This is a genomic window from Mycetohabitans sp. B8, assembly GCF_021991875.1.
GTDB lineage: Bacteria > Pseudomonadota > Gammaproteobacteria > Burkholderiales > Burkholderiaceae > Mycetohabitans.
On sequence record NZ_JAHLKR010000005.1, the window covers coordinates 1 to 57,671 of the forward strand.

The following is a 57,671-nucleotide window of genomic DNA, read 5'->3' on the forward strand; positions in this document are numbered from 1 at the left end:
CGGCCGGTTGGCAAGACGCGGCGATGGATGAAACCGCCTCGCACGATGAGCGGATGAGCCAGCCGACGGGGCAGAAAAAACCATCGCGCTGGGATGTGAAGCCGGCCGGTTGGCAAGACGCGGCGATGGATGAAACCGCCTCGCACGATGAGCGGATGAGCCAGCCGACAGGGCAGAAAAAACCATCACGCTGGGATGTGAAGCCGGCCGGTTGGCAAGACGCGGCGATGGATGAAACCGCCTCGCACGATGAGCGGATGAGCCAGCCGACAGGGCAGAAAAAACCATCGCGCTGGGATGTAAAGCCAGCCGATTGGCAAGACGCGCCGATGGACGAAACCGCTTCGTACGATGAGCGGATGAGCCAGCCGACAGGGCAGAAAAAACCGTCGCGCTGGGATGTAAAGCCAGCCGATTGGCAAGACGCGGCGATGGACGAAACCGCATCGCACGATGAGCGGTTGAGCCAGCCGACGGGGCGGACATCGCGATTAGGGATGAAGTCATCCACGCTCGGTTTGGATACGCAAGATAAGCTGACTCCGGAAGGGGATTGGAGACAGCGAGTGGACGTGGCGGCAGGAACACCAACGGATGTTGGCGTACGAAGAGAAAAACGGCGGCGCAAGAGGTCTCAGTCGGTCCCAATAAATTTGCCAAGTGAGCCTTCGTCAAGGGAGGCAGACCGTTTGGTGAAAAGGAAGCGACCGGCGAATGAACTGCTATCAGTCATAGACTCACAAAATGTCAATGTAAAGACCAGTGGCCCGCAGAAGGACGCAGCTAATCAAATCGACGTAGAGGGATTGCACCCATCGCATACGGGAAAGGATCATGCCGACGACAGCCATGCGTCGTTATCTAGCATGCAAGGAGCTAACCGGGTACGCCAGCGGTCTCGGTCGCTACCAGCGCTCGGGTTGGAACAACACGGTTTGCAAGCTGATACGCCGCTGTTCGTTCCTGTGCACATGTCTGACGACGGGAATCCGGATGGCGTGCAACAGATAGGAACGCACGAATTGGCCTGGCATCAATCGCCGTTTACCAATGTGCCGCCGATCACTGTCTCCGGCATAGAGGTTAACGTCGTAGATAACAAGGTTGCTGTGTTGCATGACGCGAGTGGCAATACGCACACTCCAATCCTCGGAACTAATCATTCCGCCCTTGAGAAGGGAAGCAAAGAACAAGGGACGTTGGCCTCGTATGAGGAGCCTATGCCACCGTATATTGTGGACAAGGATGACGATGGATGGCAAAGCGGCCTATCCTCGTCAAGGGAGATGAAGCCATCCACGCTTGGTTCGGATACGCAAGGTAAGCTGACTCCGGAAGGGGATTGGAGACAGCGAGTGGACGTGGCGGCAGGAACACCAACGGATGTTGGCGTACGAAGAGAAAAACGGCGACGCAAGAGGTCTCAGTCGGTCCCCATAAATTTGCCAAGTGAGCCTTCGTCAAGGGAGGCAGGCCGTTTGGTGAAAAGGAAGCGACCGGCGAATGAACTGCTATCAGTCATAGACTCACAAAATGTCAATGTAAAGACCAGTGGCCCGCAGAAGGACGCAGCTAATCAAATCGACGTAGAAGGATTGCACCCATCGCATACGGGAAAGGATCATGCCGACGACAGCCATGCGCCGTTATCTAGCATGCAAGGAGCTAACCGGGTACGCCAGCGGTCTCGGTCGCTACCAGCGCTCGGGTTGGAACAACACGGTTTGCAAGCTGATACGCCGCTGTTCGTTCCTGTGCACATGTCTGACGACGGGAATCCGGATGGCGTGCAACAGATAGGAACGCATGAATTGGCCTGGCATCAATCGCCGTTTACCAATGTGCCGCCGATCACTGTCTCCGGCATAGAGGTTAACGTCGTAGATAACAAGGTTGCTGTGTTGCATGACGCGAGTGGCAATACGCACACTCCAATCCTCGGAACTAATCATTCCGCCCTTGAGAAGGGAAGCAAAGAACAAGGGACGCTGGCCTCGTATGATGAGCCTGTGCCACCGTATATTGTGGACAAGGATGAGGATGAATGGCAAAGTAGCCCAGCCCTATCAGGGGGGAGGGATGTTGGGCAGGCGAGTGAATCGCCGGTTCACCAGGAGCGGCCAGCTGGCCAAGATGTGATCGCCACGATGCCGGCGGAACACCCGGCCTTGCCTCGAAGCAGCGCGTCAACGATGAGCGATGCCGGTGCCAATCCGGAGGGATCGGATGGTACGCATGTTTTGGCTATCTCCAGAAATGCCGATAACTTGGATGGGGATGTCGGTGCAGATTCGGTTTCTGTCAGTCAAGCCGCTGTAATGGCGAAGACGGATAATGAAAAGCAGTCTCAAGTAGGCGAGAACATCCCTGAACCGGTCGCCCGCAATTCCTCAAGTGTTTCCAATAGCGTGCAGGCCGATCAACATCCAAACTCTGAGCCGACGAAAATGACGTCCTTGACACGGCCCAGCCCAAGTACGGCAGCCGCTACGTCCCGTGACGCTGTCCCCGAACAAGACCTGGCCCAGACCCCGAAGGCCAGTTCGCCCGCCGTCGTACAGCAGATGAGGGTTGAACCGGCGAGTGAACTGCCGGTTCAACAGGCGCAGCCAACCGAGCATGATGCGAGTGCCACAACGTCGGCACACTCGGCCTCGCGCCGAAGCAGCGCGTCAACAATGAGCGATGCCGGTGCCAGTATCGACAGTAAGCCAACACAGTCCGCTGACGAGACCCGCACTCAGCCCTTGGCCCAGACCTCGGAGGCCAGTTCGTCTCCTGCCTTGACAGCGGTTGACAAGATGCAAGGTGTTGCACCAGGCAACAGGGGCGGATCTGATTCGGCAGAGTTGCTGCAGCAGGCGCAGCCAGCCGGCCATGATGCGAGCGCCACAACGTCGGCACACTCGGCCTCGCGCCGAAGCAGCGCGTCAACGATAAGCGATGCTGGTGCCAGTATCGACAACAAGTCAACACAGCCCGCTGGCGAGACCCGCACTCAGCCCTTGGCCCAGACCTCGGAGGCCAGTTCGTCTCCTGCCTTGACAGCGGTTGACAAGATGCAAGACGTTGCACCGGGCAATAGGGGAAGATCCAAATCGGCAGTGTTGCTGCATCAGCAGCCCCAAGTGGCGAAGCGGTTGCGATCCAGTAGTGAAGACCGACGCAGATCGGACGGCCTGGATGCAGCAGGCTTGGAGGACAGTATATGGCAAAGCCGCCCATCCCCGTCAAGGGAGATGGAGGTTGGGCAGGTGCCGGCGGAACACCCGGCCTTGCCTCGAAGCCGCACGTCAACGATAAGCGATGCCGGTGCCAGTATCGACAGTAAGCCAACACAGTCCGCTGACGAGACCCGCACCCAGCTTCTGGCCCAAACCCCGGAGGCCAGTTTGTCCCCTGCCTTGACAGCGGCGGGCAAGATGCAAGACGTTGCACCGGGCAATAGGAGTGGATCTGACTCGGCAGAGTTGCTGCAGCAGGCGCAGCTAGCCGGCCAAGACGCGAGCGCCACAATGTCGGCACACTCGGCCTCGCGCCGAAGCCGCACGTCAACAATGAGCGATGCCGGTGCCAGTATCGACAGTAAGCCAACACAGTCCGTTGAAGAGACCCGCACTCAGCCCTTGGCCCAGACCTCGGAGGCCAGTTCGTCCCCTGCCTTGACAGCGGTTGACAAGATGCAAGGTGTTGCACCAGGCAACAGGGGCGGATCTGACTCGGCAGAGTTGCTGCAGCAGGCACAGCCAGCCGGCCATGATGCGAGCGCCACAACGTCGGCACGCCCGGCCTCGCGCCGAAGCAGCACGTCAACGATGAGCGATGCCGGTGCCAGTATCGACAGTGAGCCAACACAGTCCGCTGGCGAGACCCGCACTCAGCCCTTGGCCCAGACCTCGGAGGCCAGTTCGTCCCCTGCCTTGACAGCGGTTGACAAGGTGCAAGGTGTTGGACCGGGCAATAGGAGTGGATCTGACGGGGCAGAGTTGCTGCAGCAGGCGCAGCCAGCCGGCCAAGACGCGAGCGCCACAATGTTGGCACACTCGGCCTCACGCCGAAGCAGCACGTCAACAATGAGCGATGCCGGTGCCAGTCTGGAGGGATCGGATGGTACGCATGTTTTGGCTATCTCCAGAAATGCCGATAACTTGGACGGGGATGTCGGTGCAGATTCGGTTTCTGTCAGTCAAGCCGCTGTAATGGCGAAGACGGATAATGAAAAGCAGTCTCAAGTAGGCGAGAACATCCCTGAACCGGTCGCCCGCAATTCCTCAAGTGTTTCCAATAGTGTGCAGGCCGATCAACATCCAAACTCTGAGCCGACGAAAATGACGTCCTTGACACGGCCCAGCCCAAGTACGGCAGCCGCTACGTCACGTGACGCTGTCCCCGAACAAGATGTGCTTCATGGGTGGTTGCGCGAGGCGATCGCGGCAGAGTTGCCGTCGGTCATGACCGAGCAACTCGGTATGAGCGTCGACGAAACCCGCGTATCAGTCGGCACGCCTGGCCAAGAGCGCAAGATCACGCATGTCGCACGCGGCACGGAACCGACTGATGCAGTCAACAAAGCTCAGTTGGACGAAGCCGTTGCGCGTGTCGATCGCGACGCGTCAGCAGGCATTGCAGCGGCAATGGCGGTGGCGGGATTGCCACAACCGACGTTGCCTGGGAAGAGTCTGGCGGCGTTTGCGGGTGCAACATACCGCGGCCAGTATGGCGCTGCGCTTGGCATATCGCACGTCACACCGAATAATCGCTGGGTGTTCAAGCTCGCCGCAAACGCGAACGGTCGCGGTTATTTTGGAGCCGTTGCGTCAGGAGGATTCCAATGGTGATAGGTCTTCCTTAGCAGTTCGCGTTTTTGCAATGCGGCACTGACGTTGCAGAATCGGATGTAAGGCGACATTCGGTAGTTGTGCGTAAGCACTTCGTCATTCGGAACAGCATAAGCCAAGTGCGAATGCTTCAGCAGAGGCATTCGCACGTTTAAGCATGACTATGCAACGCACATTGCCGCGCATGGTTCGTCGACTAAAAATTTCTGACAAAATGAGCCACTAGGACTGCCAACCTGCATCGTGTTTAGTTAACCGCATCGTTACTTTGCTAGCGATGAGATCATGGCTAAACCGTTACTTAATGATGAACTGTGGTTGCTGATCCAACCGCTTCTGCCACCACCCATACCGTGCCGGGTGCGCTACGCCATTGAAAGCCGCTCGACAATCACGCCGTGTTGACCGGCATTCTATTCGTGCTGCGCACTGGCACTGCCTAGGAAATGCTTGCACAGGAAGCGGGGGACGGCTCGGGTATGAGCCGTTGGCGTCGGCTGCGCGATTGGCAGCAGGCAGGCATCTAGAATCAGCTGCATGAGGCGCTTCTGGCGACGCTTCGAGCCGCCGATCGTATCAACTGGCCGCCATGCATCGGAGTTGGCCGCCCGTTATCCATTGTCGATGGCCTCGCCGCCCGCGCGCAACGTCCTGAACAGCAGTCTCGCCAACGTGCAAAGCCTGCGCGCAAGCGAGACCGAGCCGCATCTGGAGATCCACTCGGTCGATGCGGTGGCACGAGGCATTGCAAACGGCATAATGGTGCATCTTCGGGGGCAATGCCGGTTGAGGAGACCATCTAAAGCGATTGTCCGAGAGCGCCGTTGCGGCTAGCATGCCATTTTTAGCACGATCATTCGAAATCAATCGGAGGAGGTGCCGCATGGAACGCATCTGGCTTAAATCGTATCCCGCCGGCGTGCCAGCGGATATCGATCCGTCGATCTATGCGTCGGTGACGCTGCTGCTCGAGGAGAGCTTTGGCCAATTTGCTGAGCGGCCAGCGTTTGCCTGCATGGGGCAGGTGTTGACCTACGGGGAATTGGATCGGCTGTCTCGAGCATTGGCCGCCTATTTGCAACGCAAGGGTTTGGCCAAGGGCGCCCGCGTCGCAGTGATGATGCCGAACGTGTTGCAGTATCCTGTTGCAATCGCGGCCGTGTTGCGGGCCGGATATGTGATGGTCAACGTCAACCCACTCTACACGCCGCGCGAGCTAGAACACCAGCTGCGTGACAGTGGCGCACAGGCAATCATCCTCCTCGAGAATTTTGCGACGACGCTGCAGGCGGCCTTGCCCAACACCGATGTCAAGCACGTTATTGTGGCCGCGGTGGGCGATCTGATGGGCGTGAAGGGCTGCGTGATCAATTGGGTCGTGCGGCATGTGAAAAAGATGGTGCCGGCCTGGTCGCTGCCGGGATCAGTGCGCTTCAACGAGGCGCTCGCGCAGGGCAAGCGAGGCACGTTTCGCCCCGTGCAGCAAGGACCGGATGATGTCGCCTTTCTGCAATATACCGGAGGCACGACGGGTATCGCGAAGGGGGCGACGCTGCTGCATCGGAACATCGTGGCGAACGTACTGCAATCGGAAGTTTGGCTCAATCCGGCGCGCAGCGCGCATGCAGAACTCACGCAATTTACTACAGTGATCGCGCTTCCACTGTATCACGTCTATGCGTTGACTGTCTGCGCACTGCTGACGGTGCGTACCGGCGGGCTCGGTGTATTGATTCCAAACCCGCGCGATATTGCCGGTACGATCAAGCAGTTGAAAGGGTACGCGGTCAGTACGTTTCCCGCGGTCAATACGCTGTACAACGCGCTGCTCAATCATCCCGACTTCGGCAAGCTGGACTTTTCTAAACTGGTGGTGGCTAACGCGGGAGGGATGGCCGTTCAGGAGGCGGTGGCGAAGCGGTGGTACGACATGACCGGCGCGCCGATCGTCGAAGGCTATGGTTTATCCGAGACGTCACCTTGCGTGACGTGCAACCCGACGACCTCGACCGAGTATACGGGCACGATCGGTTTGCCGTTGCCATCTACCGAAGTGTCGATCCGTGACGACGAGGGCAACGAGTTGCCGCTGGGGCAGCCCGGCGAGATCTGCATTCGCGGCCCGCAGGTCATGGCCGGCTATTGGAACCGCCCGAATGAGACGGCTAACGTGATGACGGCGGATGGTTTCTTCAAGTCCGGCGACGTCGGCCTGATCGACGAACGTGGTTACGTGAAAATCGTCGACCGCAAGAAGGACATGATCCTGGTGTCGGGCTTCAATGTCTATCCGAACGAGGTCGAGGACGTGGTTGCGCAGATGCCGGGCGTCTATGAAGTTGCCGCGGTGGGCGTGGCGGACCCGCATTCCGGTGAGGCGGTGAAGCTGTTCATTGTGAAGAAAGACCCAGCGCTCACCGAGCAGGCTGTTATCGCGTTCTGTAGGGGGCGCCTGGCTGGCTATAAGCGTCCGAAAGCAGTCGAGTTCAGGGCTGAACTGCCGAAAACGAACGTCGGCAAGATTCTACGGCGCGAGCTGCGCGACGCGCCTCGACATTGAGCGTGCCCTGACATTAAGTTTGCTGGGACGGTGAGTTCTGAGTTCGCCGAGACGTTGAGCGTGCCCCAACGCTGAGCTAGCTGCGATGTCGAACCTGACGTGATATCAGCGTGGCAGCGCATTAAAAAAGGCGCCCGAAGGCGCCTTTAAAGGTTACAACCTTTTTAAAGCGTGTTATTAGAACTTGTGGCGGATGCCGACGCGAACCGTGGCTTGGTTGTTCGTCGTCGACGGCGACAGGCCCATGATGTTGGCGGTGGCTGCAACCACCGAATCTACGCCGCTCGACGAAGTCGACACCGTGTTGCCCGACGCGTGCTGGTAGACACCGATCAGGTACACGTCGGTACGCTTGGACAGGAAGTAGTCCGCGCCCAGCGCGCCTTGGTGGTACTTCGCGCCGGACTGGCCATTAATCGAGCTGCCCTTTGTGAAGTCATACGCTGCGCCGAGCACCAATGCCGGGGTCAATTGATACTTAAAGTTGATTTCGGCGTTGTTGAACGTCGCAGTGCTGCCGGCGAAAGCCGATGCGTACGTGCTGCCCAGATTGTAGAATTTCGTGTTCGAATACGTGATGCCGACCGTTGCCGGGCCGAACGTGTACGCGCCGCTCGCACCAATCACTTGATACGTGTGGGCCGAGCCGTAGCTGCCGTAGACCGACGAAGTCACGTTCGACACGCCAGCGTTGATCGTGCCCGACGTGCTGTTGCCGAAGAAGCTGACGTTCGGGTTACGCACGTTCAAGTAGCCGACGCCCAACACCAACGGGCCATTCATGTAGCCCGCGCCCAGCGAGAACGCTTGGTTGCGCGAGAAATCGCCAGCCACGCCGCCCAGGCTGTACAAGCCGCCGAAGGTTAAGCCTGCGAAGTTCGGGCTCGTGTACTTAATCGAGTTGTTGGTGCGATAGGTGTTGTTGAAGTTATCCAAGTCGCCCGGGTGAGCGGCGAGGTAGCCACCCCATTGGTCACCGGCTTCCAGCGGACCGACGTAGTCGACCACGGAGTCGTATTGACGACCTAGCGTGACCGTACCAAAGCTGCTCGACGACAGACCGACAAACGCTTGACGGCCGAATTCGAGGCCGCCTTGGCCGAATTTGCCGGTGTTGACGTCAAAGCCGTTTTCCAACGTGAAGATCGCTTTCAAGCCACCGCCTAGGTCTTCGGTGCCACGCAGGCCCCACCGGCTGCCTTGCATCACGCCGCTGGACAGGTTCCACAGCGTGTGGCCGCCGCTGTTGCTCGTGTAATTCAGGCCTTCGTCAATGATACCGTACAGAGTCACGCTACTTTGCGCATGGGCAACACCTGAGAAAGCGCCGAATGCCGCGAGAGCGAGAAGCGACTTTTTCATCGAAATGATCTCCAGAGATTGTCTGACTTATAGGCAAGGTCAGTGTGATAACTTCCTTGCTTTGCAACTTCGCGAGAAGCTGGACCTCAATGTAGCAAAAGGGTCCGTATCGACCAAGGAAAAGCCCAGTTTTGTCCGGGTTTCGGGTGTGCTGTGTCACTTTTACGCAACAGCCGGTCAGTAGCCATCCCGAATCAGCCATGCCCGTGGAAAATTTCCTCAACGTCAACAACTTGTGGGCATTGGCGCGATGGCGGAATCCACTAAGGCCGTTCGGTGCCATTTGCTGCGCAGCGGTTGCCGGGCGTCGGCGGGTTGCCATGCGCCGGCGCATGCAACGAGGACCCGGTGTCGTGCCCAGTGGTAGTGACGTATGGATGAAGGAGTATTGAAATGCTGCTCGACGAGTTGATTGGGGAGTTGGATCGTGGCTTGCGCTCCATCACAGGGGTGACCCGAATGAGCCGACCGGTGCCGCGCTCCGACGTGGTGGCCGACGACAGTCAGATGACAGTGGCTGAGCAAAGTCATGCGGCGGCGCTGATGCGGGTGAATCATGTGGGAGAGGTGTGCGCGCAGGCGCTTTATCAGGCGCAGAAGCTGGCGACCCGCTCCGAGCGGCTGAAGCAAGCGTTCGAGCGGGCTGCGCGCGAGGAGGAGGACCATCTGGCGTGGACCGCGCATCGGTTGGGCGAACTGAACTCGCGGCCGAGCTTGCTCAATCCGTTGTGGTACGCTGGCTCGCTTGCCATCGGCTTTGTCGCCGGCCGGTTTGGCGATCGCGTCAGCCTTGGCTTTATGGCTGAAACGGAGCGCCAGGTCGAGCAGCACCTGGATGGCCATCTGGACCGGCTGCCGGCGCTCGACCACGCGTCACGCGCAATTGTCATGCAGATGCGCACGGATGAGATTGCGCATGCGCGCGCCGCGTCGGATGCCGGCGGCGTGGAGTTGGCCGCCCCGGTGACCGCGCTGATGCGCGTGGCCGCGCGTGTGATGACCCGTACTGCGTACTATATCTAACGCCATCGCGTGCGCCGCCCGGATTCGCTGGGCATGGGGCCGGCCGCAGGCACTTGACTTCCCAACGCCGATCGCATCGAGATGGCCGGGGTGCCCGCGACGCCGATCGCGTTGACATCGCCGGGTGCCCGTGACGCCGGTCGTGTTGACATCGCCGGGTGCCCGCGACGCCGATCGTGTTGACATGTCCGATAGCCCACAACGTCGATCACGTCGGCGCCGGGGGCTACCGGGTCAACTCGCTTGATCCGGCGTGGCGCCGCTATCGTGCTGCAAAAATGACCTCTGTCGACCCACGCATCATGCGACGCAGCGAAAAAATTGCCGAACTCTCACGTATTACTTTTAAAAGTGCGGGCAATCCCTTCATTTTGTTAAAAAATTTCTATTGGGCCCCCGCTTTAACGGGGGGCGCTAAGTCTTTGTTCTATCAAATAAATTCGCGTGCATAACCACAGTTGCGCCCTTGACCCCTGTCAGGCGTTCCTCTAAAGTGGGGGTCAGTGTGAAAAAGTGTACTTTTGTGTGCTATCCGCACGGCTGGGGTAATGAAATGGGTTCAGGTGGCATGCGCGGCGCATGCCGATGACAGGGGGATGGGACGTGTTTCAGGGGGCGTCGGCGCTAACGCTCGATGCGAAGGGCCGGATGTCGGTGCCGTCGCGTTATCGGGAAGCGCTGCTAGGACAGGCGCAGGGCCGGGTAACGATCACCAAGCACCCGGATGGCTGCCTGTTGCTGTTTCCATGGCCCGAATGGGAAGCGTTCCGTAACAAGATTGCCGCGTTGCCGATGGATGCGCACTGGTGGCGACGGATTTTCCTCGGTAATGCGTCGGACGTTGATATGGATTCGGCGGGCCGGGTGCTCGTCTCGCCTGAGTTGCGCGTCGCCGTGAACTTAGAACGTGAAGTGATACTGCTCGGCATGGGCAGCCACTTCGAGTTGTGGGATGCGCAAACGTATGCCGCGAAGGAGCAAGCCGCGATGGCGCAAGGCATGCCCGACGCACTAAAGAACTTTACTTTCTGATTGCGGAGCATCGGATGGCATCCGCGATGGAAAAGCCGAGACAGCATCGCACGGTGCTGCTGGATGAAGCGGTCGATGCGCTGGTCACGCGCGCCGATGGAATTTATGTCGATGGCACATTCGGCCGGGGCGGTCACAGTCAAGCGGTGCTTGCGCGGCTTGCACCTGCCGCCCGGCTGATTGCGTTCGACAAAGACCCACAGGCGATCGAGGTGGCGCGCCGGATCGCCGATCCACGGCTGGATGTTGTGCATGGCAGCTTCGCGCAACTGCGCGACGTGCTGGCGACGCGCGGCGGCGCGCGCGTGTCGGGCGTATTGCTGGATCTGGGCGTGTCGTCGCCGCAAATCGACGATCCGGCGCGAGGCTTTAGCTTTCGCCACGATGGTCCCCTGGACATGCGCATGGATCCGACGCGCGGCGAGTCCGCCGCACAATGGCTCGCGCATGTGGGCGAGCGGGAATTGATAGAGGTGATACGGGATTATGGGGAAGAACGGTTTGCTGTTCAGATTGCAAAGGCGATTGTTGCTCGCCGGGCAGAGTCCGGGCGTCTCGGGCCCCTCGTGCGCACACGTGAGCTTGCCGAGATCGTGGCTCGCGCCGTCAAGACCCGCGAGAAGGGCCAGGACCCGGCCACTCGCACCTTTCAAGCTATACGGATTCACATCAATCAAGAGCTTGCGGAGCTGCCGGTAGTTCTTGAAACCGCATTGGAGTCGTTGGAGCAGGGAGGTCGGTTGGTGGTCATCAGCTTTCATTCGCTAGAGGACCGCATCGTTAAGCGATTCCTTCAATCGCACGCGCGCGCGCCGGCCGTGGACCGGCGCCTGCCGATTCGCGCGGCGGACTTACCCAGTCCGCCGTTGCGCATTCTTGGGCGTATCTTTGCTGGTGAAGCGGAAGTGGCGGCTAACCCGCGTGCCCGCTCCGCCGTGATGCGCATCGCCGAGCGGGTGTTGGCATGAGCCGGCTCAACATCTTCCTGCTCATCGTTGTGTTGGGCTGCGCACTGTCGGTCGTCAACGCGACGAACCGGCAGCGCGAAGTGTTCATCGATCTTCAGCGCGCCCAGTCGCAAGAGCATCAGCTGCAGTTGGACTATGCGCAGTTGCAATACCAGCAAAGCGCATTGTCGAAGACCTCGCGCATCGAGCGTATCGCCACCGCCGACCTGAAGATGCAGCCGGTGGTGCCGGGTCGTACCCAGTATCTGAGTGTCGATCCGGCGAGCGTGCCGGCCGATATGCCGCCGGCCAGCGACGCGAGGGCCGGCGCATCCAGTTCCGCGTCGTCGGGCACCATGACGAGAGCGACCCGATGAAGCGCTCGAGCCATCATCGTCGTCATGTACCGTTCTCGTCGAGCCCGGTACTGTCGGTGTGCTTGCCGATGTGGCGCTCCAAGCTCGTCGTGTTTCTGCTATTCGTCGCGTTCGTCGCACTGGCGGCGCGTGCATTCTGGATTCAGGGACCGAGCAACGCGTTTTATCAAAAGCAGGGCGAAAGCCGTTATCAGCGCACTATCGAGTTGTCGGCCACGCGTGGCAAGATCCTGGATCGCAACGGGCTGGTGTTGGCCACCAGCTTGCCGGTGCGCGCGATCTGGGCCATTCCCGAATCGGTGCCTGACGATCTGGGCGCTGGCAAGCTGACGGCGCTCTCAAAGCTGTTGTCGATGGATGAGAAGGGGTTGCGCACAAAGTTGTCGCAGGACAAAACGTTTGTCTACTTGAAGCGGCAAGTGCCGCTGGACGTCGCGCAGAAGGTGGCCGCACTGGACATCCCCGGCATCTACGCGCGGCCTGAATACAAGCGCTTTTATCCGGAAGGCGAGATCACCGCGCACATGATCGGCTTCACCAACGTCGAGGACGAGGGGCAGGAAGGCATCGAGCTCGCGGACCAGAAGGCGTTGGCCGGCGTGCCGGGCAGCCGCCGCGTGATCAAGGACCGGATCGGGCGCGTCGTCGAGGACGTCGATGAGTTGGTCAAGCCGCGCAATGGGCAGGACGTCGAGTTGTCGCTGGACAGCAAGATCCAGTACATCGCGTACGCTAACCTGAAGGCGGCGGTCGACCGGTTTAAGGCGAAGGCCGGCGCGGCGATCGTCATCGACGTGAAGACGGGCGAGGTGCTCGCGCTGGTTAACTATCCGACGTACAACCCGAATGACCGCTCGCACATGACCGGCGAGCAGTTACGCAACCGTGTGCTGACCGACGTGTTTGAGCCCGGCTCGATCATGAAGCCGTTTACCGTGTCGCTCGCGCTGGACCTGCACCGCGTATCGCCGACGACGCTGGTCGATACCGGCGTGGGCCGCTTTACATTGGATGGTGCGACGATCACGGACGACGCCGGCTTTGGCGTGTTGACCGTCGGCGGCGTCATCCAGAAGTCCAGCAACATCGGCGCGACAAAGATAGCGATGCAGTTGCGGCCCGAGGAAATGTGGAATATGTATACGAGCATCGGACTGGGCCAGGCGCCGAAGGTCGGCTTCCCCGGCGCGGCGGCTGGACGGTTGCGTCCTTGGAAGAGTTGGCGTCGCATCGAGCAGGCGACGATGTCATATGGCTACGGCTTGTCCGCGTCGCTATTCCAACTCGGCCGGGCCTATACCGCGATCGCGCATGACGGCCGCATCATTCCGCTCACGCTGATCAGGGGCAACAATGGCGACGCGCCGCAAGGCACGCAGGTGTTCTCGGCCACCACGGCGCGGCAGGTTCGTGCGATGCTGGAGACCGTCACGCAGCCGGGCGGCACATCGCCCGACGCGGCGGTGCCGGGCTACCGCGTGGGCGGCAAGAGCGGCACCGCATACAAGCACGTGGGACGCGGCTACGATCGCGGTAAGTATCGGGCGTCGTTCGTTGGTATGGCGCCGATGCCGAATCCGCGCATCGTGGTGGCGGTGTCGGTCGATGAGCCGACAGCTGGCAGTCACTTCGGCGGACAGGTCTCCGGTCCAGTCTTCTCGGCGATTGCCGGCGACACGCTGCGCTCGCTGAATGTGCCGCCCGACATGCCGGTCAAGCAGCTCGTGGTCAGCGACGACGCCAAGCCCATCATCAATGTGAGCGCGACGCAGAGGACCGTACGATGAGCCGCCCGCCACTGACGCGCGAACAAATCGAGCGCGCGCGGGCCGATGTGCTCGCGTGGTTGCGCGCCCGGCTTGCACCGTATGCGCAACTGCAGGCGGACAGCCGCGCGGTGCGCGCCGGCGACGCGTTCGTCTCGTATGCGGTGGACGGCGCAGACAGTCGTCCGTATATCGCCGATGCATTGCAGCGCGGCGCGGCGGCCGTGTTGGTCCAGGCCGGCGGCGGGACCCCGGGCGGCGGGCCGGTGCTCGAGGTTCATAAACTCGATCAGCTTGCAGGCCACATTGCCAGTGCGTGGTATGGCGAGCCGAGTCGTGACATGCTGATGGTCGGCATTACGGGCACCAATGGCAAGACCACCACCAGTCATTGGGTCGCGGGTGCGCTGAGCGGCAGTGGCACCCGTTGCGCGATCGTCGGCACGTTGGGCACCGGGCTGCCGGGGCAGCTTTCGCCCACCGGGTTCACGACCCCCGACGCGCCGCAGGTGCACCGCAGCCTTGCGGCGCTGCGTGCGCACGGCGCCAGTGCGGTATCGATGGAAGTGTCCTCGCACGCACTGCACCAGGGGCGCGTGAATGGCGTCGCGTTCGATATCGCGGTGTTCACTAACCTGACGCAGGACCATCTCGACTATCACAGGGACCTAGCGTCGTACGAAGCCGCCAAGGCGCGGCTGTTCGACTGGCCGGGCTTGCGCGCGGCGGTCATCAATCGCGACGACGAGGCCGGGCGCCGGCTGATCGGGCATTTGGCCACGCGGGTGCGCACGATCTCGTACGGCATCGCCTCGACCAGGCCGCGTGGCGACGCTTCGCTGCATGCGATGGCGATCCGTGCGACCGCCACCGGCACCGCCTTCACGGTGGTCTCCGACTGGGGGCACGCTGAACTCGAGGTGAGCACGCTCGGCACGTTCAATGTCGCCAATTTGCTCGCCGTCCTCGGCGTGCTACTGGCCGCCGACGTGCCATTCGATACGGCGCTGTCGCAGATCACGCGGCTGGAACCGGTCAACGGCCGGATGCAACAGCTCGGCGGGCGGCCGCAAATGGACGAGCCGCTGGTGGTCGTCGATTACGCACATACGCCGGACGCATTGGAAAAGACGCTCGACGCACTGCGGCCGATCGCCACGCAGCGGGGCGGCAAGCTCGTCTGCGTGTTCGGCTGTGGGGGCGATCGCGATGCGACTAAGCGGCCGCTGATGGGGGCGATGGCCGAGCGGCTTGCCGACAGCGTCATCGTGACGAGTGACAACCCGCGTGGCGAGCCGCCGCGGGTCATCATCGGCCAGATCGTCGGTGCGATGCGCGAGCCGGCACGCGTGCGCACCGTCGAGGATCGCGCCGGCGCGATCCTGCAGGCGGTGCGTGGCGCGGCCGCCGCCGACGTCGTGCTGATCGCCGGCAAGGGGCATGAGGCAACACAGGAAGTGATGGGCAAGAAGCGGCCGTTTTCAGATCAGGATCATGCACGCCTTGCGCTTGCGTCGCGCGCGACGCAACCTCGCGGAGAAGCCGAATGACGATGTTGACGCTGCGCGAGGCGGCTGCACTGATCGACGGCGCCACGGTATTGGGCGACGATACGGTGGGTTTCGATCAGGTCTCGACTGACAGTCGCAGTTGCGGGCCGGCAAGCTTGTTCGTCGCGCTCAAGGGCGAGCGTTTCGACGCACATGATTTCCTGCCGGAGCTTGCGCGGCGCGGCGTGGCCGCCGTATTGGTATCGCGCCGCCCTGGCGACTGGCGTGTGCCGGCGATCCGCGTGGCCGACACACGGTCCGCGCTCGGCGCGCTCGCGGCCGGCTGGCGTCGCAGGTTTGCGTTGCCGCTGGTCGCGGTGACCGGCAGCAACGGCAAGACCACGGTTAAGGAAATGATCGCGTCGATCTTTGCCGCCGCCGTCGGTCACGCACAGCGACTCTCGACGCAGGGCAATCTAAACAACGATATCGGCGTGCCGCTCACGTTGTTGCAGCTCGCGTCGCAGCATCGGCTCGCGGTCGTTGAGCTTGGTATAAACCATCCTGGTGAAACGCAACAGCTAGCCCGGATTGCCGGACCCACGATCGCGCTGGTCAACAATGCCCAGCGCGAGCATCAAGAATTCATGGCGACGGTTGAGGCCGTGGCGCTGGAGCATGCGAGCGTGATCCATGCGCTGCCACCGGATGGCACGGCGGTGTTCCCCGCCGACGATCCGTATGCCGGCATCTGGCAGGTGGCGGCCACCGACAATCCGATCGTGGACTTCGCGCTGCGCCGGCCCGGTGCCGATAGCGACGCGGTGGTTCAAGGCACGATCACGGACACCGGCGCATTGCGAATTGAGACTCGCGCCGGCGCGCTCGAGGTGTCGTTGCGCGCGCCTGGCGAGCACAATGCGCGCAATGCGCTCGCCGCCGCCGCGGCCGCGCTTGCCGCCGGCGTCGGACTGGACGCGATACGGCGTGGGCTCGAGGCCTTCGAGCCGGTCAATGGACGGCTGCAGACCAAGGTCGCGCAAGCGACGCCATGGGCCGGCGCGACGGTGATTGACGATACTTATAATGCCAATCCGGATTCGATGCGCGCGGCGATCGACGTATTGGCTATGCGTGAGGCGCCGCGCGTGCTGGTAATAGGCGACATGGGAGAAGTCGGCGACAACGGACCCGCGTATCATCGCGAAGTCGGCGCCTATGCGCGCGAATGCGGGCTCGATGCACTGTACGCACTCGGCGACGCGAGTCGCGATGCGTGCACCGCGTTCGGCCCGCACGCCCATCATTTCGATTCCGCTGAGGCACTCGTTTCCGCGCTGCTCTGCAAGGACGCCGTCGCATCGGAGCGCGCCGCCGGTGCGACGATCCTGGTCAAGGGCTCGCGTTTCATGCGCATGGAGCGCGTGGTCCAGGCTTTGACGCTTCCCCCTGCAACCGATGCGCCGGCCCGGACCGGCGTGCATTAAAAGGACCTCGAATGCTATTGGCGCTGGCGCAATGGCTGCAAAGCGATGCAAGCTATTTGCGCGTGATCAACTATCTGACGTTTCGCGCGGTGATGGCGACCATCACCGCGCTGTTGATCGGCCTGGTCTGTGGCCCCACGGTGATCCGCAAGCTCACCGCGCTGAAGATGGGTCAGGCCGTGCGCAAGGACGGACCGCAGACGCATTTGATCAAGTCTGGCACGCCGACAATGGGCGGCGTGCTGATCCTGATTGGCATTGCCGTGTCGACGCTGCTGTGGAGCGACCTAACCAATCGCTTCATTTGGATCGTGATGCTGGTCACGTTCGGCTTCGGCGTGATCGGTTGGGTCGACGATTATCGCAAGGTCGTCTACAAGGACCCGCGTGGCATGTCTTCGCGCGAAAAGTACTTCTGGCAATCGGTCATCGGGTTATTCGCCGCCGTGTATCTCGCGTTCTCGGTATCCGAGGCGAATAACGCGCGCGTGTTCGATCTGTTTATGGTGTGGGTGCGCAGCGGATTCTCAATCGGCTTGCCAGCGCGCGCCGATCTGGCCCTACCGTTCCTAAAAGCGATCAGCTATCCGCTCGGCGTCTGGGGGTTCATTGCGTTGACCTATTTCGTGATCGTCGGCTCGAGCAACGCGGTGAACCTGACCGACGGGCTGGACGGACTGGTGATCATGCCGGTCGTGCTGGTCGGGGCAGCGCTCGGCGTGTTCGCGTATGTGATGGGCAGCGCCGTCTATTCAAAGTACTTACTGTTTCCGCATATTCCTGGCGCGGGCGAGTTACTCATCTTTTGCTCGGCGATGGGCGGTGCGGGACTCGCATTCCTTTGGTACAACACGTACCCCGCGCAGGTATTCATGGGGGATGTCGGTGCGCTCGCGCTCGGTGGCGCGCTGGGCACGATCGCGGTGATTGTGCGGCAGGAAATCGTGCTGTTCATCATGGGCGGCGTGTTTGTCGCCGAAACCGTCTCGGTCATGTTGCAGGTCACGTGGTTCCGCTACACGAAGCGCCGCTATGGCGAGGGCCGGCGCATCTTCAAGATGGCGCCGTTGCATCACCATTTTGAGTTGTCCGGATGGAAGGAGACGCAGGTGGTGGTCCGCTTCTGGATCATCACGTTGATGCTGTGCCTGTTTGGTCTGTCCACGCTGAAATTACGGTAACCGGGAACTGAGGAAAAAAACGATGTTTGGTGGCAAGTTCGGAGAACGGCAACGCCCAACGACGCTCGTGCTGGGGCTCGGCGAATCGGGGCTGGCGATGGCGCGCTGGTGCGCGCGCCACGGTTGCCGCATGCGCGTGGCGGATACTCGCGCCGCGCCGCCGAACCTGTCGCAATTGGCAGCGCTGGGCATCGACGCCGAATTCGTCGGCGGTGCGTTCAGTCCCGCGCTGCTCGATGGCGGTATCGAGTTGGTGGCCATCAGTCCCGGTTTGTCGCCGCATCGTGCGGACCTGGCTGCGTTGATCGGCGCGGCCCGCGAGCGTGGCATTGACGTGTGGGGCGAACTCGAATTCTTTGCGCAGGCGTTGCGCGCGCTGGCCAACGATGGCTACCAGCCCAAGGTGCTGGCGATCACCGGCACGAACGGCAAGACGACGACCACGGCGCTAACCGGGCTGCTGTGCGAGCGGGCCGGCAAGCGCGTTGCGGTGGCCGGCAACATCAGTCCGGCCATGCTGGACAAGCTGGCCGAGGCCATCGACGCGGCGAAGCTACCTGACGTCTGGGTACTGGAGCTGTCCAGCTTCCAACTCGAGACATCGCACACGTTCGAACCCGATGCGGCGGTCATCCTTAACATCACGCAGGACCATCTGGACTGGCATGGTGGACTGGACGCCTACGCTGCCGCAAAGGGGCGAATCTTCGGGCTGCGCACGCTGCGCGTATTGAACCGCGACGATGCGCGCGTGATGGCATTCGTGCCGGCCGGTGGTGCCAGTGTGCCGTATTGGACCTTTGGACTCAACGTGCCGCAGAACGATGGCGACTACGGTATCCAACGCGATGGAGGCATCGCATGGCTCGTTCAGGCATACGAGCGCAACGACGCATCCGAACAACGCGCGACGAATCGCCGCCGCAAGAGCGGCGGGCCCGTGCCCGATATCGCAGTCAAGCGGCTCATGCCTGCCGATGCCTTGCGCATTCGCGGCTTGCATAACGCGGCGAATGCAATGGCTGCGCTTGCTTTGGCCCAGTCGATCGGTTTGCCGCTCGCCGCGTTGCTGCACGGCTTGCGCGAGTACCGCGGCGAGCCGCATCGCGTCGAGTGGATTGGATCGATCGACGGAGTCGACTACGTCGATGACAGCAAGGGTACCAACGTCGGGGCGACCGTGGCCGCGCTCGACGGCCTCGCGCAGCGGATCGTATTGATCGCGGGCGGTGACGGCAAGGGCCAGGATTTTGCTCCGCTCGCGGCGCCGGTGGCGCGCTGGTGCCGGGCTGTGATGCTGATTGGCCGCGACGCGCCTGCGCTGCGCGCGGCACTGGCTGATACGGGTGTTGAACTGGCTCTGCATCCGAGCCTGCAGGCGGCAACGCGTGCTGCGGCAGCCGTCGCCCAGCCCGGGGATGGGGTGCTGCTGTCTCCTGCCTGCGCGAGCCTGGACATGTTCTCCGGCTATGCGCAGCGCGCGCAGGTGTTCCGCAGCGAGGTCGAGGACATCGCGGCCGACAAAGGAGGGATGCTATGAGCCGGGTGCAGCGGATCGCAGCAAGGCTCGTTGGGCGCCGCTACGCCGTGCCTAGCGACGGGGTCGGCGCTGCCAGCGCGGCCACCCCGTCAAGCGGCGTGGGGCTGGCCAGCGCGGTCAGCGGCATTCGCCCGTTGCGCTCGCGCATGCGCGACCATGACCACTCGCTGCTTTGGGTGACGATCGCGCTGTTGTCGCTCGGACTCGTGATGGTGTATTCGGCGTCGATCGCGTTGCCCGACTCGCCCAAGTACTCGACCTATACACCATACCATTTCCTCGTGCGGCACGTGGCATCGGTCGTGACCGGGGCGCTTGGCGCGCTGGTGGCGTTCCGCATTCCGGTCAAGACCTGGGACAAGTACGCGCCGCGGCTCTTCCTTGTCGCGTTGGTGTTGTTGGTGGTCGTGCTGATACCTTACCTGGGCAAGGGCGTGAACGGCGCGCGCCGGTGGATCCCACTGGGCATCACGAACATACAGCCGTCGGAAATCATGAAGCTGGCGGTGACAATCTACGCGGCCAACTATACGGTCCGCAAACAGGAGTACATGCACCAGTTCGCGAAGGGCTTCCTGCCGATGGCGATCGCAGTCGGCGTGGTTGGCGCGCTGCTGCTGCTGGAGCCGGACATGGGCGCGTTCATGGTGATCTCGGCGATCGCGATGGGCGTGTTGTTCCTGGGCGGCGTGAGCGGGCGGCTGTTTGGCGGCCTGGCGCTGACCGCCATTGGCACGTTCGGCATGTTGGTCTGGGCCTCGCCGTGGCGTCGCGAGCGCATCTTTGCGTACCTGAATCCGTGGGACGACCGCTATGCGCAAGGCAAGGCGTACCAGCTCACCCATTCGCTGATCGCATTCGGACGCGGCGAGTGGTTCGGGGTCGGCCTGGGCGGCAGCGTCGAGAAGCTCAACTATTTGCCTGAAGCGCACACCGACTTCATTCTCGCGGTGATTGGCGAGGAGCTTGGCTTTGTCGGCGTGGTCGTCGTGATCCTGCTGTTTTATTGGATCGTGCGGCGCGCGTTCGAAATCGGTCGCCAGGCGCTCGCACTGGATCGCACGTTCGCCGGATTGGTCGCGAAAGGCATTGGCCTGTGGGTCGGCGCGCAGACGTTCATCAACATGGGGGTGAACCTCGGCCTGCTGCCGACCAAGGGGTTAACGCTGCCGCTAGTTAGCTATGGCGGCTCCGGCATCCTGCTCAACTGCGTGGCGCTGGCGCTGCTGATGCGCGTCGATTACGAGAACCGGGTGCTGATGCGCGGAGGCAAGATATGAGCGCACGCACGTTGCTCGTGATGGCGGGCGGCACCGGCGGCCATGTATTTCCCGGACTGGCGGTCGCGCAGCGGATGCAGGCGCAGGGCTGGCGGGTCGTATGGCTTGGCAATCCGAGCGCAATGGAGGCGACACTGGTGCCCAAGTACGGCATTGCGGTCGAGTTCGTGCGCTTTGGCGGCGTACGCGGCAAGGGCATGGCCACGAAGCTGTGCTTGCCGCTGAACCTGCTGCGCGCGTGCTTGCAAAGTCGCGCAGTGCTTGGCCGCGTGCGGCCCGATGTCGTGCTTGGCATGGGAGGCTACATCACGTTTCCGGCCGGCGTGATGGCCGTGCTCACGCGCATTCCACTGGTGCTGCACGAGCAAAATTCGATTGCGGGTCTGGCCAACAAACTATTGGCCCGGCTCGCGCGCCGCGTGCTGGTCGCCTTTCCTAACACGCTGCCCGGCGCGCAATGGACCGGTAACCCGATCCGTGCGGAACTGGCTGCGGTGGCCCCGCCCGAGGCGCGGTACGCGGCGCGCACCGGCCCGTTGCGCGTGCTGGTGATCGGCGGCAGCCTCGGCGCCGCGGCGCTCAACAAAACGGTGCCGTGCGCGTTGGCGTTGCTCGATCCGGCGCGGCGCCCACACATCGTGCACCAGGCCGGCGCCAAGCATATCGAAGCGTTGCGTGCGCATTACGCGGACGCGGGGCTGGCGCTGGGCGGCGGCATCGAGCTGGTTCCGTTCATCGACGACATGGCGCACGCCTATGCTGAGGCCGACCTCGTGATTTGTCGCTCCGGCGCGATGACGGTATCGGAAATCGCCGCTGTGGGCGTGGCGGCGTTGTTCGTGCCGTTCCCGTTTGCCGTCGACGACCATCAGACGACCAACGCGGCATTTCTCGTCGCGCATCACGCGGCGAGCATCATGCAACAAAATGAGTTGTCCGCGGAGAAACTCGCGGACTGGATTGGCGGTCAGACGCGCGCATCGCTCGCACGAGTCGCGGCCCGCGCGCGCGAACTGGCCAAGCCCGATGCCGCCGAGCGCGTCGCACAGGTGTGCGCGTCGCTCGTCACGCGCGATGTGGCATCCGCATCGCACGATGCGCGGCACGGTGCGCAAGGAAAGCAATGAAACACATCGTCAAGCATATTCATTTTATCGGGATCGGCGGTGCCGGAATGAGCGGTATCGCTGAAGTGCTCGTCAACCTGGGCTACCAAGTCAGCGGTTCGGATCTGAACCGCTCAGCTGTCACCGACCGGTTGAGCGGGCTCGGCGCCCACATCACGTTCGGTCATGATGCGCGGCATATCGACGGCGCGGACGCGGTCGTCATCTCCACGGCGGTGCGCACCGACAACCCCGAGGTGCTCGAAGCACGCCGCAGGCATATTCCGATCGTGCCGCGCGCCGTCATGCTCGCGGAGTTGATGCGACTCAAGCAAGGCATCGCGATTGCCGGCACGCATGGCAAGACCACGACGACCAGTCTCGTGGCCAGCGTGCTGGCGGCCGGCGGACTGGATCCGACCTTCGTGATCGGCGGGCGGCTGATCAGCGCGGGCGCGAATGCACGGCTGGGCACGGGCGATTTCATCGTGGCCGAGGCCGACGAGTCGGATGCATCGTTCCTCAACCTGTTCCCGGTGATCGAAGTCATCACGAACATCGATGCCGACCACCTGGATACGTATGGCCATGACTTCGCCCGGCTCAAGCAGGCGTTCATCGAATTCACGCACCGGCTGCCATTCTATGGCATCGCGGTGCTGTGCGCGGACGACCCGAACGTGCGCGAGATTTTGCCGTTCGTGTCCAAGCCGATCATCCGCTATGGGTTCGCGCAGGAAGCCGATGTGCGCGCGACCGATGTATGCGCTAGGGACGGACGGATGCATTTCACCGTCCATCGCGCCGACGCGGCGCCGCTGGACATCGTGCTGAACCTGCCCGGCACGCACAACGTGCAGAACGCGCTCGCGGCCATCGCGATCGCCACTGAACTGGAGGTGGCCGATGCCGATATCCAGTCGGCGCTCGCCGAATTCAACGGCGTGAGCCGGCGCTTCCAGCGTTATGGCGAAGTGCCGCTCACGCGCGGCGGCGCATACTTGCTGATCGACGACTATGGCCACCATCCGGTCGAGATGGCCGCGACGATCGCCGCGGCGCGCGGCGCATTTCCGAATCGGCGGCTGGTCCTCGTGTTCCAGCCGCACCGCTACACGCGCACACGCGATTGTTTCGAGGACTTTGTTAAGGTGCTCTCGACGGTGGACGCGCTGGTGCTGACCGAGGTCTATGCGGCCGGCGAGGCGCCGATCGTGGCTGCGGACGGCCGCGCGCTGGCGCGGGCCATCCGCGTGGCCGGCCGGGTCGAACCGGTGTTTGTCGACACCCTCGACGAGATTCCGGACGCGCTGGCGGCGGTGGTCGCCGACGGCGACGTCGTGATGACGATGGGAGCGGGCTCGATCGGCGGCGTGCCGGCGCGGCTCACACAGGAGCAAAGGACGTGAAGATGCGCGCGATCGATCCAAAGGCGTTCGGCAAGGTGGCGGTGCTCTATGGTGGTGAGTCGTCCGAGCGCGACGTGTCGCTCGTGTCTGGCCCGCTGGTCTGCCAGGGGCTGCGCGACGCCGGCGTGGACGCGCACTTGTTCGATCCGGAGGAGCGGCCCTTGTCGGCGCTCAAGGATGAAGGGTTTGTGCGCGCGTTCATTGCGTTGCATGGTGGATATGGCGAAAACGGCCAGATCCAGGGCGCGCTTGATTTCTACGGAATCCGTTACACCGGCCCGGGCGTGCTCGGCTCGGCGCTGGGCATGGACAAGTTCCGCACGAAATTGATCTGGCAGCAACTCGGGATTCCGACGCCGCCGTTCGACACGGTACTGCGCGGCGAGGACTACGACACGCGGGCGCAGCAGATTGTCGCAAAACTCGGGTTGCCGTTGTTCGTCAAGCCGGCGACCGAAGGGTCGAGCGTCGCGGTGATCAAGGTCAAGGCGGCCGACAACCTGCCGCATGCACTGGCGCAGGCGGTGCGGCATGATCCGCTCGTGCTGGTGGAGAAGAGCATCGACGGTGGGGGAGAATACACCGCGTGCATCGCCGGCTCGCTGCAGTTGCCGCTGATCCGGATCGTGCCAACTGGCGAGTTCTACGATTACCATGCGAAATACGTCGCTGACGATACCCAGTACCGGATTCCGTGTGGACTGAGCGAGGCCGACGAGCAGCGGCTGACGGCGCTCGCGCGTCGCGCGTTCGAGACTCTCGCGTGCACCGACTGGGGACGTGCCGACTTCATGCTCGACAGCGATGGCAACCCGTATTTCCTGGAGGTTAACACCTCGCCCGGCATGACCGATCACTCATTGCCGCCGAAGGCGGCGCGTGCGATCGGCATCTCGTATAGCGAACTAGTCGTGAACGTGCTTGCGCTCACGCTGAAGGATTGACGCTCGGCTACCGACATGTGGAACAATCCGCGCCAGCTCAACATGATCACCAGCGCGCTGCACGCCGCGCTACTGGCGATCGTGCTCGCCGGTGCCGGCCTGTGGCTGCTGCAGCGGCCGGCCTTCGCGCTGCGCACGCTGCTGATCGAGGGCGATACCGAGCACATCAACCAGCCGGCGGTGCGCGCGAACGTACTGGACAAGCTATACGGCAATTTCTTTACGGTAGATCTGGACGGCACGCGTGCCGCGTTTGAGCAGATCCCGTGGGTGCGACACGCGAGCGTGCGCCGCGTGTGGCCGAATGCGCTGGCGGTCACGCTCGAGGAGTACAAGCCCCTGGGTACGTGGGGCAGTGATCAGTTCGTTAGCGTCGATGGCGAGGTCTTTACGGCCAACCAGGCCGAGGCCGATGCTGAGTTGCCGGTGTTCGCCGGCCCAATGGGTTCGGAGCGCGACGTCGTGGCCCGATACCACGATTTCCAGAAATGGTTCGAGCCGTTGGGTATGAAGCCGGAGGAGGTCACGTTGACGCCGCGCTATGCCTGGACCGTCAAGCTGACCAATGGCATGCGGGTGGAGATGGGGCGCGAACGCAACAAGGATACGCTGGCCAGCCGTGCGCGGCGGCTCGTGGTTGCTTGGCCGATGGTCACGCAGCGCTGGGGCAACGACATCGAATATGTGGATTTGCGGTACCCGAACGGGTTCGCGATCCGTGCTGCAGGAATGCGCTTCATTCCCGACGAGCCGAAGGCAAAGAAGCTGCGTCCATGACGCAATGAACGGATAACACTCGCAATTGAGCACGCTATGAGCAAAGACTACAAGGACCTGCTGGTTGCCCTTGACATCGGAACGTCGAAGGTGGTGGCCGTTGTCGCCGAGTTGAAGGGCGAGGGCCACTATGAAGTGATTGGGCTCGGGCAAAGCGACTCGAAGGGTCTGAAGAAGGGGGTGGTCGTTAATATCGAGGCGACGGTTCAGTCGATCCAGCGCGCGCTCGAGGAAGCCGAACTGATGGCCGACTGCAAGATTACCAACGTGTTTACCGGCATCGCCGGTAGCCACATCCGTAGCTTCAATTCGAGCGGTATGGTGGCGATCAAGGACAAGGAGGTCACGCAGGCGGACGTCGCGCGCGTGATTGAGACCGCGAAGGCGATCAATATTCCGACCGACCAGCAGGTGCTGCACATCCTGACGCAGGAATTCATCATCGACGGCCAGGAAGACGTGCGCGAGCCGATTGGCATGAGTGGCATCCGGCTGGAGGTGAAGGTGCACATCGTGACGGGCGCCGTCTCGGCCGCGCAGAACATCGTCAAATGCGTGCGCCGCTGCGGGCTGGAGGTCAACGATTTGATCCTGCAGCCGCTCGCGTCGAGCCTGGCCGTGCTGACCGAGGACGAGAAGGAGCTCGGTGTTGTGCTGGTCGATATCGGCGGCGGGACCACCGACATCGCGATCTTCAGTGAGGGCGCAATCCGCCATACCGCCGTGATTCCGATCGCGGGCGATCAGATCACCAGCGACATCGCGATGGCGCTGCGCACGCCGACGCCGGACGCGGAAGATATCAAGGTGACCTACGGGATCGCCAAGCAGGCGCTGGCCGATCCAGACGAGATGATCGAGGTGCCGGGGCTGGGCGAGCGCGGCCCGCGGGTGCTGTCTCGTCAGGCGCTGGCGGCGGTGATTGAGCCGCGCGTGGAGGAGCTGTTTTCGCTGGTCCAGCAAGTCGTGCGCGAGTCCGGCTACGAAGAGCTACTGAGCTCCGGCGTGGTGTTGACCGGTGGCGCGGCGATGATGGCCGGCATGGTTGAACTGGGCGAGGACATCTTCCTCAAACCGGTGCGTATCGGCGTGCCGGAATATGCCGGCGGACTGGCGGACGTGGTGCGCAACCCGCGGTATTCGACCGCGATGGGGCTGCTGGTGGAGGGACGTTCACAGCGCATGCGCGGGCGCAAGGTCGCCACGCAGTCCGGTTCCGCCACGCAGGTGTGGTCCCGGATGAAGGACTGGTTCTTAGGCAATTTTTGAAGTTGTTTCGCAACGCGCTGGCGGCGGCGGCCAGTGCACGGTGACGGAATTGCCCGATTCCGCCACCGCGTAACGCCGAGCGAAGTCGCTTAATACTTGACGGAGGCACTAATGGAATTCGAAATGCTGGAAACCGAAACCAACGGCACGATCATCAAGGTCGTCGGGGTCGGTGGCGCTGGCGGCAATGCCGTCCAGCACATGATCAACCGCGGCGTGCAAGGCGTCGATTTCATCGTGATGAATACCGATGCTCAAGCGCTGAACCGGTCCAAGGCACCGTCCGTGATCCAACTGGGTAAGTCAGGCCTTGGCGCCGGGGCGAAACCCGACATGGGGCACGCTGCCGCGGAGGAGGCGCGCGAGCGGATTGCCGATGCGCTGCGCGGTGCGCACATGGTGTTCATCACGGCGGGCATGGGCGGCGGCACCGGTACCGGTGCCGCGCCTGTGGTCGCGCAAATTGCCAAGGAGATGGGCATCTTAACGGTAGGTGTTGTCAGCAAGCCGTTTGAGTTCGAGGGCGGCAAGCGCATGCGGATTGCCGAATCGGGCTCGCAGGAGCTCGAATCGCATGTGGACTCGCTGATCGTCGTGCTCAATGACAAGCTGTTCGACGTGATGGGCGACGACGCTGAGATGGATAAGTGCTTTCAGTGCGCGGACGACGTGTTGCATAACGCGGTGGCCGGCATTGCCGAGATCATCAATGTCGACGGCCTCGTGAACGTGGACTTCGAGGACGTCAAGACCGTGATGGGCGAGCAGGGCAAGGCGATGATGGGCACCGCGACGGTGGCCGGCGTCGACCGCGCGCGGCTGGCGGCCGAACAAGCCGTGGCCAGCCCGTTGCTCGAGGGCGTGGACCTGTCCGGCGCGCGAGGTGTGCTGGTCAACATCACGTCGAGCCGCTCGCTGCGCCTGTCGGAAACCCGCGAGGTGATGAACACGATCAAGAGCTACGCGGCCGAGGATGCGACGGTGATTTTCGGCGCGGTGTACGACGACGCGATGGGCGATGCGCTGCGGGTAACCGTGGTGGCGACGGGTCTTGGCCGCGCCGCCAAGAAGCAGCAGGCGGCGCCGATGACGCTGCTGCGCACTGGCACGGATAATCATCCGATCGCCGCGCAGCCGCTTAGCTATGCCACCACGCCGAGCGCGACCGACTACGGCGCGCTGGATACGCCGGCGGTGTGGCGCAGTTCGCGGGAAACCGCCGCATCGCACGTGCAGGCATTGCAAGAAAAAGGCGTGGACACGTACGACATCCCGGCGTTCCTGCGCAAGCAAGCCGACTGATCAGTGCGCCCGACGCAGGCGTTACAGTGACGCGGACCGCGCTGGCTGGACGCGCATGGTCGGCATCCCGCCGGATGGCTGGCCCCGCTTGCTGCCCGCTGAAGAAACAGCGGATACGGCGTTGCGCTCTGGTGGCATGATGGACGCTGGTCGCAACCGTCGGCGCTTGGCCGACGAAGATGTGCAAGCGCAGCAGTGATAGCACGCCCCGGGCAGGGCGTGTGGTTCACCGACGGCGCAGATCCGGCGTGTTAGTCGCCGCTGTTGCGTACTGGCAACGCGCGCGAGCGTTTTTCGAACGGCTATTACACGGCCCGGTGCCTGGAAACCGCCTCCTTCCAGGTAACGGGCCGCTTTGTCATTCGCTCAATACGTAAAACCGTAACAACGGGAAACAGTTTCATACAGGTTGATAAAAGCGGGAAATTCGCAAGTCGAGTATACTAATGACTATGAGTTTAAAGCTCGCAATTAAAATAGCCTATCAAGAGTCAAGACGATGTTGAAGCAGCGGACCATCAAATCGATCGTGAAGACGGTTGGCATCGGCCTGCATTCGGGGCGCAAGGTCGAGTTGACGCTGCGTCCGGCTGCTGCCAATACGGGAATCGTGTTCTGTCGCACCGACTTGGCCGTGCCGGTCGACATTCCGGCCAGCGCGATGTCGGTCGGCGACACGCGTCTTGCGTCGGTGCTGGAAAAGGACGGTGCGAGAGTATCGACCGTCGAGCACCTGATGTCGGCCTGCGCGGGGCTCGGGATCGATAATCTGTATGTCGACGTAACGGCCGAGGAGATCCCGATCATGGACGGCAGCGCGGCGTCGTTTGTGTTCCTGATTCAGTCAGCCGGGATCGACGAGCAGGCTGCCGCCAAGCAGTTCATCAAGGTCACGCGGCCGGTCCAGGTGCGTGATGCGGACAAATTCGCCCGGCTGGAGCCGTACTTCGGTTTCAAGCTGAAGTTTACGATTAACTTCCGTCACCCGGCGGTGGACAAGACCGGCCAGGAACTGGAAGTCGATTTCGCCGACACGTCTTATGTGCGCGAGATCGCGCGGGCTCGTACATTCGGCTTCGCGCACGAAGTCGAAATGATGCGTGAGTTGGGCCTGGCGCGAGGCGGCAGCATGGACAACGCGATTGTGCTGGACGAATACCGCGTGCTGAACAACGACGGCCTGCGCTATGACGACGAGTTCGTCAAGCATAAGATGCTGGACGCGATCGGCGACCTGTACGTGGTTGGCCATCCGTTGCTGGCATCGTACACCGCGTACAAGTCCGGTCACGGTTTGAACAATGCGTTACTGCGCGAATTGCTCGCTCACGAGGATGCGTACGAGATCGTCACGTTTGCCGACCAGAAAGCGGCGCCGCGCGGCTTTGCCTACGATCCGCAGGCGGTGTACGCGTGAAGTCTCGCTAGGTGCGGCGGCGGCCTGTATGCCGCTGCGCCATGCGGGCGACGGCTTCCTGCAGCGGCGAAGGCTCCAATGCGTCGGCCAACTCGCGAAGACAATCGGCGCCGGCTGCTGAAATCCGGGCTTGCTTGATCTGTGCCGCAGCGGCCGGCGCCTGCGGGCGCACGCGGATCTTGATCGTCCGCAGTGCGAAGCCGCGCTGCTGTAGTTCGGTCAGCACGGTGGGCTCCAAATGGCGCAACCGGGCGGCCAACGCATTGTGGGCGGCAAAAAGGGTCAGCGCTTGATCCTTGATCGGACCAGCATGCACATGGCTGGCCAGATAACCGGGCAACACGGCTTGCAGCGCCGCTTCCAGCGCCGCCATCTGTCGCACGCCGACTTGCAGCGCGGCCAACTCGGCGCTGGACGACATCAACTCGGTGAGCGGCCGGGGCGTGAACGGCTTGCGCGGCAACGGGTAGGGCGAATAGCGGTTCATGGCATGCGTGCAGAGGACTTGCGGCTCGGTGGCCGTCGGGGAATCGACGTATCCATACCATTGTAGCCGCTGATGGCCGGCTTCGACGATATCGCGCCGCTGGCCGGCCGCACGCGTTGACAACTGCGCACGAGCGCGCGCTGAGGCAGGCAGTACACAGTCGGCATGATAAAATCGCGCCTTTGAATCCAACTGGACACAGCCGTCGAACCGCCGTTCGCCAACGGGTCGTGCGAGAGTCACGCCGATCCGGCGCCGCGTGTCGACTCGAGATCCCGATCCGATGACCACCGGTTTTCTGCAAAAGATTTTTGGCAGTCGCAACCAGCGGCTGATCAAACAGTATCAAAAGACTGTCGCGACGATCAATGCGCTGGAGGCGCAGATCGAAAAGCTGACGGACGAGCGATTGCGCGCGAAAACCGACGAATTCAGGCAGCGCGTGGCGGCTGGGGAGTCGCTCGACAGGCTGCTGCCGGAGGCATTCGCGGTGTGTCGGGAAGCGAGCCGCCGCGTGCTAAAGATGCGGCACTTCGACGTACAGCTGATCGGTGGCATGGCGCTGCACTACGGCAAGATCGCCGAAATGCGCACTGGCGAGGGCAAGACGCTGGTGGCCACGCTGGCGGCATACCTGAACGCGCTGTCGGGGCGTGGCGTGCATGTGGTGACGGTCAACGACTATCTCGCGCAGCGCGATGCGGAATGGATGGGCCGGCTCTACAACTTCCTCGGCCTGTCCGTTGGCATCAACTTGTCGCAGATGGAGCACAGCCAGAAGCAGCAAGCTTACGCGTCGGACATCACCTATGGCACGAACAACGAATTCGGCTTCGACTACCTGCGCGACAACATGGTCTATGAGACCGATGCGCGCGTGCAGCGCGGGCTGAATTTCGCGATCGTTGACGAAGTTGACTCGATTTTAATCGACGAGGCGCGCACGCCGCTGATTATCTCGGGGCAGGCCGAGGACCATACCGAGTTGTATGTGCGGATGAATGCGTTGCCGCCGTTGCTGGAGCGCCAGATTGGCGAGGAAAAGGCCGATGGTAGCGGCGTTGAGAAGCCGGGCGATTACACGTTGGACGAAAAGGCGCGCTCGGTATTCCTGACTGAATCGGGTCACGAGAAGGCCGAGCGGCTGCTGGCCGAATGGGGCCTCATCGGCGATGGCGAGAGTCTCTATGCACCGCAGAACATCACGCTGATGCATCACGTGTATGCGGCGCTGCGCGCCCATACGCTGTTCTTTTGCGATCAGCACTATGTCGTGCAGAACGGCGAGGTGATCATCGTCGATGAATTCACCGGACGCCTGATGGCGGGCCGGCGCTGGTCGGATGGCCTGCACCAGGCTGTCGAGGCGAAGGAGCATGTGAAGATCCAGGCGGAGAACCAGACGCTGGCATCGATCACGTTCCAGAATTACTTCCGGATGTACGCCAAGCTGGCCGGCATGACCGGCACGGCGGATACCGAGGCGTACGAATTCAACGAGATCTATGGACTCGAGACGGTCGTGGTTCCGACCAACCGGCCGTCCAAGCGCACGGATCGCCAGGACCAGATCTACAAGACCGCGAAGGAGCGCTATGACGCGGTGATCCGCGATATCCGTGACTGCTACGAGCGCGGACAGCCGGTGCTGGTCGGTACCACATCGATTGAGAATTCCGAGTTGCTGTCGCGCCTGCTCAAGCAGGCCGGGGTGCCACACGAGGTGCTCAACGCGAAGCAGCACGCGCGTGAGGCGGCGATCGTCGCCGAGGCTGGCCGTCCGAGGCGCATCACGATCGCGACCAACATGGCGGGTCGCGGCACCGACATCGTGCTCGGCGGCAATCCGGACAAGCAGGCGGCGTTGATCGAAGCCGATGCGTCGATTAGCGACGACGAGAAGCGACGTCGGATCCAGCAGATCCACGACGAATGGCAAACGCTGCACGAGCAGGTCAAGGCGGTCGGTGGGCTGCATATCATCGGCACCGAGCGGCACGAGTCCCGCCGGATCGACAACCAGTTGCGCGGGCGGGCGGGCCGCCAGGGCGATCCCGGGTCATCGCGCTTCTATCTGTCGCTCGAGGACCCGTTGCTGCGCATCTTCGCCGGCGACCGCGTGCGCGCGATCATGGACCGGCTGAAGATGCCGGAGGGCGAGGCGATCGAGGCCGGCATCGTGACGCGCTCGATTGAATCGGCGCAACGCAAGGTCGAGGCCCGTAACTTCGATATCCGCAAGCAATTGCTCGAGTATGACGACGTCGCCAATGACCAGCGCAAGGTGATCTACCAGCAGCGCAATGAGTTGTTGGAAGCGCAGGATATCCACGAGACGATCGGCGCGATGCGGCATGGCGTGCTCACTGAGGTGGTGCGCACCTATGTGCCGGCCGGCAGCATCGAGGAGCAGTGGGATGTGCCGGCGCTCGAGGAAGCGTTGCGCAATGAGTGGCAGCTCGATCTCGCGTTGCAGGAGATGGTGAACGAGGCGGATACGATCGAGGCCGACGAAGTACTCGACGCGGTGATCGCGGCGGGTGACGAAGCGTACGAGGCCAAGGTCGCGCAGGTCGGCTGCGACGCGTTCAGCGGCTTCGAGCGCTCGGCGATGCTACAGACGCTGGACTCGCGTTGGCGTGAGCACCTGGCCGCGCTCGAGCATCTGCGCCAGGGCATCCACCTGCGCGGCTATGCGCAAAAGAATCCGAAGCAGGAATACAAGCGCGAGGCATTTGAGTTGTTTGCCGCGATGTTGGACGCGGTCAAGCACGAGGTCACGCGCATTGTGATGAACGTGCAGATCCAGACGCCGGAGCAACTCGAGGCGGCGGCCGAGCAATACGAAGAGCAGGCGGGCCATTTGGCGAATGTTGAGTTTCGACACGCCGACTTTGCACAGGCCGCCGGTGGCGGTGTCGAGGGCGCGCTTGCCGATGCGCCGTCGCGCGTGTCGCCGGTGGCGCTCGCGACCCATGCGAGCTCCGAGTTGTCACTGGACTTCGCCGCCGGCCAGTCGCCGGTGGCCGCGCGCGACAACGCGTACCCGAAGGTTGGCCGCAACGATCCGTGTCCGTGCGGCAGCGGCAAGAAGTACAAGCAGTGCCACGGTCGGCTCGCGTGATGTGTTTCGCCGGCGGGGTGGCCCCGTTCCTGTCCGATGCCGCCTGCCGCGCCCGCGGGCGGCTTTTTCCCTGACCAGCGCTTGCAATCATGGCCGTCAATTTTCCGTCGATCGATCCCGCGTCGCTTCATCCCGTGCCCGGCGTCACTCTCGGCTGGGCCGAAGCCAATCTGCGCAAACCGAATCGCAAGGATGTACTGGTGATCGTCGTCGATGATGGCGCAACGGTGTCCGGCGTGTTCACCACGAACCGCTTTTGCGCCGCGCCGGTCACCGTGTGTCGTGAACATCTCGCGTCGGCGCGTGGCGGCGCCGCGCCGATTCGGGCACTGCTCGTCAATACCGGCAACGCGAACGCCGGGACCGGCGAGCCGGGCCTCGCGCATGCCCGTGACAGTTGTGCGGAATTGGCGCGGCTGCTGCGCATCGACGCGCGGCAGGTGCTGCCGTTCTCCACTGGTGTGATCCTTGAGCCGCTACCGATCGAGCGGCTCAAGGCGGGATTGCCGCAAGCCGTTGCGCAACTCGCGCCGGCGCGCTGGTATGAAGCCGCGCAGGCGATCATGACGACCGATACGCTGCCCAAGGCCGCCTCGCGACAGCTCGACATCGACGGCCATACGGTCACGCTGACCGGGATCAGCAAGGGCGCCGGGATGATCAAGCCGAACATGGCCACGATGCTAGGGTTCGTTGCGACCGACGCGGCGATCACCCAGCCCGTACTGGACGCACTGGTCAAGGACGTGGCCGATCAATCGTTCAACTGCATTACCGTTGATGGCGATACGTCGACGAATGACTCGTTCATCGTCGTGGCGTCCGCCCGCTCGACGCTGCCGGCGATCACGTCTACGCAAAGTGCCGCATACCGCGCGTTGCGCGACGCGTTGACGCAGCTCGCGCAGACCCTTGCGCAATTGATCGTGCGCGACGGCGAAGGGGCGACGAAATTCATGACGGTGCGCGTCGAGGCGGGCCGCAGTGTCAACGAGTGTAGGCAGGTCGCCTATGCGATCGGCCACTCGCCCCTGGTCAAGACGGCTTTCTATGCGTGCGACCCCAACTTGGGCCGGATTCTGGCGGCAATCGGCTACGCTGGCATTGCTGACCTGGATGTGAACCAGATCGAGCTGTACCTGGACGACGTGCTGGTGGCCAAGGCCGGCGCACGCCATCCCGACTATCGCGAGGAGGACGGCCAGCGCGTGATGAAGCAAAGCGAAATCACGATTCGCGTGCACTTGGCGCGCGGCGATGCCCAGGCAAGCATTTGGACCTGCGACCTGTCGCACGACTACGTGTCGATCAACGCCGACTACCGCTCCTGACCCACACCGCGGGACGTGACCGTACCGCTGGAGATCGATTGCGATGGACAAGCTTGAGCAATTCCTGACGCGCGCCGAGGCGCTGCTCGAACGCCTGGAGGCCGTGTTGCCGCCGGCCGTGCCGGCCACCGACTGGGACGCGGCGATTGCGTTTCGATGGCGCTCGCGGCAGGGGCGAGGCTTTTTGCAGCCGGTCGCCCATCCGCCGACGATCCAGTTGTCCGACTTGCAGAATATTGACCGGCAAAAGGCGCTGATCGAGCAGAACACCCGTCAGTTCGTGCGGCGTCTGCCGGCGAACAACGTGCTACTGACGGGCGCGCGCGGCACCGGCAAGTCGTCGCTGATCAAGGCCTGCTTGAACCAGTTCGCGCCCGAAGGCCTGCGTTTGATCGAAGTCGACAAGGACGACTTGCACGATTTGGGCGACATCGTCGTGCAGATCGCCTCGCGCCCGGAGCGATTCGTCGTGTTTTGTGATGACCTGTCGTTCGAGGAAGGCGAGTCCGGCTACAAGGCGCTGAAGGTGGCCCTGGACGGCTCGATTGCGGCCCAGTCCGACAACATGCTGATCTACGCGACGTCGAACCGTCGTCATTTGCTGCCCGAGTACATGCGTGACAACGATACCTATCGGCACACGGCGGAGGGCGAGATCCATCCGGGCGAAGTGGTCGAGGAGAAAATCTCGCTGTCCGAGCGCTTTGGGCTGTGGGTGAGCTTTTATCCGTTCAAGCAGGACGACTATCTGGCGATCGTCGCGCATTGGCTCAGGCATTTGGGATGCAGTGACGCGCAGATCGATGCCGCGCGGGGCGACGCGCTGGTCTGGGCGCTGGAGCGCGGCTCGCGTTCGGGCCGGGTTGCGTGGCAGTTTGCTCGGGACTGGTCCGGCCGGCGGCAGAAGGTCCAATGACCGCGGGGCGCCCGACTATGACGCCGAATACGGTCACGCGGCACGATGTGTCGCAGGCACACGCCGCCACGCATACCGCTGATGGGCGCCGGATCACCGAAGTGGCGGTCGGCGTGATGCTGGATGAGGATGGGCGTTTCCTGCTCGCGCAGCGGCCCGCCGGCAAGCCATACGAGGGCTACTGGGAATTTCCAGGAGGCAAGCTGGAGCCGGGCGAAAGCGTCGAGGACGCATTGGCGCGCGAGTTGCATGAGGAACTCGGCGTGACGATTGCCGACTGCGTGCGCTGGCGGGTCCTCGAACATAACTACCCGCACGCTTACGTACGGCTGTTTTTCTGCAAGGTGACCCGGTGGAGCGGTGAGCCGAGTGGTCGAGAAGGGCAGGCGTTTGTCTGGCAGGCGCCCCCCGTCCAGGTTGCGCCGCTGCTGCCGGCGGCATTGCCGGTGATCGACTGGCTCGACGCCGAACGGGGTTAAATCTCAGTTCAGCTCGCCCGGCTTCTGCGGGTCGCTATGCGACTCGTCGGCCGGGCGGTCATCGCTGCCAATCGTGTATTTCCCGGTTGCCCATGCGCCGAGATCGATTTGCTTGCAGCGCGCGGAACAAAAAGGACGGAACCGGCTTTCCGGCTTCCATTCGACCTTTTTGCCGCAAGTCGGGCAGTGGACGACGGTCGTCATATCGGCAAGGGTTTGTTTATCTGGCTTACAGGCTGCACAGCGTCAGTTGGAATGGCACGTCGACGTCAACAGGGCGTGGCCGCATGTTGCCATCCTGCGCGGTGAAGCGCACCCACAGCATATACTTGTTGGCGCTGGCCTCGGGAATGACCCGCAGGTCTGGCGCCACACGCACTTGCATCAATTGATAGGTCCGCCCCGACAACATTTGCTGATAGCTGCCCTGCATCGCCATGACCTTCGCGGCCTGCCCCGATTCGCGGGCAAGACGTAATACGATCGTTGCCGCGTCGCGCAGCGGCACCAACGGCATTGCCCATTTCATGATATCCGTGCGGCGCTGCGCTGCGGCGCCGCGCTGCCATGCGTAATACGACGGCAAATCGAATCGGCAAGTTCCGCCGGGAATGATGGCCCGGCTGCGGATGCTGGCCAGCCATTCATTGTCGGCCAAATGCTGCCCCGTTTTTCCTTGCATCTGGGCAAGACCAACCAGCGTTTGCTCGATTTCCGCAAGGACTGTCTCGAGCGCGCCCTGTTCGATTCCGGGATTGCCGCGAAAGGGGGTCAAGGCCTGGCGCTGGCGCTCAAGCTCCTTCATCAGATCCGACTTCAAGTCGCTGCGGCTCGTCACTTCAGCGATCTCGAATAACGTGGTGAGTGCGACGTGGTGTTCTTTCGGGTCTTCTTGAGTCAGGAAGAACGTAAAGCGCTCGAACAGGTCTTCGAGGCGCAACAGCGTTCGAATGCGCTCATTGAACGGATACTCGTAGAGGATCAAACGTAGGTGCCTTTCACTTTGAAAATGCCGGACAGGAGCGGCAATTTGCGCCCATTCTAATGCGCTCGAATCCCCCTAGCAATCGCCTCGGGATTGGCCATGAAATTCGTGCTGCGTCGCATGTCTGTGGCGCACGCCGATTCACGGCGGTGCACGATCGCGCGCCCATGACAAATAGCGCTGATGCAGCAACGCGATTTCTGGCAGCAGCGGCTCAATGGTGTGGGCCTCATTGACGATGATGTCGTCTGCGGCCGCGAGCCGAGTCTGCCGCGTGGCCTGGCGTGCAATGATGGCTTGCACCTGTTCGCGCGTGAAGCCATTGCGCTGCATGACGCGCTCGATCTGCGTTTGCACCGCACAATCCACCACCAACACGCGATCGACGCGTTCGCGCCAATTGCCCGCCTCAACCAGCAATGGCACGACACAGATCACGTATGGGCCACTCGCCGCTTGCATTTCGCGGTCCGTCTCGATGCGGATCAGCGGGTGCACGATCGCTTCGAGCCGTTGTTTCGCTTGCGTGTTGCTGAATACCAACTCGCGCATCCGCACACGGTCCAGTGCGCCTTGCGCCGTGATGAAGGCGGCGCCGAATTGCGTCCGAATGCCGGGTATCGCCGCGCCGCCTGGCGCGGTGACGCGATGCGCGATGAGATCAGTGTCCACGATCGGCACGCCATGGGCGGCGAAAGCATGAGCGATCGTTGTCTTGCCACTGCCGATTCCGCCCGTGAGTCCCACCTTGAACATCGTCAACCTCCGAGCAGCCGATAGAGCGGCGTGCCGCCGAACAGCGTGAGCACCGCTGCGCCCGCCAGAAACGGTCCGAACGGCAACGGTTCCTCCACGCGCATCCGCTTGGCGAGCGTGGCGCCAAGGCCAACGATCGCGCCACACACTGAGGCCACTAGTATCACTTGCAACAGTGAGCCCCAGCCGAACCATGCGCCAATGGCGGCAAGCAACTTGAAGTCGCCGTAGCCGATACCCTCCGCGCCGCGCACGAGCTTGAACAGCCAGTAGACGGCCCACAGCGACACATACCCGCCCGCCGCACCGATCACGGCCGCGTCCAGGGGTACGAATACGGCCTGTAGATTGATCAACAACCCCGCCCAGAGTAGTGGCAACGTCAGTGAATCGGGCAGTAGCTTGGTTTCCAAATCGATGGCGCTCATCGCGAGCAGCGCGGCGCAGAATGCGAAGGCGATAAGCGCCGTGGGCGTGGGGCCGAACGCCGTGAGCGAGAGTGCCGAGAACAGTGCACAGGCGGACTCGATCAATGGATAGCGCCAACGAATTCGCGTACCGCATGCCGAGCATCGGCCGCGCAATGCGACAAAGCTAAGCAACGGGATGTTCTCGTACAAGCGCAGCGTATGTCCGCATGCAGTACACGCCGAGCGCGGCACCCACAGGTTATAGCGCCGTGGCAAATCGGCCTGCGACAACGGGCCGGGCCTTCGCTCGGGCGCTGGATTTGGCACGGCATCGTGCCCATCGCTTTGTGCGCTCAACACGTGCCGGGCATTGTGCTGCGCGTAGTCGGCCAACTCTTGCTGCCATGCCTGTTCGAGCATCAGCGGCACGCGGTGTACGACGACAGTCAGGAAACTGCCGATGACCAATCCGAGCACGCATGCGAAAGCGTACTGCCAAGCCACCGGCAGCATCGAGAAGGCGTCGGCGAAGCCGGCGATCCAGCGGCCGGGGCCATGTGGGGCGATCATAAAAAACGAATGCATGTCGGTGGCCAGCGAGGGACGGTACGCGATGCTACCTGATTGAAATCACATTACGTTGCCCATTTCAATAATGGGCAGATACATGGCGACTACGAGCGCGGCAATCAGCGCACCGGGTCCGACAATGATAAGCGGTTCGGCCAATTGTGCGAGCAGGCCAATTCGTTCCGCCACGAGCCGGTCATTCCAAGCGCCGATGTCGACCAGCGTCGGGCCGAGCGTGCCGGCTTGTTCGGCAAGCGCGATCGTGGCCACGATGTCGGGCGGAAAGCCGGGGCTGGCACGCATGGCATCGGCCAGGCTTGCGCCGACGCGCACGCGTGCCGCGATGTCGCGTGCCGCCGCGTCCATCGCGGCATTGCCGCTGATGCCGTCCACGGCGTCGAATCCGTCGGCCAGGGCGATGCCGGCATCGAGGACCCGGCCCAGCGCATGGCTCCAGCGCGCGATGGCCACGCGCTGCACGATGGGGCCCACGAGCGGCGCACGCAACAGCAGTGCGTGCAGGCGCAGGCGAAACCGTGGCGAGCGTTGCCAGGTCAGCATGCCGCACGCGATCCCGAAGCCCCCCGCCGCGATCATCGCCGGGCCGTGCGCCAGCATCTGCCGGGACAGCGCGACCACGATCCGCGTGGGCCTTGGCAACTGCGAGCCGAATCCGGCGAACACCCGTTCGAATGTCGGTACTACCCAGGCCAGCAGTAGTGCGCACAGGCCTAATGCCAGCGCGAGGATCAGTGTCGGATACCATAGCGCGTTGCGCAGCCGCGCACGTTGCGCGGCCACGCGGTCCCGAGTGTCCGCCAGTTGAGCAAGGATCGTATCGAGCGAGCCGGTGTGCTCCGCAAGCTCGACGAGCCGCCAGTACGCGCTCGGAAACACACGGCCGTGGCGTTGCAGCGCTCTGGATAGCGTACTGCCTTCTGTGATGTCTCGCAGCACGGTTTCGAATACGTATTTCAGCGGCGTGCTCGCGTGCTGCGCTATCAGCGCCAACGCGGGTTGCAGCGACAGCCCACTGCGCAGCAGCATGGCCAAGTGTCGCGTGGCGCGCGTCAGGTCGGCGTGGCGTACGCGTGGACGCCACCGTGCGCGGACCTCGATGAGCTCGACCGCGACAATCCTGTCGCGCCGAATACGCTCGAGTGCCGAACGCGCGTCGAGCGCCACAAGCGTGCCGCGACGGCGGCGGCCGTCGGCGCCGATGCCTCGCCAGCGAAAGCGGGACATCGCCGGCCGATGGGGCGAAGCGGCTTGGATGGGAGGCTGCATCACGCGCTAGTCCATCACGCATCGTCCGTCACCGCAAGGGCTTCATGCAGCGACGTCGTTCCATCGCGCACGCGCGCGAGCGCGGATTGCCGCAATGTCTGCAGACCGGCTGCGCGCATCGCGTCCGCCAGTGCAGGGGTCGGCGTGCGTGCCGCGATGCGCTGTTGCAGTGCGGCGGTCACGGGCACCACCTGATGGATTGCACAGCGGCCAGCAAAGCCGGTGCCGTGGCATGCTGTACAGCCGACCGGTCGATAGGATTGCCAGCGGCCCGCCAGCGCTTGGTCGACATGCGCGGCCGTCATGCCGGCCGCATGCAGCGCGACGGGGTCGGGCGTATCGGCGAGTCGGCACGCGCTGCATAACCGCCGCACCAGCCGTTGCGCCGTGATTAGCTTGACCGCTGCCGCCACGTTGTACGGTGCCATGCCTAGGTCTGTGAGCCGCGCGAGTGTCGTCGGCGCATCATTGGTATGCAGTGTGGCAAGCAGCAAATGCCCGGTCTGTGCGGCGTTGATGGCGACCGAAGCGGTTTCCGTATCGCGGATTTCGCCGACCATGATCACGTCCGGGTCTTGCCGCAGCAACGCGCGCAGCACCGATGCGAAACCCAAGCCTGCCCGGTTGTTGACCGACACCTGGTTGATGCCGGCGAACTCGATCTCGGACGGATCCTCGATCGTGCAAAGATTGAACGCCTCGCGATCGAATTCGCGCATGAAGGTATAGAGCGTCAGCGTCTTGCCGCTGCCCGTGGGTCCGGTGACCAGCACCATGCCTTGTCGGACGCGCAACGCATGCTGTACGGCGGACAACTGGGCGGCGTCAAAGCCCAGTCCTGTTAGATCTAGTCCATCGGGTAGCGCATCAAGGCGGCGCAGCACCACTTTTTCGCCGAATACCGTGGGCAGCGTCGACACGCGGAATTCATCGAACTTGGCGCCAGACACGGCGATGCGCAACCGGCCGTCCTGTGGCGCACGCCGCTGCGCGATGTCCAGCCGCGATAGCACTTTGATTCGTGTGATGACTGCATCACGCAGGTGCGCGGGCGGATTGTCGAGGCGATGTAGCCGGCCGTCGATGCGCAGCCGAATTTGCCATTGGTGTCGGCCCGGCTCGATATGGATATCCGATGCACGGCACGCACCGGCTCGTGCGAATAGATCGTCCAGCAGGCGTACCGCTGGCGCGTCGCTGTCCTCTGATGGTCGCGCGTGAGCGATGGCGCGGGCACGTTGCGCGATACGCGGCGTTAGCACGGTGGCCACTGGCGCCGTGGTGGAGCGCATCGGCTCCGTGAAACGGGAAGGTGCGTGCGCGTCGGGCTCGCGCGGCACGGCCTGCGCGGCCGAGGGCCGCGTGGGAGTGGGATCGGTGCCGTGCGCCGGCGTGGATGGCGGCACGGCCGGGAATACTATGTGATGGGGCATGTTGGCGATGCGCGGGCAGCGCGATACGATGGATACCTGTGCATCGTCGCGCGGTCGCGGCATCCGCACCATTCAGCCGAACGGCGAATCGCGTGGGGGTACTGCCGGGTCGGCGTACCGTCTTTGACTGATAGGCTAGCGGGCGTGCTGCCACGCCGCCACGGCGTGTGCGGCGTCCAACCGCGCGGGCCGGAATAGTTTCACCGTGCGGATGGCTTGGTTGTCGATCTGCATGACCTCCATGCGTGTGTCGCTGACCACCAGGCTCACGTCACCTTCCGGGATAGCTTCTAGTCGTTCCAGGATCAGCCCATTCAATGTCTTGGGACCATCGAGCGGCAACTGCAGGCCAAGCCGACGGTTCAGCTCCCGTAATGGGAGGCTGCCCGCGACGATGCATTCCCCTTGCGCGTTCCAGCCGCCTGCCGCGCCGCTGGCCGTGCGCGGCAATGTCGTCGTAAACTCACCGATCAGCTCCTCGATGATGTCCTCCGGCGTCACGAGTCCTTGCACTTCGCCATATTCATTGACGACCAGCGCCATCCGGTGTCGGTTTTCCTGGAAGTACTGCAACTGTTGGAAAACCGGCGTGCCGCTGGGCACGAAATAGGGCTCCGTGAGCAACTCGCGCAGCTTTTCGCGCTCGAATTCTTGGTTGTGCAGCGCGGCCAGGGTTTTGCGCACATGAAGTATGCCGAGCACGCGGTCAATGTCGCCCTGATAGACGACCAGCTTGTTGTGGTAGCAGGTTTCCAGCTGCTGGACCAACTGGTCGAACGGCGCATCAAAGTCTAGCGCCTCAATGCGCCGGCGCGGGATCATGACGTCATCGACCGAGATGCTCTCCAGGTCGAACAGGTTCAACAGGATGCTGCGGTGCTTGCTTGGCATGAAGCTGCTCGATTCCAGTACGACGCTGCGCAACTCGTCGTTGGGCATGCGCAGCTGCCGTGCGTCTTTCGTATTGATGCGCAGCACGAACAGGATGCCGTTGGCCAGCAAGTTGACGAACCAGACCAGCGGGCGAGCGAGGATGATCAGCGGCTTGATGACGAGGCTGGCCGGCAGCGCGATTTTTTCGGGATAGGTTGCGCCAACGATCTTCGGTGTGATCTCGGCGAACACGATAATCAGGAATGCGACGATTCCGGTGGTGATCGATAGTACTGCACTGTGGTTGCCGAACGTGTGCAGCGCGATCGAGGTCGTGAGCACCGGGATGATGACGTTCATCAGATTGTTACCGATCAGGATCACGGACAGCAACTGGTCGGTGTGCGCGAGCAAGCCCTGCGTCGTCTTCGCCCCCATCACGCCCTTGCCTGCCAAGTGCTTGAGCCGATGGCGGTTCAACGCCATCATCGCGGTTTCCGAGATCGAAAAAAAGCCCGATATGAGCAGTAGCACGACTACGGCGCCAATTTGCGCCCAAAGAGGGAGAGTTTCCACGTGAAAAAGCCGGATGCCGGCTAATGGACGATGAAGTCAACTATATCAGAGCGCCGGGGGCGTCCGTGCAGTAGCCCGGCGGGCGACATACTGGCGCCGGCGTCCTGCCGGTTCGTTGCATCCCCTTGCCGCTTGACATCCGTTCAATCCAGTCGAAAAGTAGGGCAGCGGGTCGAGACTGACGATGCATGATGTCATGGCGTGTCCCGCATCGCCAGCGTCGAAGCCAGCACGCCACGCTTCGTGAGCGATCTGCATGCCGATTGTCATCGTGTCCCTTTCGAGTACGGGAACGGCGCCGGCGCTTGCTGCTGCCAGGCAGCCTGCTGCGCTTTGGGGGACGGCCACGCGGGTGCCAAGCAGTTGGGGCGAAGGTTACCGGTTGGCATCGATCCGCGTGCTCGTACCAACACAGCCGCCGGCTGTGAGGCACTTTGAAGGGGCGAGGGATCGCGCGGCGCGGTACTTCGCGTTCGTCGCGCAAGTACGAAGGGTGGCCGGTCGCTCGACGCTCCAGCGTTATTGCGGCAACGCGGAGCGTTAGTCGCGAATCCAGCGTTTCTGGCCATGAAGCTTGCAGCCCTGAATGCTGACGTGAGGAACAAGAGTAACAAGAAAATGTCCCATCAACTTGACGGAACATCGTTGGGCAACCAGAGGTAGGATTGACTTTATCTCGACATGCACATCGAGTTAGAAAGGACCGTTCATCATGGATCCTTTTGGAGATATTCTGGTCGGGGTGAGAGGATTCGAACCTCCGGCCTCTACGTCCCGAACGTAGCGCTCTACCAGGCTAAGCTACACCCCGAATTGGATCACTTCAGCATTTTCGTCTTTTTCAAGACTGGCGCGATGCTGAATAAGAGCATAATTCTAGCAGCGATTCTTTGAATTGGGAATCGGGAAATGAAAAAATGGCGCGCGCCGCAGCCTGTGCCTCCGCTTCGGCGCAACGCAGCGTGTGGTCAAGCGCGCCCGACTCGGTGATGGCGGTGAAAATCGTGTCGAAACGGTCGGTGCCGCCGTGCTCGATGGCGTCCCGAGCCAACCGCGCCTGCTCGGCGGTGCCGTGCTCGATCAGGTAGATCAGCGGTAGCGTCGGCTTGCCTTCGCGCAGGTCGTCGCCGGCATTCTTCCCCATTGACTCGGGCGTGCCTGTGTAATCGAGCCAGTCGTCCATGATCTGAAAGGCGGTGCCGATCGTGCGGCCAAACTCAGCCGCGGCGGCTTCCATCGCGGGTGGCGCGCCGGCGATGACCGCGCCTAACTGGGCCGCCGCCTCGAACAGCTTGGCGGTCTTGTAGCGGATCACTTGCATGTAGCGTGCTTGATCCACGTCCGGATCATGCATGTTCAGCAACTGCAACACTTCGCCTTCCGCGATCACGTTGGTGGCGTCTGACAGGATCTGCATCACGCGTAGGTTGTCGCACGCGACCATCATCTGGAACGCGCGCGAATACAGGAAATCGCCGACCAGCACGCTGGCTGAGTTGCCAAATAGCGCATTGGCGGTTTGCTTGCCGCGCCGCAACTGTGATTCATCGACCACGTCGTCATGGAGCAGCGTCGCCGTGTGGATGAACTCGATGACCGCCGCGAGCTCGTGTCGGTGGCCGCTGCGCTCTCCCAGTGCGTTTGCCACCAGCAACAGCAGGGCGGGGCGCAGGCGCTTGCCGCCCGCCCCGATGATGTATTCGGCGATCTGGTTGATCAGGACGACGTCCGACGCGAGCCGCGTGCGGATCACGCGATTGACTTGTTGCATGTCGTCGGCGATCGGCGCAAGCGGGGTGGCCGCGGACGGAGTGGTGGTGGCTGTCAACGACGTAAACTGGAAAAAGGGTGGGTGGAGCAAACCAGGCGAATTATAAGGCACTGGAGCGACCGACCGTGCTTTGCCGACAGCTTGCCGATCATGATCGGCGCGCGCGCCCGCTCGTGTGCGCCGCAATCCGCGGCAGCTTTTGACTTGCGTTAAAAACCTCTATACAATTAAAGGTTTCTGTGCGTAGTGCGCAGGAATGCACGAAGCACGCGACGATGCGTGTTCGAAACAAATGAAGGGGCCCGGGTCCGGGCCGCTTTTCAAGTGAGGTTCAACAATGTACGCGGTCATAAAAACCGGTGGCAAGCAGTACAAGGTCGCTGCCGGCGAAAAATTGAAAGTAGAACAGATACCGGCAGACATTGGCGCTGAAATCACGCTCGACCAGGTGCTCGCGGTAGGCGAGGGCGAATCGATCAAATTCGGTACGCCGCTGGTGGGTGGGGCTTCCGTCAAGGCTACCGTGGTATCACACGGACGGCATGCGAAAGTGACGATCTTCAAGATGCGTCGCCGGAAGCACTACCAGAAGCATGGCGGCCACCGCCAAAATTACACCGAATTGCGCATCGACGCGATTAACGCGTAACGCGCAGGGAGTCCACAGATGGCACACAAAAAGGCAGGCGGCTCGTCCCGGAACGGCCGCGATTCCGAAAGCAAGCGCCTCGGCGTCAAGGTGTTCGGCGGCCAGGCAATCCATGCCGGTGGCATCATCGTGCGTCAACGCGGCACGCGGATGCATGCTGGCGACAACGTCGGGATCGGCAAGGATCATACGCTATTCGCGCTGATCGACGGTCATGTCCGGTTTGCGGTCAAGGGCGCGGCGAAGAAGCACATCGTCAGCGTGGTCCCGGCTGCCTAATACTCGGTGGTTACCACGCGAACTGGCTGACCGGGTCCGGCATCGCGCCGGACTCGCGTCGGTGACGTCGCCCCGGGCTGCCGATGCAGGGCGGGCGTGACAAAGCAAAAGGCCTCGCAATCTGCGGGGCTTTTTTGTTAGTGCTAGCAAGATATATTTTGTAAGTGCTGGTAAGGCATTTTTGAGCGCTGACAAAATCGCGGCGATGGCGGCACGATCGGCGGCTGGTGGCAGCAGGCAAACGGCGTAAGCCGAACGGAGCAATTTGAATGAAGTTCATTGACGAAGCGAGGATCGAGGTCATCGCCGGTGACGGAGGGGATGGCAGCGCATCGATGCGCCGCGAGAAGTTCGTTCCGTTCGGCGGTCCGGATGGCGGTGACGGCGGACGCGGCGGCAGTGTTTACGCTATCGCGGATCGCAACATCAATACGCTGATCGACTACCGGTACGCGAAGAAGCACCAAGCGCGCAACGGCGAGAACGGGCGCGGCTCGGACTGCTACGGTAAGGGCGGCGAAGACATCACGTTGCGCATGCCGGTCGGCACGATGATCACGGATACGGATACCGGTGAGCTGATCGCCGACCTGACTGAGCACGATCAGCGCGTGCTGCTTGCCAAGGGCGGCACCGGGGGGCTCGGCAACCTGCACTTTAAGTCGAGCACGAACCGGGCACCGCGGCAAAAAACCGAAGGCAAGCCGGGCGAGCGCCGCATGCTAAGACTTGAGTTGAAGGTGCTGGCCGATGTTGGTCTGCTAGGTATGCCCAACGCGGGCAAGTCGACTTTCATCGCGTCGGTGTCGAACGCGAAACCGAAGATTGCCGACTATCCGTTCACGACGCTTGCGCCGAACCTGGGTGTGGTGCGGGTCGGACCGGCGAAGAGCTTTGTGATCGCTGATATCCCGGGTCTAATCGAGGGCGCCGCCGAAGGCGCCGGGCTGGGGCACCAGTTCCTACGGCATTTGCAACGCACCAGGATATTGCTGCATCTGGTCGATCTTGCGCCGTTCGATGACGGCGTCGATCCGGTCGCGGAGGCGGACGCGATCGTCAATGAGTTGCGCAAGTATGACGACGCGCTTTACCGCAAGCCGAGGTGGCTGGTATTGAACAAGGTCGACATGATTGCTGAGCATGAGCGCGAGGCGCGGGTGGCCGATTTCGTCGAGCGCTTAGGTTGGCAGGGACCCGTATTCCAAATCTCGGCGCTGACCGGCCTGGGTTGCGAGAATTTGTGTTATGCGGTCTACGACTACTTGAGCGAGACCGGACTGGCGGCGCGCGCGCAGCATGCCGAGGACTTGGCGGCCGACGTGCGGTTCCGGGACGGTGCACAGGCGCCCGACGACGCGACACCACCCGGCGCCGATACACAGTGACTGTTGCCGCTGTGCAAAACGATGCCAAACGGGAACACAGGGACGGCGCAACGATGCGTTCGATCATTGCCGATGCAAAGCGGCTGGTTGTGAAAGTGGGCTCGAGCCTAGTCACTAATGACGGGCGGGGGCTGGATCATGGCGCGATCGGGCGATGGGCCGCGCAAATCGCCGCATTGCGCGAGCAGGGCAAGGACGTGGTGCTGGTCAGTTCCGGCGCGATCGCCGAGGGGATGCAGCGACTAGGCTGGAGCCGGCGTCCACGCGAGATCGCCGAGCTGCAGGCCGCGGCTGCCGTCGGCCAAATGGGGCTGGCACAGGTCTATGAAAGCCGCTTTGCCGAGTATTCGATCCGCACGGCGCAGATCCTGCTCACGCACGCGGACCTTGCCGATCGCGAGCGATACTTGAATGCACGCTCGACGCTGCTCACGTTGCTCAAGCTCGGCGTGGTGCCGATCATCAATGAGAATGACACGGTCGTCACGGATGAGATCAAGTTCGGCGACAATGACACGTTGGGCGCGTTGGTGGCAAACTTGATCGAAGGGGACGCGCTGGTAATCCTAACCGACCAGCGTGGCTTGTACACGGCCGATCCGCGCAAGGACCCTGCCGCGACGCTGGTGCAACAGGCCGACGCCGGCGACCCCGCATTGGAGGCAATGGCCGGTGGCGCCGGCACTAGCATCGGTCGGGGCGGAATGCTGACCAAGATCCTGGCCGCCAAGCGCGCCGCGCACAGCGGCGCGGATACGGTGATCGCAAGCGGTCGCGAGCCGCACGTGCTGGCCCGGCTGGCGGCGGCGGAGCCGATCGGCACACAACTTATTGCGCGGACCGCCCGCATGGCCGCGCGCAAGCAATGGATGGCGGACCACCTGCAAGTGCGCGGCCATGTCGTGATCGACGCGGGCGCGGTCGAGAAGCTGACTTTCGGCGGCAAGAGCTTGTTGCCGATCGGCATCGTCGACGTGCAAGGCATTTTTGCCCGCGGCGAGGTGATTGCGTGCCTAGACGAAGCGGGCCGCGAGGTGGCGCGTGGGTTGACGAACTACAGTAGCGCCGAGGCGCGGCTGATTCGCCGCCATCCGAGTGTGCAGATCGAGTCGATTCTCGGTTACATGCTCGAGCCTGAACTGATCCACCGGGACAATCTGGTGATGCTGTAGCGCCAGCGAGGTGCACGCATCGCGACGCACCCGCGATGCGTGAAGCCGGTCGGGCTTGCGTTGGGAGTGCGCTATTGATAGCGCGATGCGGCGATCCGCTTGTAACGGATATTCTGCACGATCGACGAGGCATTGCCCTGTGGGATCTTGTTCGCGCACATGTAGTCCTGGTATAGCGCGGCCTGATACGCGTTCAGCTGGCTGTTTTCGATGCGCCGCCAGCCGTTTGCCGCGCCCCGGTCCCATTGTTCGCCGCTATCGTCGGCGGCCGCATAACGGCGCCATTCATAGGTTTCGCAACGCAAGCCCTCGTAATAGATATTGCGTGCACCTCGCGGGCTCGTAATCACGATCGTATAGCGTACGACGCCGTCGGTGCCCACCGACACGGACGGCGCGTCGACGGCGAACCGCAGGTTCGTCGTCGCGGAGACCTCGAATGGCAGCAGGTCCGCGGCGCGCGGCATCAGCGGCAACTGATCGACCTGGGTCTCGACCCAGTTCTGCGTGCGCTCGAGCAGATAGATGAAGTCCTGGCCAGGCTTGGGCCCCTGGTCTGGCGACGGGGACGAGCACGCGCCGAGCAGCGCGGCGGCGGTGGTCGTGCCGATCAGGGCGGCGATGCGGCGCGAACTGGGGCGCGAGAAACGGGCAGGCGGGCAGACGCGTTTCAAGACAGATTCCTGGCACAAAAGGTAGTGTATTAAAGCACAAGGGCTGCGGTCCGGATGCCAATCTCCGGAGCGCAGTCCTAGGCGGTCTGCCAACGCGACTACGCGCCGCCAGGCAAACGCATGCGGCAGTCATGGTCGTGGCTTGATGCCGACCGGCTCGACGACCAGCGTCGCGGCGGCCACGTCCAACACCGCGGTCGCCGCGCGGCCTGAGTTCAGTTTGGCGCCGGGCTCGGCGTTCGAACATACCGTCTCGATCGCTACCGTGACCATTTTGGCATTCGCCTTTGGATGGCGAACACTCGGGTGCGACGCAGAACGTTCATGGCGTCCGGACTGCCGTCGCACGAAGCGAGAAAGCTCGGCCAGCGCCATCTGGTATACATCTCTCTTGAACTCGATCACGGCGTCCAGCGGCACCCAGTAGCTGTTCCAGCGCCACGCATCAAACTCCGGATGATCGGTCGCGCGCAGGCAGATGTCGCAATCGCGTCCGATCATGCGCAACAGAAACCAGATCTGCTTCTGTCCTCGATAGTGACCGCGGACCTCACGCTTGATGTACTTGTCGGGCACCTCATAACGCAACCAGTCGCGCGTGCGACCGATGACCTTGACGTGCTCGGGTTTCAAACCGGTTTCTTCGTGCAACTCCCGAAACATCGCTTGCAAGGGCGTCTCACCGTACTTGATGCCGCCTTGCGGAAACTGCCAGGAATGCTCACGCAGCCGTTTGCCCCAAAACACCTCGTTGCGCGCGTTCAAGAGGATGATGCCGACGTTCGGGCGAAAGCCTTCACGATCCAGCATACAACCACCTTCGAATCCTTTAAAATTGCTTTGATTATAAACAGTTAATGGGCGCCGTGCGACCCGGCTGGAGTCGGGTGTGCCGGCGCCCTCGTTTTGGAACCCGTCAAGAATGAAAGCTTCGCGTTTTTTCATCGGCACGCTGAAGGAAGCGCCGGCCGATGCCGAGATCGTCAGTCACCAATTGATGGTCAGGGCGGGGATGATTCGCCGCGTCGCCGGCGGTATCTACAACTACATGCCGATCGGGTTGCGCTCGATCCGCAAGGTGGAGGCGATCGTACGCGAGGAGATGAACCGCGCGGGCGCCGTCGAGCTGTTGATGCCGGCGGTGCAGCCGGCCGAGCTATGGCAGGAATCGGGCCGCTGGGAGCAATATGGCCCCGAACTGCTGCGCGTGAAGGACCGCCACGACCGCGACTTCGTCGTCGGACCGACTCATGAGGAAGTGATCACCGATATCGCGCGCAAAGAGATCAAGAGCTACCGCCAGATGCCGGTGAATTTCTACCAGCTACAGACTAAGTTCCGCGATGAGATCCGCCCCAGGTTCGGCGTAATGCGGGGGCGTGAGTTCATCATGAAGGATGCGTATTCGTTCGATCGCGACCATGCCGGGCTGCAGCTCTCGTACCAGAAGATGTACGACGCGTACGTGAGGATCTTCACGCGCTTGGGGCTCGAATTCCGCGCGGTGGCGGCCGACAACGGCTCGATCGGCGGCACCGGGTCGCACGAATTTCATGTGATCGCCGCGACCGGCGAGGATGCGATCGCGTATTGCCCGAACTCAGACTATGCGGCCAATGTTGAGGCTGCCGAAGCCGTGTCGTTGATCGCGTCGCGCGCGGCGCCAAGCGAACCGCTGACAAAAAAGGCCACGCCGGGCAGGGCGAAATGCGAGCAGGTGGCCGATTATTTGGGTATTGCGTTGGAGCGCACGATCAAGTCGATCGTACTGGCCGTGGACAATGAGGGCACCGACCCGACGATTTGGCTGCTGCTGCTGCGCGGTGACCATGAACTGAACGAAGTCAAGGCTGGCAAGGTGCCGGGGCTGGCCGGCTATCGGTTCGCCACCGAGCAGGAGATCGTCGATTGGTTCGGCGCGCCACCCGGCTATTTGGGGCCGCTGAACACGCGCAAGCCGGTGAAGGTGGTCGCGGACCGCACCGTGGCGAACATGAGCGACTTCGTTGTTGGCTCGAACGAGATGGACTACCATACGACGGGGGTCAATTGGGGCCGCGACTTGCCGGAGCCGGCAGTGGCGGACTTGCGCAACGTGCGCAAGGGCGACCCATCACCGGACGGCCGCGGCGAGCTCGACCTATGCCGTGGCATCGAGGTCGGACATGTATTCCAGCTTGGCACGAAGTACTCGCAAGCCATGGGCGCGACGTTTCTGGACGAGAGCGGCAAGCCGGCACCGATGATGATGGGGTGCTATGGGATCGGCATCACGCGGATCCTTGGTGCGGCGATCGAGCAGAACTTTGACGAGCGCGGCATCATCTGGCCGCAGGCTATCGCGCCATTTCATCTGGTGCTGTGCCCGATGGGCTACGAGCGCAGCGACGCGGTGCGCGAGCAGGCACACAAGCTCTATGACGAACTGCTCGACGCGGGTATTGACGTGATCCTAGACGACCGGGGCGAGCGTCCCGGCGTGATGTTCGCGGATTGGGAGCTAATCGGCGTGCCACACCGGCTCGTGATTGGCGAGCGCGGTCTGAAGGACGGCAAGATCGAGTATCAGGGCCGCCGCGATAGGGAGCCGACGCTGTTACCGCTCGAACAGGCGGCAGCATGGGTGGTCGAGCGGGTGCGCGCGGCACTGGCACGCTGACGGACTACGGCCGTGCAATACACATTCTTATCCGCAACGGTCCTGCTGATCCTGATCACGGATCCGTTGGGTAATATCCCATTGTTCATCAATGCGTTGCGCAACGTTGCGCGGGAGCGGCGCCCGAAGGTGATCTTGCGTGAAGTGGCGATCGCGTTCGTCATCCTGGTGATATTTATGATCGCCGGCGACACGTTCCTGCGCATGATGCACCTGACGGATCTGTCGTTGCGGCTGGCGGGCGGGATCGTGCTGTTTCTGATCGCGCTTCGAATGATCTTCCCGCACGCGGAAGGTCCGTCTGGCAGCGAGCCGCTCAGCGAGCCGCTGATTGTGCCGCTTGCGATTCCGGCGCTGGCGGGACCATCAGCCATCGCGACCGTCATGCTGCTGACGTCGCACGCGCCGGGCAAGATGTTCGAATGGATCGGCGCGCTCACGGTGACGATGGCCGTGTGTGCGATCGTGCTGCTGCTGGCCGAGAAGATCCAGCGATGGATCGGCGCGCGCACCGTTGCGGCATTTGAGCGGTTGATGGGGCTCGTGTTGGTCGCGATTTCGGTGGAGATGGTCCTTGAGGGTATTCGGATCTTCGCGCGACAGCTTTAAAGGTCGCGGTCCGAAGCGAAACAGTCGGGCCGACGCGGTGGCCGGCACCGAGCTTAGGCGTCGCCTTTCAGCGCGCGGATCGCGGACAGGTTGCGCCAATACCCGTTGACGTCCATCCCGCAGCCGAACACATAGCGGTCCGGCACTTGCACACCACAGAAATCGGGGCGCAGCGGCTTGGTTTTTGCAATGAGCTTCTCGCACAGCACCGCGCTGGCGAAGCGACGCGCGCCCTTCTCGAGGATCCGGTTTCGGATCGCCGCCATCGTTTCGCCTTCGTCCAGGATGTCGTCGAGCACCAGCACGACTCGGTCCTTGACGGATTCGGCCGGTGCCACGCGCCACTGCATGTCATGGCCGCGCGTCGTGTTGCGATAGCGGGTCAAATGGATGTAGTCGAACTCGAGCGGGAAGTCCAGATGCGGCAGCAGCATGCCGGTGAACACCGCGGCACCGCCCATCACGGACAGCACAAGCGGGAACTCGTCACTCATCGCGTCGCGGATTGCAACGGCCATCCGCTGGATCGACGCCGCCACGTCGGCGGACGATACGATCTCTTCGGAGTGGCGGAAAATGTCTAGGGCTTCTTCGCGGTTCATCGGGATCTCGGCGAGGGGCCTAATAGAGAGTGTGTGAATCGAAAAACGGTGCGGGCTCCACAGAGAAAACCCGCGATGGCAGCCGACGCGGCGGCTTGGCTTATCGCAGCCCGGGCAGCATGCCTTTCATGCCGCGCATCATCTTCTGCAGGTTGCCGCCCTTGAGCTGCTTCATCATGCCGCGCATCTGTTCGAACTGATTCAGCATCCGGTTGACTTCCTGCACCTGTACGCCGGCGCCAGTCGCGATGCGTCGCTTGCGGCTTGCTTTGATCAGTTCCGGCTTGGCGCGCTCGGCCGGCGTCATCGAATTGATGATGCCTTCCATGCGGCGCATCTGTTTTTCGGCCTGAGACATGTCGGCGTTGCCAGCAGCCTGCTGCAATTGTGCCGGCAGCTTGTCCATCAGCGTCGATAAGCCGCCCATTTTCTTCATTTGCGACAGTTGGGCGCGAAAGTCATTCAGATCAAAAGCGCCGCCTTTCTTGACCTTTTCGGCAAGCTTCTGCGCGGCCTGCACGTCCACGCCGCGCTGCGCCTCCTCGACCAGCGCCAGGATGTCTCCCATGCCCAGGATTCGGTTGGCCATCCGTTCCGGGTAGAACGTCTCTAGGCCATCGAGTTTCTCGCCGACGCCGACGAACTTGATCGGCCGGCCCGTCACGTGGCGCACCGACAACGCTGCGCCGCCGCGCGAGTCGCCATCGAGCTTGGTCAACACGACGCCGGTGAGCGGCAGCGCATCATTGAAGGCCTTCGCGGTATTGACCGCGTCCTGGCCAAGCATCGCATCGACGACGAACAGTGTTTCGGCCGGCTCGAGCTGCGCGTGCAACGCGGCGATTTCCTGCATCATCACATCATCGATGCCGAGCCGGCCCGCCGTGTCCACGATCAATACGTCATGGTAGTGCCGCTTGGCCCAGTCCAATGCGTCTCGCGCGATATCCAGCGGCTTTTGGTCGGGTTGGGACGGGAAGCACTCCGCGCCGACTTGCTCGGTGACGGTTTTCAGCTGCGCGATCGCCGCGGGTCGGTAGACATCGCACGATACGGTGAGGACTTTCTTCTTCTGCTTCTCGCGCAGCAGCTTGGCCAACTTGCCGACCGTCGTGGTCTTGCCGGCGCCTTGCAGACCCGCCATCAAGATCACCGCTGGGGGCGTGACCGCCAGGTTCAACTCGGCCGCTTTGCCCTCGTAGTCGCCGCCGATCACTGCGGTCAGTTCGCGTTGCACGACACCGACCAGTGTCTGGCCGGGGGTCAAGCTACTAATCACTTCCTCACCGAGCGCCTTTTCCCGGATCTTCGCGATAAACTCGCGCACGACCGGCAGCGCGACGTCCGCCTCGAGCAGTGCCAGGCGCACCTCGCGCAGCATCTCTTGTGTGTTGGCCTCGGTGAGCCGGGCTTCCCCGCGTAGCGTCTTCACGACGCGCGCCATACGTTGTGTGAGATTGTCGAGCATGGAAGTTACGTGCGATTCGCCGCGCATCGACGCGAGCCCGGGCGGGTGACGCGGTCCGGGTGCATCAAGACGCACGGGGCAGCGGGATCCGGGCCGGCGGCGGGGCGCTGGTGTAAACTATAAATAACTATGCACATTGTACTGTATGCCCTCACCGCGCTTCTGTATGGCGGCCTTGGCGTTGCCGCCTGGCGCTCGCATCGGCATATGCGCGATCCGAATGGCGTGCTGCTGGCCACGGCGCCGGCAGTCGCGTTGGCGGCGACGCCCGGCCGCGTCGCCAGCGTCGGCACGTCACCGGTGGCGCGCGCGGTGCTGTTCGCCGCGCTGGTGCTGCACGGGGTGTTGCTGCATATGACGATCTTCCCGGCTGACGCGATGGTGTTCGGTTTCGCATTCGCGCTGTCGGCGATGCTGTGGCTTGGCGCGGGCATCTACTGGATCGAGAGTATCTTTTTCCGGCTCGACGGGTTGCGCCTGCTGCTGATGCCGATTGCCTGCGTGGCTACGCTGCTGCCGCTGCTGTTCGGCGGCGTACATGTGCTGGCCTATGCGGCGGACCCGCTGTTCAAGGTCCATTTTGTGTTGGCTAATGTCGCGTATGGGTTGCTGGCGATTGCCGCGTTGCATGCGATCTTGATGTTGCTCGTCGAGCGCCGGCTGCACGCGCTACGCGGCGTGGCCGGACGGCGCACGCCGGGGCCACCCGCGCGTGACTGGTTATCGAGTTGGTTCGATACGCTGCCACCGTTGTTGACGCTGGAAAAATTGCTGTTCCGCCTGATCGCCGCTGGTTTCGTGCTGCTGACACTGGCGCTGATCAGCGGCGTGTGGTTCAGCGAGCAACTGATCGCCCAGGCCGTCAAGCTGGATCACAAGACCGTGTTCGCGTTCGTATCGTGGTTCATGTTCGGCGCGTTGCTCATGGGCCGTCGTTGGCGCGGCTGGCGCGGTCGCGCCGCGTTGCGTTGGGTGCTGGCGTCGTTCGCGGCGCTGCTGCTCGCGTATGTCGGCAGCCGCTTCGTGCTGGAAGTGCTGCTGCATCGCGCGGTGGTCTGATTGACGCAGTTGGCTCGCGTCAACATCTGAGTCGTTTCCTGTGTGCTTATTCGTTCGTCATGGCCCGCATCCTCTTTTGGCTTTTTGTGATTCTCGCCATCCAGTGGTTGTGGCGCCAGGTCGCGCGTCGTGATCGGCCGCACGTCAGCCACGGATCCGAGGCGGGACGGGAATCCATGCGCCCGCAGGCCGACCGTGGTCGCGCCGATGGCGCGACCGGCACACGGCGCACCGGTGCCGCCGGTGGCGGCGCGCTGCCGGAGGCCGTAGTGCGCTGCGCACAGTGCGGCGTACACGTACCGGTGAGTGATACGGTGTCGGTAGAGGGCCGGCCCTTTTGTTCCAACGAGCATGCTGTCCGCTACGCGGCCCGGCCGGCCGGGCACGATAATGCGCGGTGAGCGGGCAGTGTGTGCAGCGCACAGACTCGTGAACGGCGACGCGGCGGCAACGAACTGCGCGGCGTGCCAGACGACCGGCCCGATGACTGGCCCGATGGCGGGCGCGCCGTGCGGCGAGGGCGCCACCGCGCCGGCGCGCATCGTGGTTGATGTGCGAGGGTGGGTCTGGTCTGCTCAGCATACGCCGTGCACGAATTTCGATGCGCGTCCCACAGGCGTCGAGCCGACGCTCGTGGTGGTGCACAACATCAGTCTGCCGCCGGGGCAGTTCGGCGGTGACGCGGTGGCGGCGCTGTTCCTCAACCAACTCGATTGCGACGCGCACCCGTACTACGCACGACTGCGCGGGCTGCGCGTATCGGCGCACTTTTTCGTGCGGCGGGATGGCAAATTGCTGCAATTCGTCTCGTGCAATGAGCGTGCGTGGCATGCTGGCGCGTCGAGTTTCGCCGGTCGCGAGCGCTGCAACGATTTTTCGATCGGCATCGAACTGGAGGGCTCGGACGAGCACGTGTTCGAGGCGCCGCAGTACGACACGCTGACACGATTGTGCGCCGCACTGTGTGAACGCTATCCCATCACCGCGCTGGCGGGCCATGCGGACATTGCGCCGGGTCGCAAGACCGACCCGGGGCCGCATTTCGACTGGCATCGATTGCGCGCGCAGCTTGCGCTGCCGGCGACGTTTTTCCCCTATCTGCGCTGAACATGTGGCGCTTGGCTGCACGCCGCGACCGCAGCGCATGCGGCGCATCCGCGCTTGCATGGCGGCGAGCCCGCAACCGGCGGCGCATGCCAAAAAGTCAAGTCTCCGGACGCAAATTTATTCGTGGAATCCGGGGCAATTTTCCACTATAGTTGGTGTGTGGCGGCTGCACTGCTACTAGATATTGTGGTTTTTTGGCGGCGCCTCGTTTCCAGCGACGGCGCCGCATTGCTTTCTCAGACATCGTTTTCAGGGCGCCGCGGCACCGCGACAATACGCCGTGCCACGCCCCGCTCGTTCCAAGAACGCGGATTCACCGCACGACACAAGATCAGGAGTTTTGCCCATGCAAACCACCGAGAACGTCACGTCCCAACAGTCCAGTGCCGCAGCCGGCTTACCGCATGGCGGTGACGCTGCGCCTGGCGCGCGCGCATTGGCGCCGCAGGCGACGCTTGCTGACTACAAGGTCATTCGCCGCAACGGGAGTGTGGTGTCGTTCGAGCCATCCAAGATCGCGATCGCGGTGACCAAGGCTTTCCTCGCCGTTAATGGCGGGCAGGGCGCCGCGTCGGCACGCGTGCGCGAATTGGTCGAGACGCTGACGCAGGCGGTCGTGCGCGCACTCGTGCGCAGTCGGCCGAACGGCGGCACGTTCCATATCGAAGACATTCAAGACCAGGTCGAGCTCGCGCTGATGCGCGCTGGCGAGCACAATGTCGCTCGCGCTTACGTGCTGTATCGCGAGAAACGCGCCGCGGAGCGCGCACACGAGGTGGCACAACAGCCGGCGCAAGGCGGGTTGAACGTCAACGACAACGGCATCGTGCGACCTTTGGATCTTGCCGCGTTGCGCAACGTGATCACGGCCGCTTGCGACGGGCTCGGCGAGGCGGTCAGCGCGGAGCCGATCGTCGCCGAAACGGTCAAGAATCTTTACGACGGCGTGCCGTTGTCGCAGGTCTACGATTCGGCGATCCTTGCCGCGCGCACAATGATCGAGAAGGACCCGGCCTACAGTCAGGTCACCGCGCGGCTACTATTGCATACGATTCGCCGCGAGATCCTCGGTGAGGAGGTGCTGCAGTCCGACATGGGTGCACGCTATGCGGAGTATTTCCCGCAGTTCTTGAAGCGAGGCGTCGAGGCTGAATTGCTTGACGAGAAGCTGCTGCAGTTCGACTTGAAGAAGTTAGGCGACGCGCTGGATGCGTCGCGCGATCTGAAATTCGGTTACCTTGGGCTGCAGACGCTGTACGATCGTTACTTCCTGCACGTGGACGGGCAGCGCATTGAAATGCCGCAGGCCTTCTTCATGCGGGTGGCGATGGGGCTTGCGCTGAACGAAATCGACCGCGAGGCGCGGGCGATTGAGTTCTACAATGTGCTGTCGACGTTCGATTTCATGAGCTCGACGCCGACGCTGTTCAATTCCGGTACGCGCCGCTCGCAACTGTCATCGTGCTACCTGACGACCGTCGCGGACGACTTGGACGGCATCTATGAGGCACTGAAGGAAAACGCGTTACTGTCTAAGTTCGCCGGTGGGCTCGGCAACGATTGGACTCGCGTGCGCGCGCTCGGCTCGCACATCAAGGGCACCAACGGCAAGTCGCAGGGCGTGGTGCCGTTCCTAAAGGTTGTCAACGACACGGCGGTCGCGGTCAACCAGGGGGGCAAGCGCAAGGGCGCGGTGTGTGCGTACCTCGAAACCTGGCATTTGGACATCGAAGAGTTTCTTGAGTTGCGCAAGAACACAGGCGATGATCGCCGCCGCACGCACGACATGAATACCGCGAACTGGATCCCGGATTTGTTCATGAAGCGGGTGATCGAGGGGGGCGACTGGACGTTGTTCTCGCCTTCGACCTGCCCGGACCTGCATGACAAGTTCGGCGCC

At 62.7% G+C, this 57,671-nt stretch carries 49 protein-coding genes, 1 tRNA gene and 1 pseudogene (1 of these 51 running past the window's edge); 36 read left to right on the forward strand and 15 right to left on the reverse strand.

The features are described 5' to 3' along the window. The first annotated feature begins 431 nt into the window (after positions 1–431). From KQH60_RS01645 to KQH60_RS01660, 4 genes and pseudogenes are all read left to right on the forward strand, one after another. Positions 432–4,838, forward strand: a complete 4,407-nt coding sequence (locus KQH60_RS01645) for a YadA-like family protein (RefSeq protein WP_237574868.1) — start codon at positions 432–434, stop codon at positions 4,836–4,838. A gap of 285 nt (positions 4,839–5,123) precedes the next feature. After that, positions 5,124–5,362, forward strand: a pseudogene (locus KQH60_RS01650) (transposase); the annotation flags it as partial. A gap of 13 nt (positions 5,363–5,375) precedes the next feature. Continuing rightward, a complete protein-coding gene (locus tag KQH60_RS01655; protein ID WP_237575003.1) occupies positions 5,376–5,672 on the forward strand; it encodes a hypothetical protein in 297 nt (98 codons plus the stop codon). A 49-nt stretch (positions 5,673–5,721) separates the two neighbouring features. Further along, positions 5,722–7,398, forward strand: a complete 1,677-nt coding sequence (locus KQH60_RS01660; protein ID WP_237574869.1) for a long-chain fatty acid--CoA ligase — start codon at positions 5,722–5,724, stop codon at positions 7,396–7,398. Between the two features lie 177 nt (positions 7,399–7,575). On the opposite strand, the gene KQH60_RS01665 is transcribed toward KQH60_RS01660, so the two are convergent. Next, on the reverse strand, positions 7,576–8,760 hold the full coding sequence (locus KQH60_RS01665; protein ID WP_237574870.1) for a porin: 1,185 nt from the start codon (positions 8,758–8,760) through the stop codon (positions 7,576–7,578). Between the two features lie 393 nt (positions 8,761–9,153). Between KQH60_RS01665 and coq7 the strand changes: the two genes are divergently transcribed. The 18 genes from coq7 to lpxC all read left to right on the forward strand — a co-directional run bounded on the left by coq7 (position 9,154) and on the right by lpxC (position 29,107). After that, positions 9,154–9,783 carry a 2-polyprenyl-3-methyl-6-methoxy-1,4-benzoquinone monooxygenase gene (gene coq7 / locus KQH60_RS01670; protein ID WP_237574871.1) on the forward strand — a complete coding sequence of 210 codons (630 nt, stop codon included), beginning with the start codon at positions 9,154–9,156 and terminating at the stop codon, positions 9,781–9,783. A gap of 603 nt (positions 9,784–10,386) precedes the next feature. Beyond that, complete coding sequence (gene mraZ / locus KQH60_RS01675; protein ID WP_237574989.1) at positions 10,387–10,815, forward strand: division/cell wall cluster transcriptional repressor MraZ; 429 nt, start codon at positions 10,387–10,389, stop codon at positions 10,813–10,815. 26 nt (positions 10,816–10,841) lie between these two features. After that, on the forward strand, positions 10,842–11,783 hold the full coding sequence (gene rsmH, locus KQH60_RS01680) for a 16S rRNA (cytosine(1402)-N(4))-methyltransferase RsmH (protein WP_237574872.1): 942 nt from the start codon (positions 10,842–10,844) through the stop codon (positions 11,781–11,783). Beyond that, positions 11,780–12,139, forward strand: coding sequence for a cell division protein FtsL (gene ftsL, locus KQH60_RS01685; protein WP_237574873.1), 360 nt, complete (start codon positions 11,780–11,782; stop codon positions 12,137–12,139). Before rsmH ends, ftsL begins: the two co-directional genes overlap by 4 nt. After that, complete coding sequence (locus KQH60_RS01690; protein WP_237574874.1) at positions 12,136–13,926, forward strand: penicillin-binding protein 2; 1,791 nt, start codon at positions 12,136–12,138, stop codon at positions 13,924–13,926. Before ftsL ends, KQH60_RS01690 begins: the two co-directional genes overlap by 4 nt. Continuing rightward, positions 13,923–15,455, forward strand: a complete 1,533-nt coding sequence (locus tag KQH60_RS01695) for a UDP-N-acetylmuramoyl-L-alanyl-D-glutamate--2,6-diaminopimelate ligase (protein WP_237574875.1) — start codon at positions 13,923–13,925, stop codon at positions 15,453–15,455. Before KQH60_RS01690 ends, KQH60_RS01695 begins: the two co-directional genes overlap by 4 nt. Next, positions 15,452–16,882, forward strand: a complete 1,431-nt coding sequence (murF, locus tag KQH60_RS01700; protein ID WP_237574876.1) for a UDP-N-acetylmuramoyl-tripeptide--D-alanyl-D-alanine ligase — start codon at positions 15,452–15,454, stop codon at positions 16,880–16,882. Before KQH60_RS01695 ends, murF begins: the two co-directional genes overlap by 4 nt. Positions 16,883–16,893: 11 nt before the next feature. Next, the gene (gene mraY / locus KQH60_RS01705; protein ID WP_237574877.1) at positions 16,894–18,063 is read left to right on the forward strand and encodes a phospho-N-acetylmuramoyl-pentapeptide-transferase; all 1,170 of its coding nucleotides are present in this window, start codon (positions 16,894–16,896) and stop codon (positions 18,061–18,063) included. Between the two features lie 22 nt (positions 18,064–18,085). Continuing rightward, the gene (murD, locus tag KQH60_RS01710; protein WP_237574878.1) at positions 18,086–19,603 is read left to right on the forward strand and encodes a UDP-N-acetylmuramoyl-L-alanine--D-glutamate ligase; all 1,518 of its coding nucleotides are present in this window, start codon (positions 18,086–18,088) and stop codon (positions 19,601–19,603) included. Beyond that, positions 19,600–20,883: a putative lipid II flippase FtsW gene (ftsW, locus tag KQH60_RS01715; protein WP_237574879.1), complete on the forward strand. Its 1,284-nt coding sequence runs from the start codon at positions 19,600–19,602 to the stop codon at positions 20,881–20,883. The genes murD and ftsW overlap by 4 nt, the downstream gene beginning before the upstream one ends. After that, on the forward strand, positions 20,880–22,010 hold the full coding sequence (gene murG, locus KQH60_RS01720) for an undecaprenyldiphospho-muramoylpentapeptide beta-N-acetylglucosaminyltransferase (RefSeq protein ID WP_237574880.1): 1,131 nt from the start codon (positions 20,880–20,882) through the stop codon (positions 22,008–22,010). The genes ftsW and murG overlap by 4 nt, the downstream gene beginning before the upstream one ends. After that, entirely contained in the window at positions 22,007–23,398 is a 1,392-nt protein-coding gene (murC, locus tag KQH60_RS01725; protein WP_237574881.1) for a UDP-N-acetylmuramate--L-alanine ligase, read from the forward strand. The genes murG and murC overlap by 4 nt, the downstream gene beginning before the upstream one ends. Positions 23,399–23,400: 2 nt before the next feature. Further along, a complete protein-coding gene (locus KQH60_RS01730) occupies positions 23,401–24,342 on the forward strand; it encodes a D-alanine--D-alanine ligase (protein ID WP_237574990.1) in 942 nt (313 codons plus the stop codon). A gap of 15 nt (positions 24,343–24,357) precedes the next feature. Continuing rightward, positions 24,358–25,119: a cell division protein FtsQ/DivIB gene (locus KQH60_RS01735; RefSeq protein ID WP_237574882.1), complete on the forward strand. Its 762-nt coding sequence runs from the start codon at positions 24,358–24,360 to the stop codon at positions 25,117–25,119. Positions 25,120–25,155: 36 nt separating this feature from the next. Further along, complete coding sequence (gene ftsA, locus KQH60_RS01740; RefSeq protein ID WP_237574883.1) at positions 25,156–26,388, forward strand: cell division protein FtsA; 1,233 nt, start codon at positions 25,156–25,158, stop codon at positions 26,386–26,388. 111 nt (positions 26,389–26,499) lie between these two features. Continuing rightward, positions 26,500–27,690: a cell division protein FtsZ gene (ftsZ, locus tag KQH60_RS01745; protein ID WP_237574884.1), complete on the forward strand. Its 1,191-nt coding sequence runs from the start codon at positions 26,500–26,502 to the stop codon at positions 27,688–27,690. 55 nt (positions 27,691–27,745) lie between these two features. Next, positions 27,746–27,889 (forward strand): hypothetical protein, encoded by a 144-nt coding sequence (locus tag KQH60_RS01750; RefSeq protein WP_237574885.1) that lies wholly within the window; start codon positions 27,746–27,748, stop codon positions 27,887–27,889. A gap of 300 nt (positions 27,890–28,189) precedes the next feature. Then, positions 28,190–29,107, forward strand: coding sequence for a UDP-3-O-acyl-N-acetylglucosamine deacetylase (gene lpxC, locus KQH60_RS01755; protein WP_237574886.1), 918 nt, complete (start codon positions 28,190–28,192; stop codon positions 29,105–29,107). Between the two features lie 7 nt (positions 29,108–29,114). On the opposite strand, the gene KQH60_RS01760 is transcribed toward lpxC, so the two are convergent. Next, on the reverse strand, positions 29,115–29,594 hold the full coding sequence (locus KQH60_RS01760) for a DciA family protein (RefSeq protein WP_237574991.1): 480 nt from the start codon (positions 29,592–29,594) through the stop codon (positions 29,115–29,117). Between the two features lie 283 nt (positions 29,595–29,877). Between KQH60_RS01760 and secA the strand changes: the two genes are divergently transcribed. The 4 genes from secA to KQH60_RS01780 all read left to right on the forward strand — a co-directional run bounded on the left by secA (position 29,878) and on the right by KQH60_RS01780 (position 35,444). After that, the gene (gene secA, locus KQH60_RS01765; protein WP_237574887.1) at positions 29,878–32,718 is read left to right on the forward strand and encodes a preprotein translocase subunit SecA; all 2,841 of its coding nucleotides are present in this window, start codon (positions 29,878–29,880) and stop codon (positions 32,716–32,718) included. 89 nt (positions 32,719–32,807) lie between these two features. Then, positions 32,808–34,049, forward strand: a complete 1,242-nt coding sequence (gene argJ / locus KQH60_RS01770) for a bifunctional glutamate N-acetyltransferase/amino-acid acetyltransferase ArgJ (RefSeq protein ID WP_237574888.1) — start codon at positions 32,808–32,810, stop codon at positions 34,047–34,049. Between the two features lie 43 nt (positions 34,050–34,092). Next, complete coding sequence (locus KQH60_RS01775; RefSeq protein WP_237574889.1) at positions 34,093–34,965, forward strand: ATP-binding protein; 873 nt, start codon at positions 34,093–34,095, stop codon at positions 34,963–34,965. Between the two features lie 116 nt (positions 34,966–35,081). After that, a complete protein-coding gene (locus KQH60_RS01780; RefSeq protein ID WP_237574992.1) occupies positions 35,082–35,444 on the forward strand; it encodes an NUDIX domain-containing protein in 363 nt (120 codons plus the stop codon). Positions 35,445–35,447: 3 nt separating this feature from the next. On the opposite strand, the gene KQH60_RS01785 is transcribed toward KQH60_RS01780, so the two are convergent. The 9 genes from KQH60_RS01785 to KQH60_RS01825 form a co-directional block, all read right to left on the reverse strand. Next, positions 35,448–35,648 carry a DNA gyrase inhibitor YacG gene (locus KQH60_RS01785; RefSeq protein WP_237574890.1) on the reverse strand — a complete coding sequence of 67 codons (201 nt, stop codon included), beginning with the start codon at positions 35,646–35,648 and terminating at the stop codon, positions 35,448–35,450. A 25-nt stretch (positions 35,649–35,673) separates the two neighbouring features. Further along, a complete protein-coding gene (gene zapD / locus KQH60_RS01790; protein WP_237574891.1) occupies positions 35,674–36,429 on the reverse strand; it encodes a cell division protein ZapD in 756 nt (251 codons plus the stop codon). A 141-nt stretch (positions 36,430–36,570) separates the two neighbouring features. Further along, a complete protein-coding gene (gene coaE, locus KQH60_RS01795) occupies positions 36,571–37,185 on the reverse strand; it encodes a dephospho-CoA kinase (protein WP_237574892.1) in 615 nt (204 codons plus the stop codon). Positions 37,186–37,187: 2 nt separating this feature from the next. Next, on the reverse strand, positions 37,188–38,108 hold the full coding sequence (locus tag KQH60_RS01800) for an A24 family peptidase (RefSeq protein ID WP_237574993.1): 921 nt from the start codon (positions 38,106–38,108) through the stop codon (positions 37,188–37,190). 117 nt (positions 38,109–38,225) lie between these two features. Next, positions 38,226–39,452, reverse strand: coding sequence for a type II secretion system F family protein (locus tag KQH60_RS01805; RefSeq protein WP_237574893.1), 1,227 nt, complete (start codon positions 39,450–39,452; stop codon positions 38,226–38,228). 14 nt (positions 39,453–39,466) lie between these two features. Continuing rightward, positions 39,467–40,957 (reverse strand): GspE/PulE family protein, encoded by a 1,491-nt coding sequence (locus KQH60_RS01810; protein ID WP_237574894.1) that lies wholly within the window; start codon positions 40,955–40,957, stop codon positions 39,467–39,469. A 63-nt stretch (positions 40,958–41,020) separates the two neighbouring features. Further along, the gene (locus KQH60_RS01815) at positions 41,021–42,334 is read right to left on the reverse strand and encodes an HlyC/CorC family transporter (protein ID WP_237574895.1); all 1,314 of its coding nucleotides are present in this window, start codon (positions 42,332–42,334) and stop codon (positions 41,021–41,023) included. A 734-nt stretch (positions 42,335–43,068) separates the two neighbouring features. Further along, positions 43,069–43,145: transfer RNA gene (locus KQH60_RS01820), tRNA-Pro, on the reverse strand. Between the two features lie 30 nt (positions 43,146–43,175). Next, the gene (locus tag KQH60_RS01825) at positions 43,176–44,195 is read right to left on the reverse strand and encodes a polyprenyl synthetase family protein (RefSeq protein WP_237574896.1); all 1,020 of its coding nucleotides are present in this window, start codon (positions 44,193–44,195) and stop codon (positions 43,176–43,178) included. A 247-nt stretch (positions 44,196–44,442) separates the two neighbouring features. On the opposite strand from KQH60_RS01825, the gene rplU reads away from it, so the two are divergent. From rplU to proB, 4 genes are all read left to right on the forward strand, one after another. Continuing rightward, complete coding sequence (gene rplU, locus KQH60_RS01830) at positions 44,443–44,754, forward strand: 50S ribosomal protein L21 (RefSeq protein WP_013434098.1); 312 nt, start codon at positions 44,443–44,445, stop codon at positions 44,752–44,754. Positions 44,755–44,772: 18 nt separating this feature from the next. After that, entirely contained in the window at positions 44,773–45,033 is a 261-nt protein-coding gene (gene rpmA, locus KQH60_RS01835) for a 50S ribosomal protein L27 (RefSeq protein ID WP_104077623.1), read from the forward strand. Positions 45,034–45,302: 269 nt separating this feature from the next. Continuing rightward, a complete protein-coding gene (gene cgtA / locus KQH60_RS01840) occupies positions 45,303–46,421 on the forward strand; it encodes an Obg family GTPase CgtA (protein WP_237574897.1) in 1,119 nt (372 codons plus the stop codon). 53 nt (positions 46,422–46,474) lie between these two features. Then, the gene (gene proB, locus KQH60_RS01845; protein ID WP_237574898.1) at positions 46,475–47,593 is read left to right on the forward strand and encodes a glutamate 5-kinase; all 1,119 of its coding nucleotides are present in this window, start codon (positions 46,475–46,477) and stop codon (positions 47,591–47,593) included. Between the two features lie 71 nt (positions 47,594–47,664). Here the strand turns inward: proB and KQH60_RS01850 are convergent, their stop codons facing one another. Together KQH60_RS01850 and KQH60_RS01855 are read right to left on the reverse strand one after the other, a co-directional pair. Then, complete coding sequence (locus tag KQH60_RS01850; RefSeq protein WP_237574994.1) at positions 47,665–48,180, reverse strand: CNP1-like family protein; 516 nt, start codon at positions 48,178–48,180, stop codon at positions 47,665–47,667. A gap of 216 nt (positions 48,181–48,396) precedes the next feature. Continuing rightward, positions 48,397–49,077 carry an RNA pyrophosphohydrolase gene (locus KQH60_RS01855; RefSeq protein ID WP_237574899.1) on the reverse strand — a complete coding sequence of 227 codons (681 nt, stop codon included), beginning with the start codon at positions 49,075–49,077 and terminating at the stop codon, positions 48,397–48,399. A 112-nt stretch (positions 49,078–49,189) separates the two neighbouring features. Here KQH60_RS01855 and KQH60_RS01860 point away from each other — a divergent pair, with 112 nt between their 5' ends. Both KQH60_RS01860 and KQH60_RS01865 read left to right on the forward strand, forming a co-directional pair. After that, positions 49,190–50,926: a proline--tRNA ligase gene (locus tag KQH60_RS01860; protein ID WP_237574900.1), complete on the forward strand. Its 1,737-nt coding sequence runs from the start codon at positions 49,190–49,192 to the stop codon at positions 50,924–50,926. 12 nt (positions 50,927–50,938) lie between these two features. After that, positions 50,939–51,535 (forward strand): MarC family protein, encoded by a 597-nt coding sequence (locus KQH60_RS01865; protein ID WP_237574901.1) that lies wholly within the window; start codon positions 50,939–50,941, stop codon positions 51,533–51,535. Positions 51,536–51,588: 53 nt separating this feature from the next. Here KQH60_RS01865 and KQH60_RS01870 read toward each other — a convergent pair whose 3' ends face one another. Both KQH60_RS01870 and ffh read right to left on the reverse strand, forming a co-directional pair. Beyond that, positions 51,589–52,137 carry a hypoxanthine-guanine phosphoribosyltransferase gene (locus KQH60_RS01870; RefSeq protein WP_237574902.1) on the reverse strand — a complete coding sequence of 183 codons (549 nt, stop codon included), beginning with the start codon at positions 52,135–52,137 and terminating at the stop codon, positions 51,589–51,591. Between the two features lie 100 nt (positions 52,138–52,237). Continuing rightward, positions 52,238–53,605: a signal recognition particle protein gene (gene ffh / locus KQH60_RS01875; protein ID WP_237574903.1), complete on the reverse strand. Its 1,368-nt coding sequence runs from the start codon at positions 53,603–53,605 to the stop codon at positions 52,238–52,240. Positions 53,606–53,734: 129 nt separating this feature from the next. Here ffh and KQH60_RS01880 point away from each other — a divergent pair, with 129 nt between their 5' ends. The 4 genes from KQH60_RS01880 to KQH60_RS01895 all read left to right on the forward strand — a co-directional run. Next, positions 53,735–54,664: an inner membrane protein YpjD gene (locus KQH60_RS01880; protein WP_237574904.1), complete on the forward strand. Its 930-nt coding sequence runs from the start codon at positions 53,735–53,737 to the stop codon at positions 54,662–54,664. Between the two features lie 59 nt (positions 54,665–54,723). Further along, positions 54,724–55,065 (forward strand): PP0621 family protein, encoded by a 342-nt coding sequence (locus KQH60_RS01885; RefSeq protein ID WP_237574905.1) that lies wholly within the window; start codon positions 54,724–54,726, stop codon positions 55,063–55,065. A 94-nt stretch (positions 55,066–55,159) separates the two neighbouring features. Beyond that, positions 55,160–55,771: a 1,6-anhydro-N-acetylmuramyl-L-alanine amidase AmpD gene (gene ampD, locus KQH60_RS01890; RefSeq protein ID WP_237574995.1), complete on the forward strand. Its 612-nt coding sequence runs from the start codon at positions 55,160–55,162 to the stop codon at positions 55,769–55,771. Between the two features lie 346 nt (positions 55,772–56,117). Further along, positions 56,118–57,671, forward strand: partial view of a ribonucleoside-diphosphate reductase subunit alpha gene (locus KQH60_RS01895; RefSeq protein WP_237574906.1) — the 5' portion only. Its footprint extends 1,425 nt past the window's final position; 1,554 of the gene's 2,979 nt are visible here — the first part of the coding sequence; the start codon lies at positions 56,118–56,120; its stop codon lies beyond the right edge, outside the window.

What these genes read in the sequence shown, in the direction of transcription:
- coq7 (WP_237574871.1), top strand. Translation starts at nt 9,154, where the DNA reads ATGCTGCTCGACGAGTTGATTGGGGAGTTGGATCGTGGCTTGCGCTCC.
- ffh (WP_237574903.1), bottom strand. Translation starts at nt 53,605, where the DNA reads ATGCTCGACAATCTCACACAACGTATGGCGCGCGTCGTGAAGACGCTA.
- argJ (WP_237574888.1), top strand. Translation starts at nt 32,808, where the DNA reads ATGGCCGTCAATTTTCCGTCGATCGATCCCGCGTCGCTTCATCCCGTG.
- mraY (WP_237574877.1), top strand. Translation starts at nt 16,894, where the DNA reads ATGCTATTGGCGCTGGCGCAATGGCTGCAAAGCGATGCAAGCTATTTG.
- KQH60_RS01800 (WP_237574993.1), bottom strand. Translation starts at nt 38,108, where the DNA reads ATGCTGCCGGTGGCTTGGCAGTACGCTTTCGCATGCGTGCTCGGATTG.
- KQH60_RS01750 (WP_237574885.1), top strand. Translation starts at nt 27,746, where the DNA reads ATGGTCGGCATCCCGCCGGATGGCTGGCCCCGCTTGCTGCCCGCTGAA.
- KQH60_RS01810 (WP_237574894.1), bottom strand. Translation starts at nt 40,957, where the DNA reads ATGGTGCGGATGCCGCGACCGCGCGACGATGCACAGGTATCCATCGTA.
- murD (WP_237574878.1), top strand. Translation starts at nt 18,086, where the DNA reads ATGTTTGGTGGCAAGTTCGGAGAACGGCAACGCCCAACGACGCTCGTG.
- ampD (WP_237574995.1), top strand. Translation starts at nt 55,160, where the DNA reads ATGGCGGGCGCGCCGTGCGGCGAGGGCGCCACCGCGCCGGCGCGCATC.
- KQH60_RS01870 (WP_237574902.1), bottom strand. Translation starts at nt 52,137, where the DNA reads ATGAACCGCGAAGAAGCCCTAGACATTTTCCGCCACTCCGAAGAGATC.
- rsmH (WP_237574872.1), top strand. Translation starts at nt 10,842, where the DNA reads ATGGAAAAGCCGAGACAGCATCGCACGGTGCTGCTGGATGAAGCGGTC.
- rpmA (WP_104077623.1), top strand. Translation starts at nt 44,773, where the DNA reads ATGGCACACAAAAAGGCAGGCGGCTCGTCCCGGAACGGCCGCGATTCC.
- KQH60_RS01880 (WP_237574904.1), top strand. Translation starts at nt 53,735, where the DNA reads ATGCACATTGTACTGTATGCCCTCACCGCGCTTCTGTATGGCGGCCTT.
- ftsL (WP_237574873.1), top strand. Translation starts at nt 11,780, where the DNA reads ATGAGCCGGCTCAACATCTTCCTGCTCATCGTTGTGTTGGGCTGCGCA.
- cgtA (WP_237574897.1), top strand. Translation starts at nt 45,303, where the DNA reads ATGAAGTTCATTGACGAAGCGAGGATCGAGGTCATCGCCGGTGACGGA.
- KQH60_RS01785 (WP_237574890.1), bottom strand. Translation starts at nt 35,648, where the DNA reads ATGACGACCGTCGTCCACTGCCCGACTTGCGGCAAAAAGGTCGAATGG.
- KQH60_RS01645 (WP_237574868.1), top strand. Translation starts at nt 432, where the DNA reads ATGGACGAAACCGCATCGCACGATGAGCGGTTGAGCCAGCCGACGGGG.
- KQH60_RS01860 (WP_237574900.1), top strand. Translation starts at nt 49,190, where the DNA reads ATGAAAGCTTCGCGTTTTTTCATCGGCACGCTGAAGGAAGCGCCGGCC.
- KQH60_RS01695 (WP_237574875.1), top strand. Translation starts at nt 13,923, where the DNA reads ATGAGCCGCCCGCCACTGACGCGCGAACAAATCGAGCGCGCGCGGGCC.
- KQH60_RS01855 (WP_237574899.1), bottom strand. Translation starts at nt 49,077, where the DNA reads ATGCTGGATCGTGAAGGCTTTCGCCCGAACGTCGGCATCATCCTCTTG.
- KQH60_RS01690 (WP_237574874.1), top strand. Translation starts at nt 12,136, where the DNA reads ATGAAGCGCTCGAGCCATCATCGTCGTCATGTACCGTTCTCGTCGAGC.
- lpxC (WP_237574886.1), top strand. Translation starts at nt 28,190, where the DNA reads ATGTTGAAGCAGCGGACCATCAAATCGATCGTGAAGACGGTTGGCATC.
- ftsW (WP_237574879.1), top strand. Translation starts at nt 19,600, where the DNA reads ATGAGCCGGGTGCAGCGGATCGCAGCAAGGCTCGTTGGGCGCCGCTAC.
- KQH60_RS01665 (WP_237574870.1), bottom strand. Translation starts at nt 8,760, where the DNA reads ATGAAAAAGTCGCTTCTCGCTCTCGCGGCATTCGGCGCTTTCTCAGGT.
- KQH60_RS01655 (WP_237575003.1), top strand. Translation starts at nt 5,376, where the DNA reads ATGAGGCGCTTCTGGCGACGCTTCGAGCCGCCGATCGTATCAACTGGC.
- ftsZ (WP_237574884.1), top strand. Translation starts at nt 26,500, where the DNA reads ATGGAATTCGAAATGCTGGAAACCGAAACCAACGGCACGATCATCAAG.
- KQH60_RS01885 (WP_237574905.1), top strand. Translation starts at nt 54,724, where the DNA reads ATGGCCCGCATCCTCTTTTGGCTTTTTGTGATTCTCGCCATCCAGTGG.
- ftsA (WP_237574883.1), top strand. Translation starts at nt 25,156, where the DNA reads ATGAGCAAAGACTACAAGGACCTGCTGGTTGCCCTTGACATCGGAACG.
- KQH60_RS01780 (WP_237574992.1), top strand. Translation starts at nt 35,082, where the DNA reads ATGCTGGATGAGGATGGGCGTTTCCTGCTCGCGCAGCGGCCCGCCGGC.
- rplU (WP_013434098.1), top strand. Translation starts at nt 44,443, where the DNA reads ATGTACGCGGTCATAAAAACCGGTGGCAAGCAGTACAAGGTCGCTGCC.
- murF (WP_237574876.1), top strand. Translation starts at nt 15,452, where the DNA reads ATGACGATGTTGACGCTGCGCGAGGCGGCTGCACTGATCGACGGCGCC.
- KQH60_RS01735 (WP_237574882.1), top strand. Translation starts at nt 24,358, where the DNA reads ATGTGGAACAATCCGCGCCAGCTCAACATGATCACCAGCGCGCTGCAC.
- KQH60_RS01730 (WP_237574990.1), top strand. Translation starts at nt 23,401, where the DNA reads ATGCGCGCGATCGATCCAAAGGCGTTCGGCAAGGTGGCGGTGCTCTAT.
- KQH60_RS01775 (WP_237574889.1), top strand. Translation starts at nt 34,093, where the DNA reads ATGGACAAGCTTGAGCAATTCCTGACGCGCGCCGAGGCGCTGCTCGAA.
- coaE (WP_237574892.1), bottom strand. Translation starts at nt 37,185, where the DNA reads ATGTTCAAGGTGGGACTCACGGGCGGAATCGGCAGTGGCAAGACAACG.
- secA (WP_237574887.1), top strand. Translation starts at nt 29,878, where the DNA reads ATGACCACCGGTTTTCTGCAAAAGATTTTTGGCAGTCGCAACCAGCGG.
- murG (WP_237574880.1), top strand. Translation starts at nt 20,880, where the DNA reads ATGAGCGCACGCACGTTGCTCGTGATGGCGGGCGGCACCGGCGGCCAT.
- KQH60_RS01805 (WP_237574893.1), bottom strand. Translation starts at nt 39,452, where the DNA reads ATGCAGCCTCCCATCCAAGCCGCTTCGCCCCATCGGCCGGCGATGTCC.
- KQH60_RS01660 (WP_237574869.1), top strand. Translation starts at nt 5,722, where the DNA reads ATGGAACGCATCTGGCTTAAATCGTATCCCGCCGGCGTGCCAGCGGAT.
- murC (WP_237574881.1), top strand. Translation starts at nt 22,007, where the DNA reads ATGAAACACATCGTCAAGCATATTCATTTTATCGGGATCGGCGGTGCC.
- proB (WP_237574898.1), top strand. Translation starts at nt 46,475, where the DNA reads ATGCGTTCGATCATTGCCGATGCAAAGCGGCTGGTTGTGAAAGTGGGC.
- KQH60_RS01760 (WP_237574991.1), bottom strand. Translation starts at nt 29,594, where the DNA reads ATGAACCGCTATTCGCCCTACCCGTTGCCGCGCAAGCCGTTCACGCCC.